This window comes from Dietzia sp. NPDC055340, from assembly GCF_053645335.1.
Genome location: NZ_JBSHML010000026.1, coordinates 1 through 40685, shown reverse-complemented (window position 1 = coordinate 40685; position 40685 = coordinate 1). Strand labels below are relative to the sequence as shown.

Sequence of the window (40685 nt, the reverse complement as noted above, 5' to 3'; positions counted from 1 at the left end):
AACACCCCGAACGCTTCCGCACACCACCAAAAGCACCACCACTGCCCACCACAACCGGAATCAACCACCTGTCCAAAACAGGTTGACAACTACCGACAGGCTCACGCGAGACGCCATATTGGCGTGCGGCTGTGGGGCGGATGGCATCGAATGGGGAGCCCGGCCCTCAATCGCCCCCGGCGCCTGCGATGGGAGATCTCGAGCGGCAGACGCTAGTCGTATTCCAGCGCCCCGCGCCCCTCGGTGGAGAGACGGGCCCCGGCACCCGCCGAAGCTATCGCCGCCTATTGGAAAGCGCGCCACCTGCGCAATCTGACAGGTGGCGCGCTTTCCGATAGGCGGCGTTGCGCCTGGGGTCATGAAGCTCAGCGCCGGACCACCATGATGAGCCCCACGAGCACGGTGAGCACGAGCCCGCCGGCCAGCAGGACGGTCGGGGTGATGACCGGCCCGCCGAGGATCGCCCACACGGCCACCGCCATCGAGAGGAGACCCGCCGCGGCCAGGATCGGGGACCCGGCCCGCTTGCGGTCGGTCACCTCCACGGCGCTCCCGGTCGTGCCCGCGGCCGCCGCCCCGAGCTCCACCGGCCCGACACCGAAGCCCAGGGGCTGCGGGTTCGAGAACCCGGTCCCGTACGGCAGCGGCTCGTACAGCGGTTGCTCGGGGAACGGTTGTTCGCGGAACGGCTGCTCGGGGAACTGGTCTTGCGGGTTCATGGTGTTCATCGGGTCACCTTCACGCTTCCCATCTCGGTGGAGACATCCAGGGTCAGTACGGGGCCGTCGGGGTTCTCGGACGGGGCGGGGCAGTCGATGCTGCCCACCTCGACGCGGCAGTTCGCGTCCACCTCGAGGCCCTCGGGCAGTTGCACGCGCACCTCGCCGATCTCGTTGGAGATGCTGTAGGTGCGGTCGCGGTCGAGTTCGAGTCCGCGCAGATCGACACGGACCGAGCCGAGCTCATGGGCGACCGGGACGTTCAGCTGCTCGGGGGAGGTGATCTCCACTCGCTTCTCGCCGATCGTCTCCCAGCCGCCCTCGGGCACCTGGACGAGCGAGGCCAGCAGCACGAACCCGGCGAGCGGGCCGGCCACCACCAGCAGCCCGTGACCCCGGCGGGTGAACGCGCCGATGAGCAGTCCACCGGCCACCACGGCCAGGGCGACCGCGGCGATGCGCGTCGCGTCCAGCCAGGCCAGACCGCCGATCGTGGACAGGCCGGCGGCGACTGCCGCGGCGATGAGCGCCAGGCCGAGCGTGATCTTGGTCAGCCGCGACCTGCGGGCGGGCTGCGCCTTGTCGGCGATGTGGATGCCGGGCTCGGGCAGGTCCCACGCGAAGGGGGCGGCGCCGAGCGGATCCCACGACGGCGGGACCGGCGGGCCGTGCGGGGCGTCGGGGCCGGAGCCGGGCTGCTGCCACGGGCCGGGGGCGGCGCCCGGGTGGGTCGCGCCGGCCGGACCACCGGCGCCGTACCCTGCGCCCGGGGCACGCGGCGCCGACACGTCGGCCCAGCCGACCGGCGGCTCGGGGGAGCGTCGGAACAACCCGTACCAGCCGACCAGCATCGCCGCGGTCATGAGGAACCCGGCGCCGAGCAGGAAGGTCTGCCCGGAGCCGCCGAAGGTCGGAGCCGAGATGAGGACGACGACGACGAGCGCCACCGCCGTCAGCTTGGACCCGGACGCCCGGCCCCGGCCGATGAGCGCCTCGCCCTTGGACGCCTCGTCTCCGGCGGCACGGAGCAGCAGCCACATCAGCGCGTAGAGGAACACACCCGCGCCACCCCAGAGGGCGGCGATGACGAACGCGACGCGGATGAGCACCGGGTCGATGCCGTAGCGCCGACCGAATCCGCCACAGACGCCGGCGATCTTGGAATCATCCGGGGTCCGGACGGGACGGGTCCGCCACAGGGAGCGGAGTTCTGCTGACAGGTCGTGGGTACTCGTGCTGGACATGACTCACATCGTGCTCGGCCGGGGGCCCGGGCACATCGGGGACCGACCCTGATATCCGGACCCCGGGAATCTCAGGGTCGGCCCCCGATGCGGACCCCGGGACGATCTGTGACCATTGGTTTCATGAGTGAGAACGCGACCGACCCCGCGCCGGTCGAGCCCGTGCGTGCGTCGGACGCCGAATCCGCGGGCCCGCCCGCTCCGGCAAACGGGCCCGCGACGCGCCCGGGGCCGCGCGGCCCGGTGCCGCCGGGTGCCCCGGCGCTGCGTCCGCCCGGCACGGTTCCGGCCGGTTTCCGGTGGTACCCACGGCTGACCCGGGTCACCGACGCCTCCGTCGTGGGCGGCGTGTGCGCGGGCCTGGCCGAGCACCTCGGCGTCAAGGTCACCCACGTGCGGCTGGCCATGGTTCTGTTCGCCATCCTCTCCGGTGCCGGCGTGGTCCTGTACTCGGCGCTGTGGGTGCTCCTGCCGTCCGCCCCCGCCCGCGTGGACGCGCCCCCCGTCGATCCGCGCGAACGCCGACACGGCAAGGCGCTGGTCGCGGTCGCGATGGTGGGCGCGGTGCTGTCGTTCATGCTGACCACCGCCACGGGACTGAACGTCATCGTCCCCGTCCTCGTGGTGGCCCTGGGCGCCGGGCTCGTCTGGCAGCAGTACGACCGCGGGGGAAAGGTCTCACCACGGTCCGCCTTCGACTGGGCCCGTGTCACGGCAGGGGCGACCCTCGTCGTCGTCGGACTCGCGGTCGTCGTCCTGGGACAGGTCGAGTTCGCCGCACTCCGGTCGTCTCTCCTCGCGGTGGTCGCGACGCTGGTCGGCGTCGGACTGCTGTCGGTCCCCGTCGGGCTGCGGCTGTGGCACTCGCTCGAGGAGGAACGTGCTGCGCGGATCCGGGAGGCCGAGCGCAGTGACATCGCCTCCCACCTGCACGATTCCGTCCTCCAGACCCTCGCCCTGATCCAGAAGCGCTCCGACGACCCCGCGCAGGTCACGCGCCTGGCCCGACGCCAGGAACGCGAACTGCGGCAGTGGCTCTTCGGCGCCGGCTCGCGCATGTCGTCCGGGGCGACCACCGTGGCCGGGGCGGTCGAGGTGATGGTCGGCGACCTCGAGGACGCGTACGGACTGCGCATCGACCAGGTGGTGGTGGGGGGCGACGGCGCGGTCGGCGACACGGAGGAGGCCGTCCTCGGCGCGGTCCGCGAGGCGCTGGTCAACGTCGCCAAGCACGCCGGCGTCGACACCGCGGACGTCTTCGTGGAGAACGACGGGCGCGTGCTGAGTGCGTTCGTCCGCGACCGCGGCGCCGGCTTCGACCCCGACGCGGTCTCCGCCGACAGACACGGACTCGCGCAGTCGATCCGGCACCGCGTGGAGAGTCGCGGGGGCGCCGTCACCGTGCGCAGTACGCTCGGGCGGGGGACCGAGATCGGGATCGAGATGCCGCTGGAGGGCGAATGATGCAGGTGCGCAGGTGACGGGTGAGCCGGTGGTGGGCGGCGTGGCCGGTGCGGCTTCGGCCGGGGAGTCTGGCGCGGCTGCGGTCGGTGGGGCCGGCGCGGCCGGCAGTAGGGCGTGCCGCGTCTTCCTCGTCGACGACCATGCGGTGTTCCGCAGCGGCGTGCGCGCCGAACTGGGTGGCCAGGCCGCGATCGAGGTAGTCGGCGAGGCCGGCTCCGTGGCCGAGGCGGTAGCCGGGATCGGGCGCGTGCAACCTGATGTGGTGCTGCTCGACGTCCACATGCCCGACGGTGGCGGCGTGGCCGTGCTGCGATCGGTGCTGGCGTCCGGTGCTGCTGGCTCGAGCTCGGTTGGTTCGGGCTCTGCTGGCTCGGCGGCTTCTGGCTCGAGCGCTGTGGGCCCCGGCGCGACGTCCGGCGGTGCGCAGGCGGAGGCCGCGCACGTGCCGACCTTCCTCGCGCTGAGCGTCTCGGATGCAGCCGAGGACGTGATCGCCGTGATCCGCTCCGGCGCCCGCGGCTACGTCACCAAGACCATCTCCGGCGACGAGCTGGCCGATGCCGTGCGCCGGGTGGCCGACGGCGACGCCGTGTTCTCCCCGCGACTGGCCGGCTTCGTGCTGGATGCCTTCGCCCGCGCCGCCCCCGGGCCCGAGGATCGCGGTGAGCCCGTGCACGACCCCGAGGTCGACTCCCTCACCCCGCGCGAGAAAGAGGTGTTGCGGCTGCTCGCCCGCGGCTACACGTACAAGGAGATCGCCGAGGAGCTGTTCATCTCGGTCAAGACCGTGGAGACGCACGCCTCGAACGTGCTGCGCAAGACCCAGCAGTCGAACCGGCACGCGCTGACCCGCTGGGCGCAGTCCCGCCACCTCGACTGATCGCGGGTCGGCCGCCCGCTCGCCCGGCGCTCCCGGTTTCGCTCGGTTCGCAGCCTGGACCGCTGAGGTGAGGCCGACCAGTTGCCCGGCCCGCCCTGCCTGCTCCGCACGTACCCGCCGCCTCCCCGGCGAGTGGTCCCACCCGCTCACGTTCTCCCAGGTCGCGGAATGGGTTTCGTCGTATTGACCGCTCGCCGCCGCGGAGCGCAATGTGACTCATCGGCCGAGTGGCCGTGCACGAATTCCTGTCGACGACGCTACTGTGACGTCGTGAGCGAACCCCGCGACCTGCCCGTGTGCATCATCGGCGACTCGTTCGTGGCCGGTTACGGCGACGAGACCGGCCGCGGCTGGACCGCGCTCCTGGTGGAGGCAGCCGCCCGCGAGGATCTGCACCTGCACGCCACGGTCGCGGGGATCGGCGGGGACACCTCGGAGATGATCCTGGCCCGCTGGGATGAGGTCGACCGGCGTCGGGCCGCGTTCCCGACCACCGCCGTGATCGCCGAGTTCGGGGTCAACGACGTCATGCATGTCGCGGGGGCCGAGCCCGGTGTCGAGGTCGAACGGGTCGATGAGCAGGGAACGGTCGCGGCGCTGCGCGGCATGATCGGCCGGGCGCCGCGAGGGCGGTTCCTGGTGGTCGGCCCGCCGCCGGTCCTGTGGGACGAGGTCAATGCGCGCACCGTGGCCCGCGCGGAGGCGATCGCGTCCGTGTGCGCCGAGGCGGGTGTTCCGTTCGTGCCGACCTTCGATGCGCTGCGGCCCGGCGGGGCGTGGATGCGCGAGGTGGCCGCGGGGGACGGCGCGCACCCCGGCCCAGGCGGATACGCGCAGTTCGCGGAGGCGATCACCCGCCCGGTCCTGGACTGGCTGCGCGCTCTCCCGGACGCCGAGCCCGGCTGGAACCAGCGCCAGGTTAGAAGCTGAACCCGGCAACCCGGCAACCCGGCAACCCGGAACCGTCCGCCAGAACCGAGCCCGTCCCGATCCACATCGGGTCAGCGCGAGCTCTTCATCGCGGCTCTGACCGTCACTGCCGGATCGGCTTCCAGTTCGGCCACGCGCTCAGAGCCCATGGGCAGCAGCGCGATCCGCCCGGCGGAATCGAAGTGCAACGCCCACCCGTAGGTTTTGGCCAGCGGCGAGGTGCGCAGGCACGGCTGTCCTTTGGAGAAGAACTGCGCGCGTGCAGCGGGCCGGTCGGTTTCGGCGATCCCCTTGCGCTGGCAGTGCGCATCGAAGATCAGGTCGTCGCTGGTCCAGACGTAGTCGCCGGCCGAGAGCCGCTCGTACTGCAGCTCGGCGATCGATCCTTTACCGGCCGGCGGGGCCGTCGCCGTCTGCGCCTTGGTGTCTGGCGCGGGAAGGATCAGGGTGTCGGTGTAATCGGTGGTGTGCACGGTCGTCTCCCTCTCTCGGTCCCATCGTTCACCTGATCGCGTCGGACTGCCCCCGAATCCCCGGATCGAGCCGGGCCGCCGAACGTCCCACCAGCTTCTTCCGTCCGCTGAACGCTTCCTGAATCCGACCCGCGTCCATTCGGTTGAAGCCACCGCACTGACCGGTACCGTGGACCACGTCGCACGCCCCGGTGCGGCAGGAGGGGAGTGGTGCATGTCGAATCCGCAGAACTCTGACCACGCCGAGAACAAGTCGGAAGAGAAGGACGAGCGGGACAACCGCCCGAACTCGAAGGACGAGTTGGCCGACGAGTGGGGCGAGGAGTCGTTCCCGGCCAGCGATCCGCCCGGAGCTCCCTGACTCAGCGCAGGACCTCGAACTGCTCCGACACCGCCCGCAGCGCACTCGCGCTGCGGGCGAACTGTTGCCGTTCGGTCTCGTCGAGTTCCAGTTCCACCACCCTCTGCACGCCGGTCCGCCCGATCACGGCGGGCACGCCGATGTAGATGCCCTCCTGCCCGTACTCGCCCCGAAGCAGGGTTGAGACGGGCAGTGACACCTGCTCGTTGCGCAGGATCGCGCGCGTGATGCGGGCCAGCCCCATACCGATGCCGTAGCTGGTCGAGCCCTTGGAGTCGATGATCCGATAGGCGGCGTCCCTGGTCTCGGTGAAGATCTGGGTGAGCCGCTCCCGCTTGGCCGGGTCTCCGTCGAGATCGCGCCGCAGGGGCACCCCGGAGACGTTGGCGGAGGAGAAGACGGGCAACTCGGTGTCACCGTGCTCGCCGATGATCGAGGCGTGCACGCTCATGGGGGCGACGCCGTAGTGCTCGCCGAGCATGAACCGGAACCGTGCGGAGTCGAGAACGGTGCCGGAGCCGATCACCTGGCTCGCGGGCAGCCCGGAGTAGCGCCAGGCGGCCTGGGTGAGGATGTCGACGGGGTTGGTGGCGACCAGCAGGATGCCGTCGAAGCCGGTCGCCATCACGTCACCGACGATCTTTTCGAACAGTGTCATGTTCTTGCCGACGAGGTCGATTCGGGTCTCGCCGGGCTTCTGTGCGGCGCCGGCGCAGATCACGACCATGGTGGCGTCGGTGCAGTCGGAGTAGGTGCCCTCGGTGACGAGGGTGGGGGAGGGCGCCCAGACGACGCCGTGGTTGAGGTCCATGACCTCGCCGACGAGCTTGTCGTGGTCGATGTCGATGATCGCCAGATGGTCGGCCAGGCCCTGGTTGACCAGGGCATACGCGTACGCGATACCCACGTCCCCGGCGCCGATGAGCACGATGCGATTCCCGATGGAGGCCTTCATGGTCACCGAGGGTAGGCCCCCGGTACGACATCGTGGGTGGAGTCCGGATGAACAGCAGGATCGACGACGACAACGACGACGACAACGCCCACACCGGGCCCTCCCGCATCACCGGAAACAGCCACCCCGGGGGCGATAGCGACAGGAACCTCTATCGAACAGGCGTTCTTGCGCAGTGTCGTACCCGTAGTGTTCACTGTTCGTCACGGTCGAAAAATAGTTCGATTTAGGCGGTGGCGGCGTGTCGCCCGTGGCGGAAGGTTCTGATGATGGTAGTGCGCGGTTCTGCTGTCGACCGTTCGGGTGCGGACCTGTCGGAGCTCGGTACTGCTGATCGGGTGGCTGAGCTGCGGCGTCGACTGGCGTCCATGCCCGGTGGCGGACTTCCGGCCGCAGCTCGGTCGGTCCCGGGTGCCGCGGCCTTCTCGTCGACCGAGGGTGCGGAGACATCTGAAGGTACAGGGACCTTCCCCGAGGCTTCGGGGTCCCCGTCGGATTCGTTGTCGTCGGCGGCGGCAGTGATCTCGGCAGGGCGGTCTGCTGCTCCCGAGGATCTGCCGGCTTTTCCGCCGCTCGCGGTGCCGGCATCGGCGCCACCGGTGGCTTCCGCAGTTCCCGCAGTTCCCGGGGTGCCCGGGGTGCCCGTGCCGGGGTCCGTGGCCGGGCTTCTGCCAGGCGGTGTGCTGCCCGCGGGGCGGGTCACGGCGGTCGGCGGTAGCGCCACGCTGCGGGTCGGGTTGTTGGCCGCGGCCACGGCTGCCGGGGTCCGGTGTGCGGTCGTGGGGTGGCCGGAGTTCGGGGTGGCGGCGGTGGCGGAGCAGGGCGGCCGGCTGGACTGTCTGGCGCTGGTCCCGGACCCCGGGCCTGACGCCGCGGCGGTCGTGTCCGTGCTGATCGACGGACTGGATCTGGTCCTGCTCGGGCCCGGTGTCGCGGCTGTGGCCCCCTCACGCGCGCGAGTGATCGCCGGCCGGGTGCGGGCCGCGGGCGCGGTGCTGCTCGTGGGCCCCGGCTGGCCCGGGGCGGAGCTCACGCTGGCGGGCCGGCACTGCCGCTACGGAGGGCTGGGCGCGGGGGCGGGCCGGCTGGCCTCGGTCTCCACCGTGGTGCGCTGCTCCGGCCGCGCGGCCCCCGCCCGGACCGCGGAATGGGTGGCGGCGGGATGAGTGCCCGGGTCATGGCGGTGTGGTGCCCGGACTGGCCGGCGGTCGCGGCGGCCCGGGCCGAGGGGCACGGCCTGCATCTGCCGCTGGCGGTCGTCGGGCCCCGTGGCGTGCTCGCGTGTAACGCCGTCGCGCGGGCGGTCGGGGTGCGTCGCGGCCTACGTCGACGTGAGGCGCAGTTCCGGTGTCCCGAGCTCGTGGTGGTCGCGACGGATGAGGCCCGCGATGCCGCCTGGTTCGAGCCCGTCGTGCAGGCGTTGGACGCGGTGGTTCCGGGCATCGAGGTATTGCGGCCCGGGTTGTTCGTGTTCTCCGCCGCCGGCGCACTGCGGTTCCACGGCGGGGTGGAGGAGGTTGTCACCCGGGTCATGGACGCGGTTGCGGCGGCCGGGGTGGAGTGCCAGGTCGGGCTCGCGGACGAGCTGCCCACGGCGGTGCTCGGAGCCCGTGGATCGGCGTTGCTCGAGCCGGGCGCGGACGCCGAGTACCTGGCGGACCTGCCCGTGGGGGCTCTCGTGGTGGAGCCCGCGCTGGGGGATCTCGAGGTGCTGTCCGAACTGGTCGGACTCCTGCACCGGCTCGGCGTGCGGACGATCGGTGACTTCGCCGCGATCGCGCCCCGGGACGTGGCCACCCGCTTCGGTGAGGCGGGCACCGTCGCGCACCGAATCGCTCGGGCTGTGCCGTGGCGTCCGCCGTCGGTGACCCCGGTGCCGGCCGGGTCCGCGATCGAGCACCGGTGCGACCCGCCTCTGGAACGCGTCGACGAGGCGGCATTCCTCGGACGGCGGTTGGCGGGCGAATTGCACGAGACGCTCGCGGCGGCAGGGGTGTCCTGCCTGAGGCTGTCCATCACTGCACACGTGGAGGACGGGCGGGAGGTCAACCGCGTGTGGCGATGCTCGGCGCCGCTGACCCCGGAGGGCACTGCCGACCGACTGCGCTGGCAGCTGGAGGGCTGGCTCACCGGTACCGCGATCTCCGGCGGGGCCGGGGGAGCGGTCACCGCGCTGGCCCTCGAGCCGGTGGAGGTCGTCCCCGCCGGTCACGTGCAGGAAGGGCTGTGGGGTGAGGCGGGCCTGGCTGAGGCCCGGGTCCACCGCGCGCTGGTGCGGGTGCAGGGCCTGCTCGGGCCGGAGGCGGTACGCATCCCCGTGGATGCGGGCGGGCGTGGGCCGGCCGAGCGCGTGCAGTCGCTGCCGTACGGGGACGCTCCCGCGGAGCCCGTCGCCCGGGGCCCGTGGCCGGGCGCGCTACCGGCGCCGTCACCGTCGGTGGTGTGGCCGGGGCCGGGTTATCTGCTGGAGATCCGCGAGAACGGTGACCCGGGAGCCGCCGTCGCTGCGCGGGTTCCGCTGTCCGGGGGAGTCATGCTGCGCACCGAGGTCGGGACCGCCGTGGGGGTGACCCTGCGGGGCCTGCTCAGTGGTCGGCCCGCCGTCGTCGAGGTGGGCGGGCGGCGCTGCCCGCTTCTGGGCTGGTCACGCCCGTGGACCGTCGACGAGGCGTGGTGGGAGCCCGCACCCGGGGGCGCGTCGCGTCGGCCCCGGGCCCGGATGCAGGTCGTCCCCGAGAGGGCGGCGGCATTGCTGCTGTGCCGCCCGCTCGGGGACGAGCCGGGGGGATGGGCTGTCGAGGGGGTCTACGAGTGAACGGTCAGACAGTTGTCCCCGAGGCGTCCGGGGACTCAGCGCTCGATGTCGACCACCAGGCGGGTCGGGTTCTGCAGCAGGAACGCGGAGAATCCGCGGTCCGTGCCCTCCAGTCCGATCACGGACTGGGCCTGCCCCTCGAACTGCCCGGCAAAGGCCACGCCGGTGACCCCGGCCGCGGCATCGCCGGTCATCACACCCACAGGGGCCTCTTCCATGTCGGTCTCGGTGGGCAGGACCTGACCGTGGATCATCACCTGGAGGAACGAGTCGCCGGAGACCTCTATGGGGAAGCCGCTGCCCTGCTGGGCAGGTGCGTCCACGTAGTCCACCGTGTAGCTGGGGGTGCCGCTGCCGTCGAGCTCGAAGACCACGCGGTCCTTGCCCTGGAAGTCACCCATGCGGATCTCGGAGACGACCAGCTGCGTGCGATCGGGGGAGGACTCGTCCGCCTCCGCGCTCTTGGGCGAGGAATCGGACGGGCCGTTCGACGGGTCGGCGGCCTCGGTCTCGTCCGGCGACAGGATGTCGGCCAGTGCGGCGGGAGACGAACCCGCGGTGGTGGTCTGACCGGAGACGGGGGCATCGGTCGAGGAGTCGGCCCCGCACCCCGCCAGCCCCAGCGACGCGGCGGCGGTGAGAGCGGCGGCCGCGGCAAGGCGGCGATGTCGAATACGCATACTCCCAGGCTAGATCCCTCCAGTCACTTTTGTCCCACAAGGTGGCTACAGTTACACATCCTTGTCCCGTGGGGCACCATGGGGGCGTGTCAATCATCGATTCCGCCGCACAGCCGAGCTGGTGCTCCTTCCAGTCCGACGACGAACCGCCGGCAGGGACCGCCGCCCACGAGACCTCGTGGATCCTGTTGGAGGTTCCCGGACGCTGGGGACGCGACATCTTCGACGGTGAGGCATTGGGCGAGGAGCTGTCCGAGCGGCTCAAGAAGCACGTCGCGGACTGCGGATCCCGCATGCTGTTCATCCGGCGCCCCGGACGCGAGGGCCAACGCATCGACCGCCACCGCTTCTATCTCTGCGACACCCGGCCGGGTAGCCGCAGCATCCGCGTGGGCAGGGTCGAGGGACCTGAGGACATGCTCGATCTGGATCTCTCGCCCGGCGGAGACGTGCCGGGCACCCGCGAGGTCATGGCTCCGGTCCCGCTGGTGTGCACCCATGCCAAGCGCGATCAGTGCTGTGCCGTTCGCGGTCGACCCGTCGCGGCCGTACTCGACGAACAGGTGGGGGAGCGCCTGCGCGATCTCGATCCCGAGGCCGCGGTGTGGGAGTGCTCGCATACCGGAGGGCACCGCTTCGCCCCGGTCCTGCTGCTGCCCGGCACCGGTTACACGTACGGCCCCGCGGAGACCGACCTGGCGGTCCGGATCGTCAAGGCAGAGTTGGACGGCAGGGTCGTCACCGAGCATCTGCGTGGTCGCAGCACGTGGCCGCCGGCCGGACAGGTCGCGGAAGTGGCGGTCCGGGACACCGATGTGGATGCGGGGATCGACGACCTCGTCGTCGACATCGACCCCGATAGCCCCCACGTCGCGGTTGTCCGGCACACCGACGGGCGTGCGTGGCGCGTCGAGACCGGCACCCGGCCCCTCCCGGCCCGCTCGCAGAGCTGCCGCAAGCCGCCCACCGATGCCAAGGCATGGGTCGTGGAGTCCCTCACCGCGCTCTGACCACGGGCACTCTTCCCGCCGCGGGCTGCACCCGCAGCGGGCAGGTGGTGCACGGTGAACTGGTACCACGGACCCGAGAGCTGGTCGGAACTCGAACGGGTGCTGTCAGGCCGGCCCAACCCGCGTGGGCCCGAGAATCCACATCCGGGTGACGGCGGCGACACCCCGGCCTGGTCGCGTAAGCGGGGCGCGTACAGGGCCCCGGACCCGGCGGAGTCGAACGGGCAGGACCGCGTGCCGTACGCGGAACTGCATGCGCACACCGCGTTCAGTTTCCTCGACGGGGCCTCCTCTCCCGAGGCCATGGTCGAAGCCGCCGTCGAGCAGGGGCTCACCGCGCTCGCGATCACCGACCATGACGGGATGTACGGGGTCGTGCGCTTCGCCGAGGCAGCCGCGGAGCTCGGGCTGCCCACCGTGTTCGGGGCGGAACTGTCCCTGCCCGGAGACGAACACCTCCTCGTCCTGGCCCGAGGGCAGGAGGGCTACCGACGGCTCTCGCGTGCCATCGCCCACGCCCACCTGCGCGGCGGGGCCAAGAGCGAACCGCGATACGAGATCACCGAACTCGCCGAGGCCGCCGGCGGGCACTGGTACATCCTCACCGGCTGCCGACGCGGCCGGGTGCGACGTGCCCTCGAGAGAAACGGCGCCGCAGCCGGCCACCACGACGTCGCGGCAGCCCGCACGGCGCTGGGCCAGCTCGTCGACCTGTTCGGACGGGACCGGGTGATCGTCGAGCTGACCTGCCACGGCGTTCCAGAAGACACCGAACGATGCGACGCGCTGGTCGGGCTCGCCGAGGAGGCGGGTCTTGTCGTCGTCGCCACCACCGCCGCACACTGCGCCGGCCCCCGGGACGCGCGTCTGGCCTCGGTCATGGCCGCTCTCGGCGCTCGTGACGCGCTGGAGAGCCACGCCGCCCACCTGCCCGCCGCCGGGGGTGCCTACCTGCGCTCGGGAGAGGAGATGGCCGACCTGTTCGAGCGCTGGCCCCACGCCGTGTCCGCCGCTGACCGGCTGGGCCGGGAGTGCGCCTTCGACCTCTCCCTCATCGCGCCCGAGCTGCCGCCCTTCGACGTCCCCGCAGACCACACCGAGGACAGCATGCTCGCCCACCACGCCTACGCCGGCGCCGCCCGCCGCTATGGCACCCGGGAACAGGCCCCCCAGGCGTACGCGCAGATCGATCGCGAACTGGAGGTGATCGCCGATCTCGGCTTCCCCGGGTACTTCCTCGTGGTCCACGACATCGTCGAGTTCTGTCGACGAGAGGGCATCCTCTGTCAGGGGCGGGGCTCGGCCGCCAACTCCGCCGTCTGCTATTCCCTGGGCATCACCAACGTCGACCCCGTGGGCGCCCACCTGCTGTTCGAGCGGTTCCTGTCCCCGGAACGCGACGGCCCACCAGACATCGACGTGGACATCGAATCCGGCCGGCGAGAAGAAGCCATCCAGTACGTCTACGCCCGCTACGGGCGCGAGCATGCCGCGCAGGTCGCCAACGTCATCACCTACCGCGGCCGGTCGGCAGTACGCGACGTCGCCCGCGCGCTCGGCTACTCCACCGGGCAGCAGGACGCCTGGTCCAAGAGCGTCGATCGCTGGTCAGGGCTGAAGAACCATGACCGGGAGACGGCCGAACGCACCATCCCCGAGGATGTGCTCGCGCTGGCCCGCAGACTCGTCGGCCTGCCGCGGCACCTGGGCATCCACTCCGGCGGCATGGTCATCTGCGACCGGCCCGTGGCCGATGTGGTGCCCGTCGAATGGGCGCGCATGCCCGGGCGGACCGTCCTGCAATGGGACAAGGACGACTGCGCTGCCGTCGGGCTGGTCAAGTTCGACCTGCTCGGGCTCGGGATGCTCACGGCCCTACGCCACGCCATCGACCTCGCGGCCGAACACAAAGACCTCGACGTGGATCTCGCCCAACTCGACCTGGCCGACCCGGAGGTCTACGAGATGCTGTGCCGCGGCGATTCGGTGGGCGTGTTCCAGGTGGAGTCCCGGGCCCAGATGGCCACCCTGCCCCGACTCAAACCGCGCACCTTCTACGACCTCGTGGTGGAGGTCGCGCTCATCCGACCCGGCCCCATTCAGGGCGGCTCCGTCCATCCCTACATCCGGCGGCGCAACGGTCTCGAGGAGCCGGTCTTCGACCACCCCGCGCTCAAACCCGTCCTCGGCCGGACCCTGGGCATCCCGTTGTTCCAGGAACAACTCATGCAGATCGCCACCGAGATCGCCGGCTTCACCGGAGCCGAAGCCGACCAACTGCGCCGCGCGATGGGCGCTAAACGCTCACCCGAGAAGATGGCCCGGCTGCGCGAGCGGTTCTTCACCGGCATGCGCGACCGGCACGGTATCGGTGCCAGCCCGCCCGGAACCCCAGACACCGGGCCCGAGGTGGGGGAGCGGATCTGGGAGAAGATGTGCGCGTTCGCCAACTACGGCTTCCCCGAGAGCCACTCGCAGTCCTTCGCCGCGATCGTCTATTACTCCGCGTGGTTCAAATGCCATCATCCGGCGATCTTCTGCGCCGCCCTGCTGCGCAGCCAGCCCATGGGGTTCTACTCGCCCCAGTCACTGGTCGCCGATGCCCGGCGGCACGGGGTCACCGTGCACAGGCCGTGCGTCAACCGCTCCCTCGGCGGCGCCACCTGCGAGAACCAGGGAACCGAGGTGCGGCTCGGACTGGAATCGGTGCGGGCCATCGGCTCCGACCTGGCCGCCACCATCGCCGACCAACGCGACACCCACGGCCCGTACACCTCCGCCGGTGACCTCGCCGGACGCACCGGTCTGAGCGTCCGGCAGATGGAGGCCCTGGCCACCGCCGGCGCACTCGACTGTCTCGGTACCGGTGGGCGGCGGGCGGCACTGTGGTCGGCGGCCACCGCGGCCCGTGAGAAGCCCGGCATGCTGCCCGGTCTCAGTCAGGTCGACGCCCCTGCTCTACCCGGGATGAGCGTCCTCGAACTCACCTCCGCCGACCTCACCGCCACCGGCATCAGCCCCGAGGAGTACCCGACCATCCACGCCCGCCCCTGGCTCGACTCCCAAGGCGTGTGCACCACCGCCGGCCTCGCGCACGTCCCCGACGGCAGTCGTGTCCAGGTGGCCGGGGCCGTCACCCACCGGCAACGGCCCGCCACCGCAGAGGGGGTGACCTTCCTCAGCCTCGAGGACGAGACCGGCATGACCAACATCGTGTGCTCGGTCGGGCTCTGGGCGCGCTACCGGCCCGTCGTCTCCTCGGCCCCGGCGCTCATCATCCGCGGCACCGTCGAGAACCGTTCCGGAGCGGTCAGCGTGGTGGCCGACAAGGTCGAACGGCTCCATCTCGGGCTGGCGATCGGGCGCAGCCGGGACTTCCGGTGACGGGGCAAGAGCGGCGCGGGGTCAGGCGTGGCGCGGGGTCAGGCGTGGCGCGGGGTCAGGCGTGGCGCGGGGTCAGGCGTGGCGGGGCGCCGCGATCGCGCGCACGCTGGCGACCGCACACAGCAGCCAGATGGCGATCAGTACCGCCACCGTCAGCAGGCTCGCCCACTGCCAGCCCAGGAAGTACGAGCCCAGCCCGCACGTCGACAACGGATAGGCCATCGCCCACCAACCGGTATTGAACGGCATCCGCGCCACGAACCCGCGGATCGTCACGAACACCGCATATGCGCCCAAGCCCGCACCCGCGACCAGCACCACCGCGCTGTACACGCGGGCGAGGCCGGACAGTGACGGGCCCGACAACACCTGCGCCGCAGCCGCCGATTGGCCGATGATCCCCAGCGGAATCCACGTGGTGGTCGACAGTGCCACCGGCACGGGAGTGCGGAACCAGGCGTGGTGGTAGGCCAACACGATCACCGCGACGCCCAGAACCAGTGCCACCGCGAAGCAGACCACACAGGCGCCGACCAGGATCGACCGGATCGCCTCGGACTTGACCTGCTTTGCGATCACCCCGCCGGCGGTCGCCGAGACCATCGGCGGCACCATCGGCAACGCCCAGGTGGGGAGCGGATGGGCAGGGCGTCTCGAGATCAGCCACACCGCGAAACCCAACGCCGTGGCCAGACCGAGCACCGTGCCGGCGCCCCAGAGCGCGGCATCCACCCCGAACGCGACGGACGCCAGAGACGGAACCCGGGTCTCGGTCACGACGAACGTCGCCGACCCCACCGCCAACAGGCCCATCGAGACCATGCCCCACAGCGGCACCATCGTGGCGTCCCGAACCGACCGTGACCACTCTTGCGGATCGCGGGCGATCGAGCGGGCGAACCCCGAGCCCAGGCCGATGAGCAACACCCAGCCGAGGACGAGCATCACGACGGCACCCGTCGCGAACCCCGGCACGGCGTCCGCGTGCAGCTGCAGCAGAGTCGACAGGCCGCCGGTGCCCATGACGGCCCCGAACCACGCGGGGCCGGGCCCGGGTACAGCGGTCCCCGGGGCTGACTGTCCTGCTCCGGGGGTCGAGGGCACCAGGACACTATGCCTGCATCGCGTCGTCGTCGGGAAACCGGGGGCGGTAGGCGGGATCCACGCGTGAGGACGCCTCGGTGGGGGAGAAACTCGTCGATGAGACAGTCGACGCCAGCGCGCCGGCGTAGGTTCACACGGCATGAGCGCCTCCACCGCTGACAGTGCCGCCGACCATGACGCCGCGAGTCACGGCGTGACCGCCGCCGAGCTCGATGAATTGCGTGCCCGACTGGGCTCTACCCAGCTACTCACCGACCCAGACGTGCTCGAGGGCTATCGCCAGGACTGGGCCAAGGCGCCCCACCCGGGCATGCCGCTGGCGGTCGTCCGAGCCCGCACCACCGAGGACGTCCGGGAGGTCATGCGCTGGGCCAGCACCCACGGCGTGCCCGTCGTTCCCCGGGGTGCCGGCTCGGGCCTGTCCGGCGGTGCGACGGCTGTAGAGGGCGGGATCGTGTTGTCGACGGAGCTGATGCGGGCGATCGAGGTGGATCCCGTCACCCGTACCGCCACCGTGCAGCCGGGCCTGTACAACGCCGAGGTCAAGGCGGCCGTCGCCGAACACGGCCTGTGGTACCCGCCGGACCCGTCGTCGTACGAGATCTGCTCGATCGGCGGCAACATCGCCACCAACGCCGGCGGCCTGTGTTGCGTGAAGTACGGCGTGACCACCGACTACGTGCTGGGAATGACCGTCGTCCTGGCCGACGGCACCGCGGTCCGTCTCGGCGGCGCGCGCCTCAAGGACACCGCCGGACTCAGCCTGACCAAGCTGTTCGTCGGTAGCGAGGGCACGCTCGGGATCGTCACCGAGATCATCGTGCGACTCCTCCCGGAGCAGCCGCCGCGCTCCACCGTCGTGGGGATCTTCCCCGACGTGGTGGCGTGCAGTGAGGCGGTGCTGGCGATCACTAGCCGCATCCGCCCGGCGATGCTCGAGTTCATGGACAACGTCTCGATCCGCGCCGTCGAGGCCGACCTGCGGATGGGGCTCGACACCTCGGCCGGGGCGATGCTGCTCGCGCAGTCCGACCTCACCGGCGCCGACCGTGCGGCCGAGACCGAGCTCATCTCCGAGGCGTTCCGCGCGAACGGCGCAACCGAGGTGTTCGCCACCGACGACCCGGATGAGGGCGAACAGTTCACCGTCGCCCGCCGCGCCGCGTTCACCAGCCTGGGCAAGGTCGGCTCGCTGCTGCTCGAGGACGTCGGCGTGCCGCTGCCTGCGCTTCCGCAGCTCGTCGCCGGAATCGAGGAGATCTCCGCCAGCCGCGACATCCCGATCGCGCTGGTCGCCCACGCCGGTGACGGCAACACCCACCCGATCATCGTTCTGGAGGACGACGACCCCGACCGGGCCGCCCGCGCCCAGCTGGCGTTCGGCGAGGTCATGGACCTGGCGATCGGCATGGGCGGAACCATCACCGGTGAGCACGGCGTCGGCCGGCTCAAGGCCCCGTGGCTGCCCGTCCAGCTCGGCGAGGACGTCATGGACCTGAGTCGGCGCATCAAGACCGCACTCGACCCGCAGGGCATCCTCAACCCGGGCGTGATGTTCTAACCGAGACCGCCCCCGAGCCGCAGTGCCGCAGTGCCGCAGGGCCGACTGGCCGACGGACGGGGCCGAAAGCCGAGTTGCAAGACATGCACACGAAGCTGCAAGACCGCAGGTGCGATTAGAGGAGCAGAGAACGCGCCAGAAGTCTTGCGACCGGGATGGGACGTCTTGCAACCGGGTGGCGTGGGGCCGGGCTGCAGGGCCGGGCTGCAGGGCCGGGCAATGCTGGGCCAGGCCGGGCGGCGTCGTGCGAATGGCGGGAGAACCGCCGACCGCAGCAGAGGCCCTAAGACGCAACGGCCACACTGACACGAGCGGCCCTCGCACCGCCGGGCCCGGATCTCAGGTGCGAACCGGGGGATCTCCCCGATGTGCCCGACGACCCCGCCGGGCGACGATACCGACCATGGCCATTGATCGACTCCACCTGCTGCTGTACCGGGCGCTGCTGCTGACGACCGCCGTCGTCGCGGCGATCCTGGGCATCGCCGCCGGACTCGAGGCGCCCACCATCACGCCCGAGTTCCAGCTGACCGGCTACTGGCGGGCGTACGGCCTGCTCGTCTTCGCCGCCCTGTCCGCCTATCTCGGTGCCACCCCGCCCGGCGCCGCCGTGCTGTGGCTCGTGGTGATCTTCCACAAGGCGTCCATGACGATGACCGCCGTGCTCCTGCTGCGCCACGACGTCACGGGCGCGCCCGCGGCTGCTCTGATCGACGGAGTGATGGTGCTCGCCACGCTGGTGGCGCTCGGCCTGCGGGCCCCGGCCGCACGGGCACGCCGAGAAGCGCGGGAGGGTCGGGCCGCGCGGGAGAGTCGGGCCGCACGGGAGGGCTCGCCGGCGTCGGCCGTCCGGACCGACCGCTGCGCGACGGGCACCCCGGCCAGCCGGGCCCGGCCCGCACTCGCCCATCGCGCCGCCTGAGTGACCGCGGGCCGAACGGGTGGACGGGGTGATGTCGTCGTCGTTGTCGTCGCGCCCCCGTAGGACTCGTGCGCGGCGGGGCTCAGGCCTCGTCGAGGCGCACCCGCACCGCCGCCGCGACGGGCGTGCCGACCTGCACCGGCTCGCCGCCAAGTGACACGGTGATGATCCCCAGCTCCACCTGGCGGGAGACCACGCGCACCGGCGAGTCGGGACGCAGGCCGATGTCGGCGAGGTGGCGCAGCACGGCGTTGTCGCGGTCGGAGACCCGCGTCACGACACCCGTAGAGCCTTCGCCGACGCTATCGAGGGGCGTGTCGCCGAGGGGATCGACGCGACCGTCGCGCGTGGGGATGGGATCGCCGTGCGGGTCCCGCCGCGGGTGGTCGAGGAAGGCGTCGAGGGCGTCGACGAACCGGTCGGAGACCACGTGTTCGAGCGCGTCCGCCTCGGCGTGCACCGCGTCCCACGGGTAGTCCAGGCAGCGCGCCAGGAACGTCTCGATGATCCGGTGGCGCCGCACCATCGCCACCGCCAGCCAGCGGCCGGTCTCCGTCAACTCGACAGGCGCATAGGGGCGGTGCTCGGCCAGGCCCAGTGCCACGAGCTTGCGCACGCCCTCACTCACCGACGACGGCGACGCCCCCAGCCGTTCGGCCATCGCTCCCGAGGTCACGGGCTCGCCCCCGGCACCCAGCGCGTGGGCGGCCATGAGATAGGCCTGGATGGTGGGGGTGAGATCCGCCAGGCGCAAAGGCTGGTCGTCGTTCATGCCGCCATCATCCCCGATCGCCGTGCGCGTGCGCCCGCCAGTGCCCGTGGCACCACTCCGCGCCGGGGCGCGAACAACTGCGTGACGAGGAAGATGATCGCCTGGGTGAGGACGACGACGGGCCCGGGCGGGAGGTCGGCGTAGTAGCCGAAGTACAGGCCGGTCACGCCCCCGACAAGGGCGACGACGACGGCGAGGATCATCGTCCCCCGCATGGTGTCGGCCACGAGCTGGGCGGTCGCGCCGGGGATGATCAGGGTCGCCACGACCAGGATCACGCCCACCGACTGGACCCCCGCGACGGTCGCGGTGGCGAGCGTCGCCAACAGGAGTGCGGTGAGGGCGCGGGTGCGCAGGCCCAGGGCGTGGGCCTGGAGCCGGTCGAAGGCCACCATGACGAGGTCGCGACGGAAGGCCAGCAGCACGATCACCGTGAACGCCGACACCGCCAGCACCTGGATGAGGTCGGAGTCGCGGACGCCCAGCACGCTGCCGAACAGGATCGAGTGCAGGTCCTGCTGGCTGGGGAAGCGGGCGACGAGCACCAGGCCGAGCGAGAACAGGGCGGTGAACACGATGCCCATCGCGGCGTCCTCGCGGACGGTGCCGGCCTCGCGGACCCCGCCGATAAGCGCGACCGCCACGAGCGCCGCGAGAAGCGCGCCGACGGCGAACGGGATCCCGGTCATCGCCGCGATCACCACGCCCGGCAACACGGCGTGCGAGACCGCATCACCCATCAGTGACCAGCCCATGTGGACCAGCCAGCAGCTCAGCAGCGCGCCGGCGACCCCGGAGGCCGCCACCACGAGCAGGGCGCGGCGCATGAACTCGTACGACATCGGCTCGAGAAGGAGATCGATCACGGTAGGGCCTCCTCGGCGGTGTGGTCGGCTGCGGTGGCCGCCGCGGGTGGGCGCGCGCCGAGCAGTGTCGACAGGATCTGGGGGGTAGTGGTCTCGGTGACCGGGCCGTGCGCCACGAGCCGCCCGTTGAGCAGCGCGACCGAGTCGGCCAGTCGCTCGACCGTGCCGAGGTGGTGGGTGGAGATCAGGGCGGTGCGGCCGGCGGCCGTGAGCTCACGCAGAACGTCGATGTAGACCTCCTCGCTGCCGGCGTCCATGCCGTTGAACGGCTCGTCCAGCAGCAGCAGGTCGGCCTCCTGGGCCAGGCAGCGGGCCAGGAGGACGCGGCGCCGCTGGCCGCCCGAGAGTTCGCCGATGCGCCGCGAGGCCACCCTGGTCAGCCCCACGCGGCCGAGCGCCTCGGCCACCGCGTCCCGGTCCTCGGCGGACGGTCGGCGCCACGCCCCGGTGAACCTGCGCCGGCCCTGCATGACCACCTCGGCAGCGGTGATGGGGAAGCCCTCGTCGAGCGCGTCCTTCTGGGGGACCGTCGACACCCTGCCGCTGCGCAACGCCTTCCGCACCGGCTGCCCGAGTATGCGTACGGCCCCGGCGGTCGGGGTGACCAGGCCGAGCAGGGTCTGCAGCAGGGTCGACTTGCCGGATCCGTTGGGGCCGAGCAGCACGGTGATCTCGCCGGACGGCACGGTCAGTGAGACGGAGTCGAGTGCGCGCACCTGGCCGCGGTCCACGGTGAGGCCGGTGACCACCGCAGCGGGCGGCCCGGTGTGCGGTGAGTAGGGCAGTGGCTGCACGGTCATGCGGTCAGCTCCCGGGTGATGGTGTGCAGGTCGTGGTCGAGCAGGTCGAGATAGGTGGGCACGGGGCCGGTCTCGGCGGACAGTGAGTCGACGTACAGCAGGCCCGCCACACGGCTGCCGCTCTCGGACGCGACCTGCTCCATGGCGTCGCCGGAGACGGTCGACTCGCAGAACAGGGCGGGCACCTCGCGCTCACGGACCTCGTCGATGAGCGCGGTGACCTGCCGCGGCAGCCCCTGGTTCTCGCTGTTGACCGGCCAGAGGTACAGCTCCTCGAGCCCCAGGTCGCGCGCGAGGTAGGAGAAGGCGCCCTCGCAGGTCACGAGCACGCGCCGCTCGGGCGGGATGGTCGCGACGGCGTCCCGCGCCCGTTCGGCGAGTGCCTCGAGTTCGGCGGTGTAGGCGTCGGCGCGGGCGGTGTACCCGGCGGCGCCGGCGGGATCGATCTCCCCGAGAGCGTCGGCGATCACGCGGATGTACGCGGCCCCGTCGGTGGGGGACATCCAGGCGTGCGGGTTGGGGTGGCCGACCGAGTTGCCCGACCTGACGGGCTCGGGGGCGATGCCGTCGGTCGTCACGACGTGCCGGGCGCCCGTGCCGTCGATGAACCGCAGTAGCCAGTCGTCCAGGCCGAGGCCGTTGCTGATCACCAGGTCCGCGCCCTCGACGCGCCGGAGGTCGCCGGCGGTGGGCTCGTAGTAATGCACGTCGGCGCCGGGGGTGGTGACCGACTCGACCTGTACGCGGTCACCGCCGACGACGCGCGCCATGTCGGCGAGGATCGTGAAGGTGGTGGCCACGACCAGTCGGTCGTCGGTGTCGACGAACTCGGCGCGGTCGTCGATGTCCCCGCCGGGCGTGGTCGGAACCGCACACCCGGCCGTCAGCGACAGGGCCAGCGGAAGCGCCAGGGCCGCCGCGGCGATGCGCCGGGGGAGGGCGGGTGCCGCCGCGCAGGCCGCACGGATCCTGGCAACGACGACCGCGACGACGACGACGACGGCGTCACCGGCGACTCGGCCACCCGGGTGGTTACGGATGCCGGCCGTGCGAGATTTCGGCATACCGAAACTCTAAATCATGGGGACTGGAAACTCACATCGCCCTGATAGTCGAACTGGCGCCACGCCTCGTAGACGGCCACCGCGGCGGCGTTGGACAGGTTCATCGAGCGGCGGCCCGGCAGCATGGGTATGCGAACTCTCGCGGTGACCCTGTCGTCGTCGAGCACCTCCCGGGCGAGCCCTGTGGGCTCCGGTCCGAACAGCAGGACATCGCCCGGTTCGAACCTCACGTCCGGTAGCGACATGTCGGCGCGCGCGGTGAACGCGACGACCCGCGCCGGCAGCAGGCGCTCGTACGCGGCCTCGAGGTTCTCGTGGACCTCGACATGGGCGAGGTCGTGATAGTCCAGCCCCGCCCGACGCAGATGCTTCTCGGACAGGTCGAAACCCAACGGGCCGGCCAGATGCAGCTCGCAGCCCGCGCCCGCGGCCATCCGGATCGCATTGCCGGTGTTGGGCGGGATGCAGGGTCGGTCGAACAACACTCGTACAGCCGCTCCGGTCATGTCCGGCATTCTCGCAGTGCCGTGCCTGCGCGCCCGCCGTGGAGTGGGATACTGGCAGCCGTGACCGCGATCAAGCTGGACGGCAAGCTCACCCGCGACGAGATCGTCGCCGACCTCACCACGCGCGTGGACGCGCTCCGGGACCAGGGAATCACCCCCGGGCTCGGCACCGTGCTCGTCGGCGACGACCCGGGCAGCCAGTCCTACGTCAAAATGAAGCACCGCGACTGCGAGCAGGTCGGCATCGCCTCCATCAGGCGCGATCTGCCGGCCGAGACCACGCAGGCCGAGCTCGAGGCCGTGATCGACGAGCTCAATGCCGACCCCGCGTGTACCGGGTACATCGTGCAACTGCCGCTGCCGAAGCACCTGGACGAGAACGCGATCCTCGAGCGCATCGACCCGGCCAAGGACGCCGACGGGCTCCACCCGGTCAACCTCGGCAAGCTCGTGCTGGGCGAGCCCGCCCCGCTGCCGTGCACCCCGAACGGGTGTATCCGGCTGCTGCGTCGCTTCGGCGTGGAGCTGAACGGCGCGCACGTCGTGGTGATCGGCCGCGGCGTCACGGTCGGGAGGCCGATCGGGCTGATGCTGACCCGTCGCAGCGAGAACTCGACGGTCACGCTGTGCCACACCGGCACCCGCGACCTGGCCGCCGAGACCCGCCGTGCCGACGTGATCGTGGCCGCCGCGGGCGTGCCGCACATGCTCACCCCGGACATGGTCTCCCCCGGCGCCGCCGTGCTCGACGTGGGCGTGTCCCGCCTCGACGGCAAGCTCGCCGGCGACGTGCACCCCGACGTGTGGGAGGTGGCCGGCGCGATCTCGCCCAACCCCGGCGGCGTAGGACCGCTGACCCGGGCGTTCCTGCTGAGCAACGTGGTCGAGCGCTGCGAGCGGCTGGCCGCCGAGGCGTGAGGCCCGAATGACCCATCCCGCCCCCGACCGGCAACGGCCCCAGCGTGCCGATGCCGGCCCGTCGCGGACGCGGCCCGCCCGGCTGACGTGGGCGCAGGTACGGTCGCAGTGGCCGCTCGCGCTGGTGCTCATCGGTGTGGCGGTGGCACTCGGATTCGTGATTCTCGAGCGGTGGCGACGCGGCGCGTTCGTGCTGGGCATCGTGGCACTGGCGGCGGCGGCACTGCGGCTGGGCCTCTCGGATGAGCGGGCCCGGCTGCTCGGGGTGCGCTCCAAGCGCTTCGACGCGGCGTTCTACCTCGGCATCGGGGCGGTCATCCTGTGGCTGGCCACCTCGGTCGACTCCCTCGGCACCGGCTGACCCCGGCCTCTCGATCCCTTCATACTTTGCCTATCAAGCCCGCCGCCACCCATCGGATATCGCGCTGCCTGCCAAATCTGGCAGGCAGCGCGATATCGGATGGGTGACGTTCAGCCGGCGGCGCTCAGGGGTCACGCTGCGGCGTGACGAAGCACCCGTTTGATCGTGTAGCGAGGGCATGGGGCTCCTCGAGATCGCGCCATCGCCAGTGCAGAACCCGGTAGCCGAGGGCCATGAGTTCGGCGTCCCGATCCTTCTCCTTGCCCAGGCGGCGCCGCGTCTCGGCGGGGGTCAGCCCGTCGAAGTACTTGCCGAAGCCGTCACATTCTCGGATCACCCCGTACTCGGACCAGAGGAAGTCCACGCGGGCGATCAGTACCCCGCGGGGGTTGCGGATCTCGACCTGTGTCTCAGGCTCAGGCAGCCCGAAGTCGCGGAAGATCAGTCGACTCAGAGTCTCGGCCACACTCTCGCTTCGTCCGTCGACTAGGCTCATCTTGTGTCGGGCACGCCTGATCCCGCGGCGACCCGCAGCCCCGTCCAGCGCACCATCGAGCGCCTCCCTCGTGACGATCTCGTTGTGCAGCGCAGCGTCGGCGGTCGGCACGGAGGTATCTCTGTTCGTCGACATCGCAATGTCCGTCACCGTCCGCGCAGGGGTGGTGACCCGCAAGCCGTCGACGGTCATCAGATGCCCCGACAGCTCGGGCACGGAGCGGAACGTGGTCAGTGCAGAGCTGCGCGTACGCGGCTCCGGCCCTTCCTCACACACTGTCACCTTTCGAAGCGGGAGCCCCCAGTCCGGGAGTCCGTGGATCAGGGCCGCGGAGGAGTGGGAGAACACCGGCGCGTCGAGGGCGATGTCCGCGGCCAGAACCGCCAGGAGGTGCCGATCACTTCGTTGGAGTTCACGAGCTCGGCCGTCGACGAAGAACCCGGGTCTGAGCCGGATCAGCTCGCCGGACTCCACCGCGCCCCTCAGGGTGTGAGAAGTCATTCCTCGGCTGAGGAGCTGATCGGTGGTGAGAAGCATTGCGAGGAGATCGTCTGGAAAATTCATACCCTCGATGATCTCGATCGCCAAGCTGAGAATTCCCCTGAAAGAGACCGGCGGGATGCGGCGGGGCGAGTGCGGCGGAAAGATCGCGGCGCGGCGAGAGCGCGGGCAGAACGCGCCGGAGCAGGCCGCGTCAGCGAAGGCGCAGCGGGACGCCCTCGCGGATGTGCTCGCGGACATCGTCCGAGGTGATCAGGTAGCCCATCGCGACCAGCGCGAGCAACGAGAATACGGTGCCGACCACCGAGATGAACGTCAGACTGTCCAGCACCATGCGGGCCGCCGAACTCAACGCCAGCAGAGTCACGGCGGAGCTGATCACCACCAGCGACGCACGGTGGGCACGCCACAGCAGCACCGCGCCGACGATGAGCAGCAGCCCCAGCACCAGCGAGGACACGGCGGAGATGATCATCGGCCCGAATCCGGAGGTGTCGAAGCCGCCGGAGGCGGTGGCGGTCACGCCCAGCACGGTGGCGAACCCGATGGACACCCCGATGATCCCGAATCCCGCCGACAGCCCGGCGAGCACCATCGCGGCGGGCCGGGGTGTGTGGTCCGGGTCGCGGCCGGCTCCGGGGTGGGCGGAGTCGGGGTGGACGTTGTCGTCGTCGTCATACTCCGGCACGGTCACGCCAGTCCTCGGGAACGCTCGATCGTGTCCTGCTCGGACAATTCCATGGTGCGCGCGAGCATCGGACCCACCACGTCGTCCTCGGTGAGGAATCCGTCGTGCCCGGCGGGGCTCTCGATCACCACGAGGGGATCGGCGCCCGGCAGCAGCGCGGCCAGCTCCTCCTGCTGACGCAGCGGGTAGAGCCGGTCGGTGGTCACGCCGCCGATCACACACGGCACCGGGCAGGAGTGCAGTGCCTCCTCGACGCCCCCGCGGTCTAGGCCCACGTCGTGACGGTTGAGCGCGTCGGTCAGCAGCACATAGGTGCAGGCGTCGAAGCGGGAGACGAGCTTGCCGGCCTGGTGGTCGAGGTACGACTGCACGGCGAAGCGACCGGACATTGACAGGTCCTCGGCGCGCGGATTCTCACCGGGCTGGGGCCGGTTGGAAAAGCGTTCGTCGAGCTCCACCTCGCCGCGGTACGACAGGTGGGCGATGCGGCGGGCGATGCCCAGACCGGTCACCGGCGTGCGACCGGTGCCGTGATAGCCACCCTGCTGCCAGTGGGGGTCGGAGGTGACGGCCATGATCTGTGCCGTCTGGATGCCGATCTGATCCGCCGACGCGCGCGCGCCCACGGCCAGGACGCAGGCCGCGCGGACACGCTCGGGATGGGTGATCATCCACTCGAGCGTGCGGGCCCCACCCATCGACCCGCCGATCACCGCAGCCCAACGCTCGATGCCCAGCAGGTCGGCGAGCATCCGCTCGGAGGTGACCATGTCCCGCACGGAGACGGCGGGGAAGCGGGCGCCCCAGTAGTGGCCGTCGGGGTGCAGTGAGCTCGGCCCGGTCGACCCACGGCACCCACCCAGGACGTTGACGGACACCACGCAGTAGCGGTTGGTGTCCAGCGGCAGTCCGGGCCCCACCAGCCCGTTCCACCAGCCCGGGGTGGGGTGCAGTGAGTCGACCGGCCCCACGACGTGCGAGTCGCCGGTCAACGCGTGCTCGACGAGCACCACGTTGGATCGATCCTCATTGACCCGCCCCCACCGCTGCACCGCGAGCGTCACCGCCGGGAGGACGACACCCGTGACCAGCGTGAGGTCGCCGATGGCGACGTGGCCGAGGGTGCCGTCACCCGGAGGTAGCAGCGCGAGCGGATCGGAGGCGGAGACCATGGGCGCGTGAGATCAGGAGATCGCGGCGAACCCGAGCTCGAGGTCGGCGATGATGTCCTCGACGGCCTCGATGCCCACCGACAGGCGGATGCTGGAGATGGACACCCCGGCGTTGGCGTTGGATTCCGGGGTGCCCTGCGAGTGGGTCGTGGTGGCCGGGTGGCTCACCAGCGACCGCACGTCACCGATGTTGACGAGGCAGGAGTGCAGCTTGAGCGCGTCGATGAACGACCAGGCCCGCTTCTTGAGGTCCTCGTCGGACGCGCCCTCGGGGGCGGTCAGCTCGAATGTGACGATCGCGCCGGCGCCCTTGGGCGAGATCTTCTTCTGGATGGCGTTCCAGGGCGAGGACGCCAGGCCGGCGTAGGAGACCGACGCGACGTCGCTGCGGGCCTCGAGCCACTCGGCGATCGTCTGCGCGTTGGACACGTGCCGCTCGACGCGCAGGCTCAGGGTGTCGATTCCCTGCGCGATGGCCCAGGCGTTGAACGGGCTCGGCGCGGCGCCGGTGTCACGCAGCAGTGTGACGCGGGCCTTGAGCGCCAGGGCCGGCGCGCCGAGGTCGGCGTAGACGGCGCCGTGGTAGGCGGGGTCCGGGGTGGTGAAGGACGGGTAGAGGTCCTCGCCGTCGCGCTGCGCGCGCCAGTCGAAGGAGCCGCCGTCGACCAGGACGCCGGCCAGCGAGGAGCCGTGGCCGCCGAGGTACTTGGTGGCGGAGATGACGACGACGTCGGCGCCCAGCTCCAGGGGACGGACCAGGTACGGGGTGGCCGTCGTGTTGTCCACGATGAGCGGCGCCTGGTTGCGGTGAGCGATCTCGGCGATGGCCGGGATGTCGAGCACGTCGTTGAGCGGGTTGGAGATCGTCTCGGCGTAGAACGCGCGCGTGTTGGGCCGGACGGCGGCCTGCCACGACTCGGGATCGTCCGGGTTCTCGACGAACGTGGTCTCGATGCCGTACTTGGGCAGGGTGTGGCGCAGCAGGGCATCGGTACCGCCGTAGAGGCGGGGCGAGGCCACGACGTGTCCGCCGGCCTGGAGGATCGACTGGATCGCCGCGGTCTCGGCGGCCTGTCCCGAGGCGAACATGGTCGCGGCGACGCCGCCCTCGAGGGAGGCGATACGCGCCTCGACCGCGGCGACGGTCGGGTTGGTGATGCGCGTGTAGATGGGGCCCATCTCGGACAGGGCGAACCGGTTGGCGGCCTGCTCGGCGTCCGCGAAGACGTACGAGGTGGTCTGGTAGATCGGCAGGTTGCGGGCGCCGGTGTCGGAGTCGACGGGCTGACCTGCGTGAACCTGGCGCGTCTCGAAGGCCCAGTCTGGATTGCTGTTGTCGTATGTCATAGGGGCCTGGCCCCTCCTCTCGTCAGAAGGGTCCGGCCGCTGAAGGACAACGGACCCGCGCTTGCCTGCCACCGTATGTGGTGTGGGCCAGGTCGTCTCCCGGGGCACCCCACCGCGGTGGAGGGTTGCCGTCCAGCGAGCCGGGGCTTGTCGCTGGAACTCATGACCTGGGGTCAGGCTAGCCTAGGCCGTTTACCGCCCGCAACGAGGGGCTACGTGACCGGCTGACTGGTCCCAGCCCGTAGGCCGGAGTTCGGGCACCGCGGCCCCCGGACGTGGGATATCGTCACCGGTCAGTGGTCCAGATCACAGGCGGCCCTTCCGTCGACGGACCGAGGACCGGAGGAGACCCCGTGGACCAGAGTCCCCTGATCGAGATCGGCCTACCCATCGCGCTGGCGATCATCATGGTCGGCATCGGCCTGAGCCTGACCAAGGAGGACTTCGCGGTCCAGGCCAGGGCGCCGTGGGCCACCATCGTCGGCCTGGTCGCCCAGTTGATCCTCGTGCCGCTCATGGGCGTCGGGGTCACGATGATCTTCGACCTCTCGCCACTGCTCGCGCTCGGCGTGATCCTCGTGGCCGCCTCACCCGGCGGCGCCACATCGAATCTCATCACCTACCTGGCCCGCGGCAGCGTCGCGCTGTCGATCATCCTCACCGCCATCGCGTCGGTCGCGGTGATCCTCACGCTGCCGCTGTGGTTCGACATCGGAGCTCGTGTCATCCCCGGTGCCACCGAATACGACGTGACGGTCCCGCTCGGCCAGACCTTCGGGCTCCTGCTGGGCGTCATCCTCATCCCCGTCGCACTGGGCATGCTCCTGCGAGCCCGCAAGCCGGCGCTGGCTGACCGGATCGAGCGGTTCGTCGGCGTCGTCGGGCTCGTCGTCCTGGTGGCACTCATCGTGGGCATCGTGCTGGGGGAGCGGGACCGCATCGTCGACCTGGTCGCCTCCGTCGGCCCCGCGGTGATCGTCCTCAACATCGCGGTGATCATCCTGGGTGGCCTGGTCGCCTGGGTCTGCCGCCTGGGCCGCGCCGAGCAGATCGCGATCGCTGTCGAGCTCGGGATCAAGAACACCACGCTCACGATGCTCATCGCGTTCACCGTGATCGGCATCGAGGAGGTCGGTCTCGCCGCGGCGGTCTACAGCATCGTCATGTACATCACCACGTTCGTGTTGGTCTGGGGCGGGCGCCGGCTCATGCGTACGGCGCCCTTACCGGCGTCAGGGACCCCGGCAGGATTCGCCGCCCCCTGAACGGGTCGACCGTCACGGGAGCCACCCGGCACGCGGCGTAACCTGCTGCGGTGCCCCAGCCCGTCGCCGAACACCCCGGTTTCTCGCCCGCCCGCGTCCAGCTCGCGATTCTCGCCCTCGCGCTGGGCGGGTTCGGCATCGGCGTCACCGAGTTCGCCGCGATGGGCCTGCTCCGCTCGATCGCGGACAGCTTCGACATCTCCGAGCCACAGGCCGGCACCGTCATCTCCGCCTACGCCCTCGGTGTGGTGGTGGGCGCCCCGCTGCTGACGGTGTGGACCTCCCGCTGGCGGAGGCGGACCCTGCTCATGGTCCTGATGGGGCTGTTCACGGCGGGCAACGTGGTCGCCGCGTTCGCGCCCACCCTCGAAACGCTGGTCGCCGCACGCTTCCTCGCCGGCATCCCGCACGGCGCGTACTTCGGCGTCGCCTCACTGGTCGCGGCCTCTCTCGCCGGGGCCGGCAAGCAGGCGCGGGCCGTGGCCCAGGTGCTGCTCGGTCTGTCCGTGGCGAACGTGATCGGCGTGCCCGTGGCCACCTGGCTCGGGGAGGCCGCGGGCTGGGAGTCCGCGTTTCTCGCTGTCGGAGTGATCGGGGCCGCGACCGTGGTGGCCATCCTCGTCGTCGTCCCCGAACCCACGGGAGGCGTCGTGGTCAGGGCGCGCGAGGAGTTGGCGGCGCTCGCCCGCCCGCAGATCCTCGCCACCCTCGCGGTGGGCGCAGTGGGCTTCGGCGGCATGTTCGCCATCTACACCTACATCCAGTGGACGATGGTCGACGTCGCCGGCATCGACCGCGCCTGGATGCCCGCTGTGCTGGCGGTGTACGGGCTCGGCATGGTCGCCGGCAACGTGGTGGGCGGCATCATCGCCGACCGCGATCTCGACCGCGGCCTGGTGGTCATCGCGACCGTCATGACGGCCGTCCTGGCCCTGTTCTCGCTCGCGGCGCACAATCCGGTCACCGCGGTGATCGGGCTCTTCCTCGTGGGCGCCACCGGCTCGGCGCTCGTGCCCGGCCTGCAGACCCGCCTCATGCGCTACGCCGGACGCGGGCAGACGCTGGCGGCCTCCCTCAACCACTCGGCGCTCAACGCCGCGAACGCGCTCGGGGCGTGGATCGGCGGCGTGGTGATCGCGTTCGGCTTCGGCTACACCTCTCCCGCACTCGCGGGGGCGGCGCTGGCGGCGCTCGGGCTGGCGATCCTCGTGGCCGCGGTCCTGGGGGCCCGGCGCTCGGAGGCCGCCTGATCGGTGTGCGGAGTCTCGGTCACGTTCGGCGTCAATCTGCCATCCCGAGGAAGACGATCATGCTGCGTTCCAAGGCGACCAGGTGCTCCGGCTCCAGCGTCCCGACCCGTTCGCGGACCCGATCTCGTGGAGCGGCGGTGAGTTTGTCGACCATCAGCCGTGATGCTGTGGTCAGACCATTGAGCGGCGAAGGCTCGACCGCGGGCCGGAAGAGTGGTGCCTCAGTCGGGTTGGTGGTCAACGGGCACACCACGACCGAGGCCGTGGCGTCGAATCGGTCGTCCTGGACGATGACCACCGGGCGGGGCTCGCCTGCGTAGCCAGGCCCTGACGCGGTCCAGATCTCGCCGCGCCGCATCCTCAGTCGTCGTCCCAATCGGTGGACAGCGAGTCAACGAATACCTGATCCTCCGTGTCCTGTGCGCTGCCGGCGATCGCAACAGACTGCTTGTGCGCCTCGATGCTGAAGCCCGGCCACGTCACATCCGGGACCCACATCTGGATGGGCCGCAGTCCTTGCGCCCGCAGGCGTTCGCGGTGGCGGCGAACCCGGTCCTTCGTGCTCATGTCGCCATGTTACATGTAACAGTTGGATGGGCGCGGGTGCTGGCCCGAGGCCGCTAACGGGGGGCGCTACGATGGCGGCCGTGAGCCTTACCGTGTCGACCGTCAACGTCAACGGGATCCGCGCCGCAGTCAAGCAGCGATCGGAGACCAACCTCGGATTCCTACCCTGGCTCGAGACCAGCGGGGTGGACATCGTCGCCCTGCAGGAGGTGCGCGCCGACGAGGACCAGACCCGCAAGGCGCTGGCGCCCGCGCTCGAGGCCGGATGGCACCTCATCGGGTCGCCCTCGTCCCTCAAGGGGCGTGCTGGTGTGGCGCTGTTGTCGCGGCAGGAGCCGGCCGAGGTGTGCGTCGGCCACGGGGACCCGGAGTTCGCCGAGTCGGGTCGCTACATCGAGGCCGTGTACCCGGGCGCGGTCGACGGCGAGACCGTCACCGTGGCGAGCCTGTATCTGCCGTCGGGGTCGGCCAACACTCCCAAGCAGGACGAGAAGGACCGCTTCCTGGCCACGTTCCGGGAGTTTCTCTCCGAGCGGGCCGCGGCCGTCGGGGCCCGTGACGGTCACGAGATGATCATCTGCGGCGACTGGAACATCGCCCACCGCGAGGAAGACCTGAAGAACCACAAGGGCAACCACAAGTCCTCGGGCTTCCTGCCGCACGAGCGTGAGTGGATGACCGGTGTGTTCGCCGAGGGCAGCGGCTGGACCGACATCGTCCGCCATCGCCGGCCCGACGAGGTGGGCCCGTACTCGTGGTGGTCGCAGCGCGGCAAGGCGTTCGACAACGACGCGGGCTGGCGCATCGACTACCACGTGGTGACCGACGGCCTGGTCGACCGCGCGGTGTCCGACCGTGTCGACCGGGCGAGTGCCTATGACATGCGCTGGTCCGACCACGCGCCGGTGACCGTCGTCTACGAGTGACTGCGGCGCACCGTCGACTCTCGTAGCCTCGGGAGCATGACGAAGTACGCCACCGCCGAACGTCCCGATCGCACCGCGCTCGTTGAATTCCTGCGGCCCCGACACCGGGCCGTGCTCATCACCCGGCGATCGTCTGGTGGTCTGCAGACCTCCCCGGTGACCTGCGGCGTCGACTCCGAGGGGCGGCTCGTGGTGGCCACCTATCCGCAGCGGGCCAAGGTGGGCAACATCCGCCGCGACCCCGCAGTGAGCGTGTGCGTGCTCTCGGACGACTGGAACGGCCCCTACGTTCACCTCGACGGCACCGCGGAGATCGTCGATCTGCCCGAGGCGGTCGAGCCGCTGGTCGAGTACTTCCGCAGCGTGGCCGGTGAGCACAGCGATTGGGACGAGTACCGGGAGGCGATGGTCCGCCAGGGCAAGAGCCTCATCCGCGTGACGATCGACGACTGGGGTCCCGTCGCGACGGGTGGTTTCCCGCCGCCGGTCACCTAGGCAGCGGCGGCGGATGGCGAGGCCCGTTACCGGGGTCTTTCCACGATCCGGGAGGCCGGACGCCACCCGAAACATCATCCCGCGGGCTGATTCGGAGGGCTGTCGGGTCGAACTACAGTGGCGGGCATGGGTGCCGCCACGACTTCGCCTGCGCCGCCGAGTGGCCGCGTCGAGCGCGTTCTGGCATTCCTGGAACGGCAACCGTGGATCACTGACGCGCTCTTCGTGGCGATTCCGTTGAGCCTGTTGACCGTCGCGAGCCGAGACACCTTCTACGGGCAGAACCCGTTCCTGCCGGGATGGGTCGAGCTGGCTCTGCCCCTGGTCATGACCGGTGTGCTCGCGTTACGCCGCGCGTTGCTGGTCCCGGCTGCGATGGCGGTCGCCGGGATGGCTCTGCTCATGGCGGTTCTGCTCATCCCGCCGTCCATGCCGATTGCGGCGGTCCCGATCACCGTCTACACGGTGGCGAAGTTCGGCAGCCCCAAGATCTCCAGGGCGTTCCTGGGGCTCGGGCTGGCGGGCGCCGTGCTGGTGCTCGTGCCCTATGCGGCCAACGTCTACTGGATCGGCACACCGGCCACCGGCCCCTCCGCCGTCCCGACGCTCGGCTTCGAGGAGGTCGTCGTGGCGACCGTCGTGTCCGGCTTCTGTGCGTCGACGGTGATGGTCGCGTGGATGCTGGGCGAGGTCGGTGCCCGTGGGCACAGGCGTCTCGCCGAGATCGAGGAGCGCAACCGCCTGCTCATCAGGGAGCGGGCGCACGAAGCCGCGGCCGCCGCCACCGACGAGAGACTGCGCATCGCGCGCGATATGCACGACGTCGTCTCCCACTCCCTGTCGGTGATGATCGCCCAGGCCGACGGTGGCCGCTACGTCGCGAGCACGGACCCGCACGCCGCCGAACGCGCGTTGGGCACCATCGCGAGCACCGGTCGGGAGTCACTGGTCGAACTGCGCCGGATGCTCGGTGTGCTGCGCAGTACGGAAGATCCGGTGGACCATCGGCCACAGCCCAAGGCGACCGACATCGCCGAGCTCGTCGCATCGGTGAGGGCCGCGGGATTACCGGTCGAGTACCGGCCGCCCGCATGGCTGGCGGAGCTCCCCGAGGGGCAGTCCCTCGCCGCCTACCGGGTGGTCCAGGAAGCGCTGACCAACACGCTCAAACACGCCGGCCCCGACGCGCACTCCGAGGTGGCCATCACCACCGTCGCCTCCGACCTTCTGGTCGAGGTCGTCGACCACGACCCACAGGCGCCCGCCGGCCAGCCCGGCGTCGGCACCACCGGGGATGCGAAAGACCCCGACGGCGAGCGTCGGGGCTCCGGACTCGACGGGATGAAGGAGCGGGTCGCGCTGTACTCCGGAACGGTGGACGCCGGCTTCGAGGGCACGGGATTCGCCGTCCGCGCCCGGTTCCCCCGCGCCGGACGGGCCGCCGCCACGTCCAGGGATCGCCCCCCGGCCGAGGAGGGGCGGCGATGAACCCCATCCGGGTCATGCTGGTGGACGACCAGCATCTACTGCGTGCCGGCTTCGCGATGCTCATCGGATCGCAACCGGACTTGGAGGTCGTCGCCGAGGCCGGAGACGGCGCCCGGGCGGTTGATCTCCTCCGCGAGCGGCCGGTCGACGTGATCCTCATGGACGTGCGCATGCCGGTCAAGGACGGGATCGCCGCCACCGAGGAGATCCTGACGATGGTCGACGCCGGGCAGATCCCGCCGGTCCGCATCGTCGTCCTCACCACCTTCGACACCGACGAGTACGCGTTCGCCGCGCTCAAAGCGGGCGCCGCCGGGTTCCTGCTCAAGGACGTTCCGCCCGAGACGCTTCTGGCTTCGATCCGGCAGGTGCACGAGGGCGGCTCCGTGGTCGCGCCGACCACCACCCGACGCCTGCTCGAGCACGTCGGTCCGATGCTGGTCACCTCCGACGCGCCCGAATCGCCGCGCGACCGGGCGCGACGGGCGGGGCTGACCGACCGCGAGACGGACATCCTCCTGGCCATGGTCACCGGCGAATCCAACGGCGAGATCGCCGGACGGCTGTACCTCTCCGAGGCGACGGTCAAGACCCACGTCAGGCGGATCCTCGCCAAGCTGGGCGCCCGGGACCGTGTGCAGGCGGTCGTCTGGGCCTACGAGCACGGGGTGGCGGGCCCGGGCGCCGCCCGCTGACGGGGGACCGTACCGACGCCGTTGGCGAAGCGGCCGACGCCGCGCCACCCCGCCCGCGTGAGGCGGCCCGCCGACGACGGACCACGTCATCCCAGAGGTGGCTCGGTGTCATCCGGAAGGATGAGTCCCGCGCGCGGACGAGAGCCTCAGGGAGGATGTCCGCGCAGGTCACGGTCCATACGGTGGTCATCGACAACACGACCACCGAGGAGAACACGATGACCGAGAGCTCAGGCGGAACCGGAGCGACCGCCACCGTCCGTGACGCAGACGCCACCGGGCATGCCGCCGTCCGAGCCACAGACGTCACCCGCCGGCACGGCAGCGGCGAGAACCAGGTGCTCGCCCTCGACAGGGTCAGTATCTCCGTCGACGCCGGCCGGTTCACCATGATCATGGGCCCCTCGGGGTCCGGCAAATCCACGCTCATGCACGTGCTGGCCGGCCTCGATTCCCCCGACGAGGGCCGCGTGTTCCTCGGCCGTCGGGAGATCACGGGGATGAGCGACAAGGCGCTGACCACACTGAGGCGCACCCGCACGGGATTCGTCTTCCAGTCCTTCAACCTGATCCCGACGCTCAGCGTTCGCCAGAACATCGGCCTGCCGGCACAGCTGGCCGGCGAGAAGCTGGACGCCGACTGGGTCCGGACGGTCACCGGCCGGCTGGGCATCGCGGCGTTGCTGGACCGCAAGCCCCACGAACTGTCCGGTGGGCAGCAGCAGCGCGTGGCGGTGGCCCGGGCTCTGGTGACCCGCCCGGCCGTGGTCTTCGCGGATGAGCCCACGGGCAACCTCGATTCGGCGTCGGGAGCGGAGGTCATGCGTCTGCTCGCCGCGGCGGTTCGTGAGTTCGGGCAGACGGTCATCATGGTCACGCACGATCCCGGGCTCGCCGTGTACTCCGACAGAGTCGTCATGTTGGCCGACGGCCGCCCGGCCGCTGATCTCACCGCTCCCAGCCCGGAGACCGTCGCCGACGCCCTGCTGCATCTCACCACGGGCGCGGGCGACGAGACCCTGCCGTTTCGCGAGCAGGAGGTACTCGCACGATGAGAACCGTTCTGATGTCGACGTTCCGCTCCGGTGGCGCTCGATTGCTGGCTGCCGGGCTCGCGATCGCGATCTCGGTGGGTTTCGTCGTCGCGACCCTGGCCACGATGGACTCCTTCCAGTCGAGCATGCGCACCCAGTTGGCCGGCGAGTACGCCGGTGTCGGCGCCGTGGTGGATTCGCGTGGCTTCGACGACGACGAGGTCGGCCGCGCGCTCACGGCGCTGCAGGAACACGGGGGTGTCGGAAGCGCCGGTGCTCACTCCACATCGTTCGTCCAGATGCGGATCGAGGGTCGGCACTACAGCGCTATGGCCCGCAACCTGCCGGCGGCCGACCTGCGCGCGGAGGAGCTGACCGACGGCCGGTGGCCCACTGGTCGGCACGAGACGGCCGTCGACGACGAGACCGCGCAGGATCTGGGACTGTCCGTAGGGGACACGCTGGACCCGACGGGGTACGACGACGCCGGCCGCGAGCAGCCGGGCCCGCATCTCGAGATCACCGGTCTCTACACCGGTGTAGGGGTCTCCCCGCTGCCGACCGTGTTCGTCCTCCCCGAGGACCTGGACGAGCTGGGGCAGGTCTCCACCACGGAGATCAGGATCGCAGCCCCGCTCGACGGAGGCGACCACGAGGCCCTCAAGGCGTCGGTGAGCGCCGCCTTGGAGCAGGCCGGTGTGGACGGTTCCGTCCTCACACAGCAGGAGATCGTCGACCGCGAGACGGAGAGGTTCTTCGGCGACGCCGCGATGCTCGCCGTGATCGTGCTGGCCTTCACCGTCATCGCGCTTCTGGTGGCGGCCCTGGTGATCATGAACACCTTCGATGTGCTCATCGCCCAGCGCACCCGGCAACTGGCACTACTCCGATGCCTCGGCTCGACTTCCGGTCAGGTCCGGTGGCTGGTGCTCGGTGAGGGGGCGCTGGTCGGTGTGGTCGCCTCCCTGCTCGGCACGGCCGGCGGGTACGGACTCGGCCACCTGATCGCCTCGGCCAGTGGGAGCGTGCCGGGCCTCGCCGCGCTCGATCCGCCGGTGTTGCACTGGTGGATCGTGGTGGTCGGGATGGTTCTCGGTGTGGCGGTCACCCTGATCTCCGTGTCCCTGCCGGCCCGCAAGGCCACGCGCACGTCGCCGCTCATGGCGATGCGGCCTCTGGAGGCGGTCGCGCCCGCGCCACGCTCCCGCATGTGGACGACGATGCTCGGGACGGCGCTCGTCGTCGGGGGCATCGCGGGGATGGTCGTCGCGGTCATGGCGGCCCGGATGGTCATCGCTATCCCGGCCGCGGCGGTCACCGCGATCGGTCTGATCGTCCTGCTCCGTATGACGGCGGCCCCGATGATCGCAGGACTGGCGGGCATCGTCCCGGGCGGGTGGCTGCCGTTCCGTCTGGCCGCTCTGAACTCGAGGAGACACCCGGGGCGGACCGCGACCACCACGATCGGCATGGTCATCGGCGTCACCATCGTGACCACGATGATGGTGGGCGCGGCGTTGGCCCAGGGGTCGATCACCAGGGAGATCAATGCGCAGCGCCCCATCGACATGTTCGTCACGAGTGAACAGCAACACCCCCTCGACCCGACCGAGGTCGCCGCGGTCTCCGGCGCGGAGGGAGTTGTCCACGCCGAGGCCGTACCGGGCACCCTCGCCCGTGTCGGCGACGAGGAGGTGCTGGTGCTCGGGGTCGACGGGTCCGTCGGGCAGGCGTCTCGTGGGGATGACCCGGTGCCGGCCGCGGGCACCGCAGCCGTCGGCGACGAACTGACGGACGCGGTCAGCGCCCAGGGCGCTCCACTCACGCTCTCCGTCGCGGGCCGACAGGTGACCGTGGAGACGACCACCGCCGAATCCCCGTGGCCCGGGTCGATCCTGGTACCGATGGACACCCTCCGGGAGCTGGACCCCGGCGCCGGAACCATGCAGATCTGGGCACAGGTCGGGAACCTCTCGTCCGCGCAACTGCAGACACTGGCCTCGACGATCTCCGGCGATACCGGCCTGCAGGCGGAGGTCGGCCCGGCAATGGAACGGGTGATGATCGAGGAGATCATCACGACGATGCTCGGTATCGTGCTGGCCCTGCTGGCGGTGGCCATCGTGATCTCGGTGATCGGCGTGGCCAACACGCTCTCACTGTCGGTCATCGAACGAACGCGGGAGTCCTCGTTGTTGCGGGCCCTGGGACTGACCAGGGGACAGATGCGCATGATGCTGGCCTGCGAGGCAGTCCAGATGACGGTCGTGGCCGCGGGAATCGGCATCATCGCCGGGACCGGCTTCGGCGCGGTCGGGATCGCCGCCCTGCTGGGCCAGATGGATGTGCCGCTGGCCTTCGGTCTGCCGTGGCTCCAGCTGCTGCTCGTGGTCGGCGCTGCACTATTGGCCGGGCTCCTGGCCTCGGTCCTCCCGGCCCGTCGGGCGGCGAGACTGTCACCGACCGTGGGGCTGGCCGCCGGCTGAACCGCTGCCCGGGTGGCTGTCGCCGTCGGTCGGCCGAGGCGAAGCCACCCGGGCGTGGGAAGATGGACGCCATGTCTGAGCAGCCTTCCTCCGCAACGCCCACCTCCGCGACTGGGCCGTCCGAGACGTCGGCGCCCGCGAAGCGCCAGCGCGTCCTGTCCGGCATCCAGCCCACCGCCGACTCGTACCACCTCGGCAACTACCTGGGCGCCGTGCGGCAGTGGGTCGAGCTGCAGGACGACTACGACGCCTTCTACTTCATCCCCGACCTGCATGCGATCACCGTCAAGCAGGACCCCAAGGAGCTGCGCGAGCGTGTCTTCCGCGGCTGCGCGCAGCTGCTCGCGCTGGGTATCGACCCCACGCGTTCGGTGCTCTTCGTGCAGTCGCACGTTCCCGAGCATGCCGAGCTGTCGTGGGTGCTGAGCTGTATCACCGGCTACGGCGAGGCCGCCCGCATGACCCAGTTCAAGGACAAGGCCGCCAAGCAGGGCACCGACGGCACCACCGTGGGGCTGTTCACCTACCCGGTGCTCATGGCCGCGGACATCCTTCTCTACCGCCCCCACCTGGTGCCGGTCGGCGAGGACCAGCGGCAGCACCTCGAGCTCACCCGCGATCTGGCGATGCGGTTCAACTCGCGCTACAAGAAGACCTTTGTGGTGCCCGAGGGCAAGATCCTCGAGGGCTCGGCCAAGATCTACGACCTGCAGGACCCCACGGCCAAGATGAGCAAGTCGGGCGCGAACCCCAAGGGCATCGTCAATCTGCTCGACGACCCCAAGGTGTCGGCCAAGCGCATCCGCAGCGCCGTGACCGACTCGGACGGCGACATCCGATTCGACCGTCAGATGAAGCCGGGCGTGTCCAATCTGTTGGTGATCCAGTCGTCGTTCACCGGGCGGCCGGTCGCCGACATCGTGGCCGACTACCAGGCCGCGGGCGCCCAGTACGGCGCGCTCAAGTCCGATACGGCCGACGCGCTCGAGGCGTTCGTCACCCCGCTGCGAGGTCGGTTCGACGAGTTCATGTCTGACCGAGGCGAGCTCGAGCGCATCCTCGCCGACGGCGCCGAGCGTGCCCGCGCCGTCGCGAGCCCTGTGCTGTCCCATGTCTACGACGCAGTCGGATTCACCGCGCCCCGCCGCGGCTGAGCCGGGTCGGCTTCTGGCCGCGTGCCCGGCGCCTGCAGCCGAGTTGCAAGACATCGATCTCCGGATGCCTGACAAAAGGTGCGTTTTCGGGCTCCGGATTAGCCCCAAATGTCTTGCGAGCGTGAGGCCGTGTCTTGCAACCGCTGGAAGGCGGGGCGAGGCGCAGCTGGGCGGGGCGCGGCGAGGCCGGGCCGTGGCTCAGGCCTGGCGGGTGCCCTGCTGGTAGACCTGCTTCCAGTCATCGCCCGCGCGCTGCCAGATCGAGCTGTGCAGCGACGACGCCCCGCCCGGGCTCGTCGCGCGCCAGAGCAGGAGCACCACGTCGTCGGAGAGTCGACGGGTCTCCAGCACCTCGAGTTCGACGCCGGCGAGGGAGGACTCGGCGGCGCCCAGCTCGCGGCGGGTCCACGTCCGGCCCGCGGGGTCGACCTGCCGCCACCGCACATCGAGCAGCCGCGTGAGCTGTTTGCGGTCCCGGCGGACGGCGTCAGTGAGCAGCGACCGCTCGAGATCCACCACGAGCTCCTCGATCGCGGGCCCGGCGGCGGGAGCCCCGGGCCGCGAACCCGTCGCGCCGGGGGGGCCGGGCTCGCCGACCGAGAAGAGGTCGGGCTCGGACGTGTCGGCGGACCTCGTCGTCGTCGCCGGCACGGCACCACCGTCGGCGGCCGGGGGAACGGCCGGATCCTCGCCCGCACCGACCGCGGTCGCGCCCGGGAAACCCGGGCCGGCCTCCGGCTGCTGCTTGGACGCGTGGGCCTTCGAGGCGCCGTTGGCCAGCGCGTCGGCCTTCTCGTTGAGCGCGTGACCGGCGTGACCCTTGACCCACTCGAAGGTGACCTCGCGGCCCCGCATCGCCTCGTCGAGGGCCTTCATCACCTCGACGTTGAGCACCGGCTTGCCGTCGGCCTTCTTCCAGCCCTTGCGCTTCCAGCCGGCCATCCACTTGGTGATGGAGTTGATGACGTACTGCGAATCGCACAGCACGTGCAGTGGCTCGTCGACGTGAGCGGTCTGGCGCAGCAGATCCAGAACGGCGGCGAGCTCGCCCTGGTTGTTGGTGCCGCGCTTCCAGCCGCCGCAGCGCCAGCGGGCGTCGTCGATGTACCAGGCCCAGCCGGCGGGGCCGGGGTTTCCGAGGGCGGAGCCGTCCGCGGCGGCGATGATCGTCACGGGATGCGATCCTGCCACCGTGGCGGGCGTCACCGCACACCGGCCGCCACGCCGGCGAGGCAACCGGCCCGCTACCGGCGAACCGAGGCGGGCCGGAGGTGCGAAGCTGCTGTCCGGCCGCCTCCTCGCCTATCGGATGTCGCGCCACCTACCGAATTC

Annotated in this window: 39 protein-coding genes and 1 riboswitch; of the genes, 21 read left to right on the top strand and 18 right to left on the bottom strand. The window is 70.9% G+C overall.

What is annotated here, in order from left to right:
* Positions 1-365 precede the first annotated feature (365 nt).
* Both ACWIFB_RS16350 and ACWIFB_RS16345 read right to left on the bottom strand, forming a co-directional pair.
* On the bottom strand, positions 366-728 hold the full coding sequence (locus ACWIFB_RS16350; protein WP_454058800.1) for a hypothetical protein: 363 nt from the start codon (positions 726-728) through the stop codon (positions 366-368).
* On the bottom strand, positions 725-1963 hold the full coding sequence (locus tag ACWIFB_RS16345; RefSeq protein WP_454058799.1) for a PspC domain-containing protein: 1239 nt from the start codon (positions 1961-1963) through the stop codon (positions 725-727). Before ACWIFB_RS16345 ends, ACWIFB_RS16350 begins: the two co-directional genes overlap by 4 nt.
* Positions 1964-2086: 123 nt before the next feature.
* Here ACWIFB_RS16345 and ACWIFB_RS16340 point away from each other — a divergent pair, with 123 nt between their 5' ends.
* The 3 genes from ACWIFB_RS16340 (at position 2087) to ACWIFB_RS16330 (ending at position 5237) form a co-directional block, all read left to right on the top strand.
* Positions 2087-3427 carry an ATP-binding protein gene (locus ACWIFB_RS16340; protein ID WP_452099151.1) on the top strand — a complete coding sequence of 447 codons (1341 nt, stop codon included), beginning with the start codon at positions 2087-2089 and terminating at the stop codon, positions 3425-3427.
* A 145-nt stretch (positions 3428-3572) separates the two neighbouring features.
* Positions 3573-4307, top strand: coding sequence for a LuxR C-terminal-related transcriptional regulator (locus ACWIFB_RS16335; protein ID WP_454058802.1), 735 nt, complete (start codon positions 3573-3575; stop codon positions 4305-4307).
* Positions 4308-4577: 270 nt separating this feature from the next.
* A complete protein-coding gene (locus ACWIFB_RS16330; protein ID WP_454058798.1) occupies positions 4578-5237 on the top strand; it encodes an SGNH/GDSL hydrolase family protein in 660 nt (219 codons plus the stop codon).
* A gap of 71 nt (positions 5238-5308) precedes the next feature.
* On the opposite strand, the gene ACWIFB_RS16325 is transcribed toward ACWIFB_RS16330, so the two are convergent.
* Positions 5309-5710 carry a DUF6157 family protein gene (locus ACWIFB_RS16325; protein WP_454058797.1) on the bottom strand — a complete coding sequence of 134 codons (402 nt, stop codon included), beginning with the start codon at positions 5708-5710 and terminating at the stop codon, positions 5309-5311.
* A gap of 214 nt (positions 5711-5924) precedes the next feature.
* Between ACWIFB_RS16325 and ACWIFB_RS16320 the strand changes: the two genes are divergently transcribed.
* On the top strand, positions 5925-6071 hold the full coding sequence (locus tag ACWIFB_RS16320; protein WP_230930168.1) for a hypothetical protein: 147 nt from the start codon (positions 5925-5927) through the stop codon (positions 6069-6071).
* 1 nt (position 6072) lies between these two features.
* Here ACWIFB_RS16320 and ACWIFB_RS16315 read toward each other — a convergent pair whose 3' ends face one another.
* Complete coding sequence (locus tag ACWIFB_RS16315; RefSeq protein ID WP_452099155.1) at positions 6073-7026, bottom strand: L-lactate dehydrogenase; 954 nt, start codon at positions 7024-7026, stop codon at positions 6073-6075.
* Positions 7027-7625: 599 nt separating this feature from the next.
* Between ACWIFB_RS16315 and ACWIFB_RS16310 the strand changes: the two genes are divergently transcribed.
* A complete protein-coding gene (locus ACWIFB_RS16310) occupies positions 7626-8192 on the top strand; it encodes a hypothetical protein (RefSeq protein ID WP_454058796.1) in 567 nt (188 codons plus the stop codon).
* Positions 8189-9841 (top strand): DNA polymerase Y family protein, encoded by a 1653-nt coding sequence (locus ACWIFB_RS16305; protein ID WP_452099157.1) that lies wholly within the window; start codon positions 8189-8191, stop codon positions 9839-9841. Before ACWIFB_RS16310 ends, ACWIFB_RS16305 begins: the two co-directional genes overlap by 4 nt.
* Before the next feature lie 35 nt (positions 9842-9876).
* On the opposite strand, the gene ACWIFB_RS16300 is transcribed toward ACWIFB_RS16305, so the two are convergent.
* On the bottom strand, positions 9877-10521 hold the full coding sequence (locus ACWIFB_RS16300; protein ID WP_452099158.1) for an AMIN-like domain-containing (lipo)protein: 645 nt from the start codon (positions 10519-10521) through the stop codon (positions 9877-9879).
* A gap of 86 nt (positions 10522-10607) precedes the next feature.
* Between ACWIFB_RS16300 and ACWIFB_RS16295 the strand changes: the two genes are divergently transcribed.
* Both ACWIFB_RS16295 and ACWIFB_RS16290 read left to right on the top strand, forming a co-directional pair.
* Complete coding sequence (locus ACWIFB_RS16295; RefSeq protein WP_454058795.1) at positions 10608-11531, top strand: sucrase ferredoxin; 924 nt, start codon at positions 10608-10610, stop codon at positions 11529-11531.
* A 54-nt stretch (positions 11532-11585) separates the two neighbouring features.
* Positions 11586-14915 (top strand): error-prone DNA polymerase, encoded by a 3330-nt coding sequence (locus ACWIFB_RS16290; RefSeq protein WP_454058794.1) that lies wholly within the window; start codon positions 11586-11588, stop codon positions 14913-14915.
* A 72-nt stretch (positions 14916-14987) separates the two neighbouring features.
* On the opposite strand, the gene ACWIFB_RS16285 is transcribed toward ACWIFB_RS16290, so the two are convergent.
* The gene (locus ACWIFB_RS16285; RefSeq protein ID WP_454058793.1) at positions 14988-16019 is read right to left on the bottom strand and encodes an SLAC1 family transporter; all 1032 of its coding nucleotides are present in this window, start codon (positions 16017-16019) and stop codon (positions 14988-14990) included.
* A gap of 139 nt (positions 16020-16158) precedes the next feature.
* On the opposite strand from ACWIFB_RS16285, the gene ACWIFB_RS16280 reads away from it, so the two are divergent.
* Together ACWIFB_RS16280 and ACWIFB_RS16275 are read left to right on the top strand one after the other, a co-directional pair.
* Positions 16159-17580: an FAD-binding oxidoreductase gene (locus ACWIFB_RS16280; RefSeq protein ID WP_454058792.1), complete on the top strand. Its 1422-nt coding sequence runs from the start codon at positions 16159-16161 to the stop codon at positions 17578-17580.
* Between the two features lie 403 nt (positions 17581-17983).
* Positions 17984-18502, top strand: coding sequence for a hypothetical protein (locus tag ACWIFB_RS16275; RefSeq protein WP_454058791.1), 519 nt, complete (start codon positions 17984-17986; stop codon positions 18500-18502).
* A gap of 82 nt (positions 18503-18584) precedes the next feature.
* Here ACWIFB_RS16275 and ACWIFB_RS16270 read toward each other — a convergent pair whose 3' ends face one another.
* From ACWIFB_RS16270 to ACWIFB_RS16250, 5 genes are read right to left on the bottom strand one after another with little or no spacing between them, the layout of a single operon-like run.
* Positions 18585-19274 (bottom strand): metal-dependent transcriptional regulator, encoded by a 690-nt coding sequence (locus tag ACWIFB_RS16270; protein WP_454058790.1) that lies wholly within the window; start codon positions 19272-19274, stop codon positions 18585-18587.
* A complete protein-coding gene (locus ACWIFB_RS16265; protein ID WP_454058789.1) occupies positions 19271-20140 on the bottom strand; it encodes a metal ABC transporter permease in 870 nt (289 codons plus the stop codon). The genes ACWIFB_RS16270 and ACWIFB_RS16265 overlap by 4 nt, the downstream gene beginning before the upstream one ends.
* Positions 20137-20940, bottom strand: coding sequence for a metal ABC transporter ATP-binding protein (locus ACWIFB_RS16260; protein WP_452099168.1), 804 nt, complete (start codon positions 20938-20940; stop codon positions 20137-20139). Before ACWIFB_RS16260 ends, ACWIFB_RS16265 begins: the two co-directional genes overlap by 4 nt.
* A complete protein-coding gene (locus ACWIFB_RS16255) occupies positions 20937-22004 on the bottom strand; it encodes a metal ABC transporter substrate-binding protein (RefSeq protein WP_454058788.1) in 1068 nt (355 codons plus the stop codon). Before ACWIFB_RS16255 ends, ACWIFB_RS16260 begins: the two co-directional genes overlap by 4 nt.
* Before the next feature lie 14 nt (positions 22005-22018).
* Entirely contained in the window at positions 22019-22510 is a 492-nt protein-coding gene (locus tag ACWIFB_RS16250; protein WP_452099170.1) for a tRNA (cytidine(34)-2'-O)-methyltransferase, read from the bottom strand.
* Positions 22511-22570: 60 nt separating this feature from the next.
* On the opposite strand from ACWIFB_RS16250, the gene ACWIFB_RS16245 reads away from it, so the two are divergent.
* Both ACWIFB_RS16245 and ACWIFB_RS16240 read left to right on the top strand, forming a co-directional pair.
* A complete protein-coding gene (locus tag ACWIFB_RS16245; RefSeq protein ID WP_452099171.1) occupies positions 22571-23428 on the top strand; it encodes a bifunctional methylenetetrahydrofolate dehydrogenase/methenyltetrahydrofolate cyclohydrolase in 858 nt (285 codons plus the stop codon).
* Positions 23429-23435: 7 nt separating this feature from the next.
* Positions 23436-23789 carry a DUF3017 domain-containing protein gene (locus ACWIFB_RS16240; protein WP_452099172.1) on the top strand — a complete coding sequence of 118 codons (354 nt, stop codon included), beginning with the start codon at positions 23436-23438 and terminating at the stop codon, positions 23787-23789.
* Positions 23790-23913: 124 nt separating this feature from the next.
* Here ACWIFB_RS16240 and ACWIFB_RS16235 read toward each other — a convergent pair whose 3' ends face one another.
* From ACWIFB_RS16235 to ACWIFB_RS16220, 4 genes are all read right to left on the bottom strand, one after another.
* A complete protein-coding gene (locus tag ACWIFB_RS16235) occupies positions 23914-24849 on the bottom strand; it encodes a type IV toxin-antitoxin system AbiEi family antitoxin domain-containing protein (protein WP_454058787.1) in 936 nt (311 codons plus the stop codon).
* 130 nt (positions 24850-24979) lie between these two features.
* Positions 24980-25480 carry a hypothetical protein gene (locus tag ACWIFB_RS16230; protein WP_454058786.1) on the bottom strand — a complete coding sequence of 167 codons (501 nt, stop codon included), beginning with the start codon at positions 25478-25480 and terminating at the stop codon, positions 24980-24982.
* Positions 25477-26646, bottom strand: coding sequence for a homoserine O-acetyltransferase MetX (gene metX / locus ACWIFB_RS16225; protein ID WP_454058785.1), 1170 nt, complete (start codon positions 26644-26646; stop codon positions 25477-25479). Before metX ends, ACWIFB_RS16230 begins: the two co-directional genes overlap by 4 nt.
* Before the next feature lie 12 nt (positions 26647-26658).
* Positions 26659-27993: an O-acetylhomoserine aminocarboxypropyltransferase/cysteine synthase family protein gene (locus ACWIFB_RS16220; RefSeq protein ID WP_295652236.1), complete on the bottom strand. Its 1335-nt coding sequence runs from the start codon at positions 27991-27993 to the stop codon at positions 26659-26661.
* Positions 27994-28045: 52 nt separating this feature from the next.
* Positions 28046-28161, bottom strand: a riboswitch (SAM riboswitch).
* A gap of 185 nt (positions 28162-28346) precedes the next feature.
* Between ACWIFB_RS16220 and ACWIFB_RS16215 the strand changes: the two genes are divergently transcribed.
* The gene (locus ACWIFB_RS16215; protein ID WP_454058784.1) at positions 28347-29258 is read left to right on the top strand and encodes a bile acid:sodium symporter family protein; all 912 of its coding nucleotides are present in this window, start codon (positions 28347-28349) and stop codon (positions 29256-29258) included.
* A gap of 107 nt (positions 29259-29365) precedes the next feature.
* Positions 29366-30508 (top strand): MFS transporter, encoded by a 1143-nt coding sequence (locus ACWIFB_RS16210; protein ID WP_454058801.1) that lies wholly within the window; start codon positions 29366-29368, stop codon positions 30506-30508.
* 31 nt (positions 30509-30539) lie between these two features.
* On the opposite strand, the gene ACWIFB_RS16205 is transcribed toward ACWIFB_RS16210, so the two are convergent.
* Positions 30540-30866 carry a type II toxin-antitoxin system PemK/MazF family toxin gene (locus ACWIFB_RS16205; protein WP_454058783.1) on the bottom strand — a complete coding sequence of 109 codons (327 nt, stop codon included), beginning with the start codon at positions 30864-30866 and terminating at the stop codon, positions 30540-30542.
* 2 nt (positions 30867-30868) lie between these two features.
* A complete protein-coding gene (locus ACWIFB_RS16200) occupies positions 30869-31075 on the bottom strand; it encodes an antitoxin MazE family protein (protein ID WP_452099177.1) in 207 nt (68 codons plus the stop codon).
* 71 nt (positions 31076-31146) lie between these two features.
* Between ACWIFB_RS16200 and ACWIFB_RS16195 the strand changes: the two genes are divergently transcribed.
* From ACWIFB_RS16195 to trpS, 7 genes are all read left to right on the top strand, one after another.
* Complete coding sequence (locus tag ACWIFB_RS16195; RefSeq protein WP_454058782.1) at positions 31147-32001, top strand: exodeoxyribonuclease III; 855 nt, start codon at positions 31147-31149, stop codon at positions 31999-32001.
* Between the two features lie 36 nt (positions 32002-32037).
* Positions 32038-32496, top strand: coding sequence for a PPOX class F420-dependent oxidoreductase (locus ACWIFB_RS16190; protein WP_454058781.1), 459 nt, complete (start codon positions 32038-32040; stop codon positions 32494-32496).
* A 126-nt stretch (positions 32497-32622) separates the two neighbouring features.
* Positions 32623-33984 (top strand): sensor histidine kinase, encoded by a 1362-nt coding sequence (locus ACWIFB_RS16185; RefSeq protein WP_454058780.1) that lies wholly within the window; start codon positions 32623-32625, stop codon positions 33982-33984.
* Positions 33981-34679 carry a response regulator gene (locus tag ACWIFB_RS16180; RefSeq protein WP_454058779.1) on the top strand — a complete coding sequence of 233 codons (699 nt, stop codon included), beginning with the start codon at positions 33981-33983 and terminating at the stop codon, positions 34677-34679. The genes ACWIFB_RS16185 and ACWIFB_RS16180 overlap by 4 nt, the downstream gene beginning before the upstream one ends.
* A 155-nt stretch (positions 34680-34834) precedes the next feature.
* Positions 34835-35734 carry an ABC transporter ATP-binding protein gene (locus ACWIFB_RS16175; protein WP_454058778.1) on the top strand — a complete coding sequence of 300 codons (900 nt, stop codon included), beginning with the start codon at positions 34835-34837 and terminating at the stop codon, positions 35732-35734.
* Positions 35731-38199 carry an ABC transporter permease gene (locus tag ACWIFB_RS16170; RefSeq protein WP_454058777.1) on the top strand — a complete coding sequence of 823 codons (2469 nt, stop codon included), beginning with the start codon at positions 35731-35733 and terminating at the stop codon, positions 38197-38199. Before ACWIFB_RS16175 ends, ACWIFB_RS16170 begins: the two co-directional genes overlap by 4 nt.
* 71 nt (positions 38200-38270) lie before the next feature.
* On the top strand, positions 38271-39353 hold the full coding sequence (gene trpS, locus ACWIFB_RS16165) for a tryptophan--tRNA ligase (protein ID WP_454058776.1): 1083 nt from the start codon (positions 38271-38273) through the stop codon (positions 39351-39353).
* A 198-nt stretch (positions 39354-39551) separates the two neighbouring features.
* Here the strand turns inward: trpS and ACWIFB_RS16160 are convergent, their stop codons facing one another.
* Positions 39552-40526, bottom strand: coding sequence for an RNase H family protein (locus tag ACWIFB_RS16160; protein WP_454058775.1), 975 nt, complete (start codon positions 40524-40526; stop codon positions 39552-39554).
* Positions 40527-40685 lie beyond the last annotated feature (159 nt).

Excerpts from the sequence above, each read along its gene's own strand:
- ACWIFB_RS16350 (WP_454058800.1), bottom strand. The coding sequence starts at position 728 with ATGAACACCATGAACCCGCAAGACCAGTTCCCCGAGCAGCCGTTCCGC.
- ACWIFB_RS16345 (WP_454058799.1), bottom strand. The coding sequence starts at position 1,963 with ATGTCCAGCACGAGTACCCACGACCTGTCAGCAGAACTCCGCTCCCTG.
- ACWIFB_RS16340 (WP_452099151.1), top strand. The coding sequence starts at position 2,087 with ATGAGTGAGAACGCGACCGACCCCGCGCCGGTCGAGCCCGTGCGTGCG.
- ACWIFB_RS16320 (WP_230930168.1), top strand. The coding sequence starts at position 5,925 with ATGTCGAATCCGCAGAACTCTGACCACGCCGAGAACAAGTCGGAAGAG.
- ACWIFB_RS16315 (WP_452099155.1), bottom strand. The coding sequence starts at position 7,026 with ATGAAGGCCTCCATCGGGAATCGCATCGTGCTCATCGGCGCCGGGGAC.
- ACWIFB_RS16305 (WP_452099157.1), top strand. The coding sequence starts at position 8,189 with ATGAGTGCCCGGGTCATGGCGGTGTGGTGCCCGGACTGGCCGGCGGTC.
- ACWIFB_RS16300 (WP_452099158.1), bottom strand. The coding sequence starts at position 10,521 with ATGCGTATTCGACATCGCCGCCTTGCCGCGGCCGCCGCTCTCACCGCC.
- ACWIFB_RS16280 (WP_454058792.1), top strand. The coding sequence starts at position 16,159 with ATGAGCGCCTCCACCGCTGACAGTGCCGCCGACCATGACGCCGCGAGT.
- ACWIFB_RS16275 (WP_454058791.1), top strand. The coding sequence starts at position 17,984 with ATGGCCATTGATCGACTCCACCTGCTGCTGTACCGGGCGCTGCTGCTG.
- ACWIFB_RS16270 (WP_454058790.1), bottom strand. The coding sequence starts at position 19,274 with ATGAACGACGACCAGCCTTTGCGCCTGGCGGATCTCACCCCCACCATC.
- ACWIFB_RS16260 (WP_452099168.1), bottom strand. The coding sequence starts at position 20,940 with ATGACCGTGCAGCCACTGCCCTACTCACCGCACACCGGGCCGCCCGCT.
- ACWIFB_RS16255 (WP_454058788.1), bottom strand. The coding sequence starts at position 22,004 with ATGCCGAAATCTCGCACGGCCGGCATCCGTAACCACCCGGGTGGCCGA.
- ACWIFB_RS16250 (WP_452099170.1), bottom strand. The coding sequence starts at position 22,510 with ATGACCGGAGCGGCTGTACGAGTGTTGTTCGACCGACCCTGCATCCCG.
- ACWIFB_RS16240 (WP_452099172.1), top strand. The coding sequence starts at position 23,436 with ATGACCCATCCCGCCCCCGACCGGCAACGGCCCCAGCGTGCCGATGCC.
- ACWIFB_RS16235 (WP_454058787.1), bottom strand. The coding sequence starts at position 24,849 with ATGAATTTTCCAGACGATCTCCTCGCAATGCTTCTCACCACCGATCAG.
- metX (WP_454058785.1), bottom strand. The coding sequence starts at position 26,646 with ATGGTCTCCGCCTCCGATCCGCTCGCGCTGCTACCTCCGGGTGACGGC.
- ACWIFB_RS16220 (WP_295652236.1), bottom strand. The coding sequence starts at position 27,993 with ATGACATACGACAACAGCAATCCAGACTGGGCCTTCGAGACGCGCCAG.
- ACWIFB_RS16205 (WP_454058783.1), bottom strand. The coding sequence starts at position 30,866 with ATGCGGCGCGGCGAGATCTGGACCGCGTCAGGGCCTGGCTACGCAGGC.
- ACWIFB_RS16200 (WP_452099177.1), bottom strand. The coding sequence starts at position 31,075 with ATGAGCACGAAGGACCGGGTTCGCCGCCACCGCGAACGCCTGCGGGCG.
- ACWIFB_RS16195 (WP_454058782.1), top strand. The coding sequence starts at position 31,147 with ATGGCGGCCGTGAGCCTTACCGTGTCGACCGTCAACGTCAACGGGATC.
- ACWIFB_RS16190 (WP_454058781.1), top strand. The coding sequence starts at position 32,038 with ATGACGAAGTACGCCACCGCCGAACGTCCCGATCGCACCGCGCTCGTT.
- ACWIFB_RS16185 (WP_454058780.1), top strand. The coding sequence starts at position 32,623 with ATGGGTGCCGCCACGACTTCGCCTGCGCCGCCGAGTGGCCGCGTCGAG.
- ACWIFB_RS16180 (WP_454058779.1), top strand. The coding sequence starts at position 33,981 with ATGAACCCCATCCGGGTCATGCTGGTGGACGACCAGCATCTACTGCGT.
- ACWIFB_RS16175 (WP_454058778.1), top strand. The coding sequence starts at position 34,835 with ATGTCCGCGCAGGTCACGGTCCATACGGTGGTCATCGACAACACGACC.
- ACWIFB_RS16170 (WP_454058777.1), top strand. The coding sequence starts at position 35,731 with ATGAGAACCGTTCTGATGTCGACGTTCCGCTCCGGTGGCGCTCGATTG.
- trpS (WP_454058776.1), top strand. The coding sequence starts at position 38,271 with ATGTCTGAGCAGCCTTCCTCCGCAACGCCCACCTCCGCGACTGGGCCG.